This is a genomic window from Pelagibacterium sediminicola (assembly GCF_003390885.1).
Classification (GTDB): Bacteria; Pseudomonadota; Alphaproteobacteria; order Rhizobiales; family Devosiaceae; genus Pelagibacterium; species Pelagibacterium sediminicola.
On sequence record NZ_QMEL01000004.1, the window covers coordinates 56770 to 114440 of the forward strand.

At 62.9% G+C, this 57671-nt stretch carries 51 protein-coding genes and 1 tRNA gene (2 of these 52 only partly in view); 14 read left to right on the plus strand and 38 right to left on the minus strand.

Features of this window, described 5'->3' with window-relative positions; genetic code table 11:
- The 3 genes in view from DQG18_RS08630 to DQG18_RS08640 are tightly spaced (at most 9 nt apart) and all read right to left on the minus strand, a layout consistent with a single transcriptional unit that may run on beyond the window.
- On the minus strand, positions 1-158 hold the 5' portion of the coding sequence (locus tag DQG18_RS08630; protein WP_116653862.1) for a DUF6468 domain-containing protein. The gene continues 265 nt to the left of window position 1, outside the view; 158 of the gene's 423 nt are visible here — the first part of the coding sequence; its start codon is at positions 156-158; the stop codon falls past the left edge of the window.
- Positions 155-1246: a flagellar motor switch protein FliM gene (gene fliM / locus DQG18_RS08635; protein WP_116653863.1), complete on the minus strand. Its 1092-nt coding sequence runs from the start codon at positions 1244-1246 to the stop codon at positions 155-157. Before fliM ends, DQG18_RS08630 begins: the two co-directional genes overlap by 4 nt.
- A gap of 9 nt (positions 1247-1255) precedes the next feature.
- Positions 1256-1759, minus strand: coding sequence for a flagellar basal body-associated FliL family protein (locus tag DQG18_RS08640; protein ID WP_116653864.1), 504 nt, complete (start codon positions 1757-1759; stop codon positions 1256-1258).
- Between the two features lie 274 nt (positions 1760-2033).
- Here DQG18_RS08640 and flgF point away from each other — a divergent pair, with 274 nt between their 5' ends.
- Genes flgF through flgH form a run of 4 tightly spaced genes read left to right on the plus strand, consistent with a single transcriptional unit; the run spans position 2034 to position 5331 of the window.
- The gene (gene flgF, locus DQG18_RS08645; RefSeq protein WP_342771498.1) at positions 2034-2777 is read left to right on the plus strand and encodes a flagellar basal-body rod protein FlgF; all 744 of its coding nucleotides are present in this window, start codon (positions 2034-2036) and stop codon (positions 2775-2777) included.
- A 12-nt stretch (positions 2778-2789) separates the two neighbouring features.
- The gene (flgG, locus tag DQG18_RS08650) at positions 2790-3575 is read left to right on the plus strand and encodes a flagellar basal-body rod protein FlgG (RefSeq protein WP_116653865.1); all 786 of its coding nucleotides are present in this window, start codon (positions 2790-2792) and stop codon (positions 3573-3575) included.
- 23 nt (positions 3576-3598) lie between these two features.
- A complete protein-coding gene (gene flgA / locus DQG18_RS08655) occupies positions 3599-4540 on the plus strand; it encodes a flagellar basal body P-ring formation chaperone FlgA (protein ID WP_116653866.1) in 942 nt (313 codons plus the stop codon).
- A gap of 50 nt (positions 4541-4590) precedes the next feature.
- Positions 4591-5331, plus strand: coding sequence for a flagellar basal body L-ring protein FlgH (gene flgH, locus DQG18_RS08660; protein WP_116653867.1), 741 nt, complete (start codon positions 4591-4593; stop codon positions 5329-5331).
- Between the two features lie 155 nt (positions 5332-5486).
- Here flgH and DQG18_RS08665 read toward each other — a convergent pair whose 3' ends face one another.
- From DQG18_RS08665 to DQG18_RS08680, 4 genes are all read right to left on the minus strand, one after another.
- The gene (locus tag DQG18_RS08665) at positions 5487-6404 is read right to left on the minus strand and encodes a hypothetical protein (RefSeq protein WP_116653868.1); all 918 of its coding nucleotides are present in this window, start codon (positions 6402-6404) and stop codon (positions 5487-5489) included.
- Between the two features lie 151 nt (positions 6405-6555).
- A complete protein-coding gene (gene dksA / locus DQG18_RS08670) occupies positions 6556-6975 on the minus strand; it encodes an RNA polymerase-binding protein DksA (RefSeq protein WP_116653869.1) in 420 nt (139 codons plus the stop codon).
- A gap of 236 nt (positions 6976-7211) precedes the next feature.
- Positions 7212-8129 carry a homoserine O-succinyltransferase gene (locus DQG18_RS08675; RefSeq protein WP_116653870.1) on the minus strand — a complete coding sequence of 306 codons (918 nt, stop codon included), beginning with the start codon at positions 8127-8129 and terminating at the stop codon, positions 7212-7214.
- Positions 8130-8164: 35 nt separating this feature from the next.
- A complete protein-coding gene (locus DQG18_RS08680) occupies positions 8165-9025 on the minus strand; it encodes an ATPase (protein WP_116653871.1) in 861 nt (286 codons plus the stop codon).
- A gap of 412 nt (positions 9026-9437) precedes the next feature.
- Here DQG18_RS08680 and DQG18_RS08685 point away from each other — a divergent pair, with 412 nt between their 5' ends.
- The 3 genes from DQG18_RS08685 to DQG18_RS08695 are packed head-to-tail and all read left to right on the plus strand — an operon-like array spanning position 9438 to position 14417.
- A complete protein-coding gene (locus DQG18_RS08685; RefSeq protein WP_116653872.1) occupies positions 9438-11033 on the plus strand; it encodes a flagellar hook protein FlgE in 1596 nt (531 codons plus the stop codon).
- Positions 11034-11067: 34 nt separating this feature from the next.
- A complete protein-coding gene (gene flgK, locus DQG18_RS08690) occupies positions 11068-12900 on the plus strand; it encodes a flagellar hook-associated protein FlgK (protein ID WP_116653873.1) in 1833 nt (610 codons plus the stop codon).
- 14 nt (positions 12901-12914) lie between these two features.
- A complete protein-coding gene (locus tag DQG18_RS08695; RefSeq protein WP_116653874.1) occupies positions 12915-14417 on the plus strand; it encodes a flagellin N-terminal helical domain-containing protein in 1503 nt (500 codons plus the stop codon).
- Positions 14418-14541: 124 nt separating this feature from the next.
- Here the strand turns inward: DQG18_RS08695 and flaF are convergent, their stop codons facing one another.
- The 6 genes from flaF to DQG18_RS08725 all read right to left on the minus strand — a co-directional run bounded on the left by flaF (position 14542) and on the right by DQG18_RS08725 (position 19366).
- Positions 14542-14919, minus strand: a complete 378-nt coding sequence (gene flaF / locus DQG18_RS08700; RefSeq protein WP_116653875.1) for a flagellar biosynthesis regulator FlaF — start codon at positions 14917-14919, stop codon at positions 14542-14544.
- Positions 14867-15295 (minus strand): flagellar biosynthesis repressor FlbT, encoded by a 429-nt coding sequence (gene flbT / locus DQG18_RS08705; RefSeq protein ID WP_116653876.1) that lies wholly within the window; start codon positions 15293-15295, stop codon positions 14867-14869. Before flbT ends, flaF begins: the two co-directional genes overlap by 53 nt.
- A 19-nt stretch (positions 15296-15314) precedes the next feature.
- Positions 15315-16850: a flagellin N-terminal helical domain-containing protein gene (locus tag DQG18_RS08710; RefSeq protein WP_198669716.1), complete on the minus strand. Its 1536-nt coding sequence runs from the start codon at positions 16848-16850 to the stop codon at positions 15315-15317.
- A 628-nt stretch (positions 16851-17478) separates the two neighbouring features.
- A complete protein-coding gene (locus tag DQG18_RS08715) occupies positions 17479-17946 on the minus strand; it encodes a hypothetical protein (RefSeq protein ID WP_116653878.1) in 468 nt (155 codons plus the stop codon).
- A complete protein-coding gene (locus DQG18_RS08720; RefSeq protein WP_116653879.1) occupies positions 17943-18275 on the minus strand; it encodes a rod-binding protein in 333 nt (110 codons plus the stop codon). The genes DQG18_RS08715 and DQG18_RS08720 overlap by 4 nt, the downstream gene beginning before the upstream one ends.
- Positions 18275-19366: a flagellar basal body P-ring protein FlgI gene (locus tag DQG18_RS08725; protein WP_245958423.1), complete on the minus strand. Its 1092-nt coding sequence runs from the start codon at positions 19364-19366 to the stop codon at positions 18275-18277. The genes DQG18_RS08720 and DQG18_RS08725 overlap by 1 nt, the downstream gene beginning before the upstream one ends.
- Positions 19367-19661: 295 nt before the next feature.
- On the opposite strand from DQG18_RS08725, the gene DQG18_RS08730 reads away from it, so the two are divergent.
- From DQG18_RS08730 to DQG18_RS08740, 3 genes are all read left to right on the plus strand, one after another.
- A complete protein-coding gene (locus tag DQG18_RS08730; RefSeq protein ID WP_116653881.1) occupies positions 19662-20081 on the plus strand; it encodes a flagellar assembly protein FliX in 420 nt (139 codons plus the stop codon).
- 230 nt (positions 20082-20311) lie between these two features.
- A complete protein-coding gene (locus DQG18_RS08735) occupies positions 20312-21769 on the plus strand; it encodes a YcjX family GTP-binding protein (protein ID WP_116653882.1) in 1458 nt (485 codons plus the stop codon).
- A complete protein-coding gene (locus tag DQG18_RS08740; protein ID WP_116653883.1) occupies positions 21766-22803 on the plus strand; it encodes a YcjF family protein in 1038 nt (345 codons plus the stop codon). Before DQG18_RS08735 ends, DQG18_RS08740 begins: the two co-directional genes overlap by 4 nt.
- A 34-nt stretch (positions 22804-22837) precedes the next feature.
- Here the strand turns inward: DQG18_RS08740 and DQG18_RS08745 are convergent, their stop codons facing one another.
- The 7 genes from DQG18_RS08745 to cysG all read right to left on the minus strand — a co-directional run bounded on the left by DQG18_RS08745 (position 22838) and on the right by cysG (position 29866).
- A complete protein-coding gene (locus DQG18_RS08745) occupies positions 22838-23209 on the minus strand; it encodes a hypothetical protein (protein WP_116653884.1) in 372 nt (123 codons plus the stop codon).
- Positions 23210-23353: 144 nt separating this feature from the next.
- Positions 23354-23683 carry a 2Fe-2S iron-sulfur cluster-binding protein gene (locus DQG18_RS08750; RefSeq protein WP_116653885.1) on the minus strand — a complete coding sequence of 110 codons (330 nt, stop codon included), beginning with the start codon at positions 23681-23683 and terminating at the stop codon, positions 23354-23356.
- Positions 23683-24714, minus strand: coding sequence for an NAD(P)/FAD-dependent oxidoreductase (locus DQG18_RS08755; protein WP_116653886.1), 1032 nt, complete (start codon positions 24712-24714; stop codon positions 23683-23685). Before DQG18_RS08755 ends, DQG18_RS08750 begins: the two co-directional genes overlap by 1 nt.
- Before the next feature lie 87 nt (positions 24715-24801).
- Positions 24802-26085 (minus strand): phosphoadenylyl-sulfate reductase, encoded by a 1284-nt coding sequence (locus DQG18_RS08760; protein WP_116653887.1) that lies wholly within the window; start codon positions 26083-26085, stop codon positions 24802-24804.
- A 185-nt stretch (positions 26086-26270) separates the two neighbouring features.
- Positions 26271-27929: a nitrite/sulfite reductase gene (locus tag DQG18_RS08770; protein WP_116653889.1), complete on the minus strand. Its 1659-nt coding sequence runs from the start codon at positions 27927-27929 to the stop codon at positions 26271-26273.
- Positions 27916-28224 (minus strand): DUF2849 domain-containing protein, encoded by a 309-nt coding sequence (locus tag DQG18_RS08775; RefSeq protein WP_157970072.1) that lies wholly within the window; start codon positions 28222-28224, stop codon positions 27916-27918. Before DQG18_RS08775 ends, DQG18_RS08770 begins: the two co-directional genes overlap by 14 nt.
- A gap of 247 nt (positions 28225-28471) precedes the next feature.
- Positions 28472-29866 carry a siroheme synthase CysG gene (gene cysG, locus DQG18_RS08780; protein ID WP_116653891.1) on the minus strand — a complete coding sequence of 465 codons (1395 nt, stop codon included), beginning with the start codon at positions 29864-29866 and terminating at the stop codon, positions 28472-28474.
- A gap of 364 nt (positions 29867-30230) precedes the next feature.
- Here cysG and DQG18_RS16045 point away from each other — a divergent pair, with 364 nt between their 5' ends.
- Positions 30231-30386, plus strand: coding sequence for a hypothetical protein (locus tag DQG18_RS16045; protein ID WP_157970073.1), 156 nt, complete (start codon positions 30231-30233; stop codon positions 30384-30386).
- Positions 30387-30457: 71 nt separating this feature from the next.
- Here DQG18_RS16045 and DQG18_RS08785 read toward each other — a convergent pair whose 3' ends face one another.
- Together DQG18_RS08785 and DQG18_RS08790 are read right to left on the minus strand one after the other, a co-directional pair.
- Positions 30458-30778, minus strand: a complete 321-nt coding sequence (locus DQG18_RS08785; protein WP_116653892.1) for a 2Fe-2S iron-sulfur cluster-binding protein — start codon at positions 30776-30778, stop codon at positions 30458-30460.
- A 67-nt stretch (positions 30779-30845) separates the two neighbouring features.
- Positions 30846-31253 carry an Hpt domain-containing protein gene (locus DQG18_RS08790; RefSeq protein WP_116653893.1) on the minus strand — a complete coding sequence of 136 codons (408 nt, stop codon included), beginning with the start codon at positions 31251-31253 and terminating at the stop codon, positions 30846-30848.
- Positions 31254-31767: 514 nt separating this feature from the next.
- On the opposite strand from DQG18_RS08790, the gene DQG18_RS08795 reads away from it, so the two are divergent.
- Positions 31768-36825, plus strand: a complete 5058-nt coding sequence (locus DQG18_RS08795) for an apolipoprotein A-IV repeat region-like domain-containing protein (protein ID WP_116653894.1) — start codon at positions 31768-31770, stop codon at positions 36823-36825.
- Positions 36826-37024: 199 nt separating this feature from the next.
- Here DQG18_RS08795 and DQG18_RS08800 read toward each other — a convergent pair whose 3' ends face one another.
- The 4 genes from DQG18_RS08800 to acs form a co-directional block, all read right to left on the minus strand.
- On the minus strand, positions 37025-37825 hold the full coding sequence (locus DQG18_RS08800; protein WP_116653895.1) for a UDP-2,3-diacylglucosamine diphosphatase: 801 nt from the start codon (positions 37823-37825) through the stop codon (positions 37025-37027).
- A gap of 117 nt (positions 37826-37942) precedes the next feature.
- Complete coding sequence (locus tag DQG18_RS08805) at positions 37943-39037, minus strand: glycoside hydrolase family 3 protein (RefSeq protein ID WP_116653896.1); 1095 nt, start codon at positions 39035-39037, stop codon at positions 37943-37945.
- Between the two features lie 96 nt (positions 39038-39133).
- A complete protein-coding gene (locus DQG18_RS08810) occupies positions 39134-41893 on the minus strand; it encodes an EAL domain-containing protein (RefSeq protein ID WP_116653897.1) in 2760 nt (919 codons plus the stop codon).
- Between the two features lie 177 nt (positions 41894-42070).
- Entirely contained in the window at positions 42071-44020 is a 1950-nt protein-coding gene (gene acs / locus DQG18_RS08815) for an acetate--CoA ligase (protein ID WP_116653898.1), read from the minus strand.
- Between the two features lie 153 nt (positions 44021-44173).
- Here acs and DQG18_RS08820 point away from each other — a divergent pair, with 153 nt between their 5' ends.
- Positions 44174-44740, plus strand: coding sequence for a GNAT family N-acetyltransferase (locus DQG18_RS08820; protein ID WP_116653899.1), 567 nt, complete (start codon positions 44174-44176; stop codon positions 44738-44740).
- A gap of 166 nt (positions 44741-44906) precedes the next feature.
- On the opposite strand, the gene DQG18_RS08825 is transcribed toward DQG18_RS08820, so the two are convergent.
- From DQG18_RS08825 to msrA, 4 genes are all read right to left on the minus strand, one after another.
- A complete protein-coding gene (locus DQG18_RS08825) occupies positions 44907-46211 on the minus strand; it encodes a lipopolysaccharide biosynthesis protein (protein WP_116653900.1) in 1305 nt (434 codons plus the stop codon).
- A gap of 2 nt (positions 46212-46213) precedes the next feature.
- On the minus strand, positions 46214-47392 hold the full coding sequence (locus tag DQG18_RS08830; RefSeq protein ID WP_157970074.1) for a lipid II:glycine glycyltransferase FemX: 1179 nt from the start codon (positions 47390-47392) through the stop codon (positions 46214-46216).
- Between the two features lie 304 nt (positions 47393-47696).
- Positions 47697-47772, minus strand: a tRNA-Lys gene (locus tag DQG18_RS08835).
- A gap of 85 nt (positions 47773-47857) precedes the next feature.
- Positions 47858-48475, minus strand: coding sequence for a peptide-methionine (S)-S-oxide reductase MsrA (msrA, locus tag DQG18_RS08840; protein WP_116654028.1), 618 nt, complete (start codon positions 48473-48475; stop codon positions 47858-47860).
- Positions 48476-48633: 158 nt separating this feature from the next.
- On the opposite strand from msrA, the gene DQG18_RS08845 reads away from it, so the two are divergent.
- Positions 48634-49476, plus strand: a complete 843-nt coding sequence (locus tag DQG18_RS08845; protein ID WP_116653902.1) for a leucyl/phenylalanyl-tRNA--protein transferase — start codon at positions 48634-48636, stop codon at positions 49474-49476.
- Between the two features lie 199 nt (positions 49477-49675).
- Here the strand turns inward: DQG18_RS08845 and DQG18_RS08850 are convergent, their stop codons facing one another.
- The 8 genes from DQG18_RS08850 to DQG18_RS08890 all read right to left on the minus strand — a co-directional run.
- Complete coding sequence (locus tag DQG18_RS08850) at positions 49676-51229, minus strand: 2-isopropylmalate synthase (RefSeq protein WP_116653903.1); 1554 nt, start codon at positions 51227-51229, stop codon at positions 49676-49678.
- 544 nt (positions 51230-51773) lie between these two features.
- Complete coding sequence (locus DQG18_RS08860; RefSeq protein ID WP_116654029.1) at positions 51774-52667, minus strand: PhzF family phenazine biosynthesis protein; 894 nt, start codon at positions 52665-52667, stop codon at positions 51774-51776.
- Positions 52668-52678: 11 nt separating this feature from the next.
- Positions 52679-53179, minus strand: coding sequence for a heme-degrading domain-containing protein (locus DQG18_RS08865; protein ID WP_116653905.1), 501 nt, complete (start codon positions 53177-53179; stop codon positions 52679-52681).
- A gap of 228 nt (positions 53180-53407) precedes the next feature.
- Complete coding sequence (gene ilvC, locus DQG18_RS08870; protein WP_116653906.1) at positions 53408-54427, minus strand: ketol-acid reductoisomerase; 1020 nt, start codon at positions 54425-54427, stop codon at positions 53408-53410.
- Positions 54428-54460: 33 nt separating this feature from the next.
- On the minus strand, positions 54461-55090 hold the full coding sequence (locus DQG18_RS08875; protein WP_245958415.1) for a TetR/AcrR family transcriptional regulator: 630 nt from the start codon (positions 55088-55090) through the stop codon (positions 54461-54463).
- Positions 55091-55409: 319 nt separating this feature from the next.
- Entirely contained in the window at positions 55410-56021 is a 612-nt protein-coding gene (locus DQG18_RS08880) for an NADPH-dependent FMN reductase (protein ID WP_116653908.1), read from the minus strand.
- A gap of 542 nt (positions 56022-56563) precedes the next feature.
- Positions 56564-57304: a pyridoxine 5'-phosphate synthase gene (locus DQG18_RS08885; protein ID WP_116653909.1), complete on the minus strand. Its 741-nt coding sequence runs from the start codon at positions 57302-57304 to the stop codon at positions 56564-56566.
- Positions 57305-57322: 18 nt separating this feature from the next.
- Positions 57323-57671, minus strand: the 3' end of a protein-coding gene (locus DQG18_RS08890; RefSeq protein WP_157970075.1) for a DMT family transporter. 596 nt of this gene lie beyond the right edge of the window; only the last 349 of its 945 coding nucleotides appear in the window; the start codon falls outside the window, past its right edge; the stop codon is at positions 57323-57325.

The following is a 57671-nucleotide window of genomic DNA, read 5'->3' on the forward strand; positions in this document are numbered from 1 at the left end:
GTTGCCTGCACCAGATCGGCGATCATCTGCTGGAGCGCGGTCCGGTCGGACTGCAGATTGGCGATCTTGCGGTTGAGAACGATGCAGTAACCGATTGTCGTTGCCAGAAGGACGGCCACCGCCCCCTCGATGACAAGCCCGAGTGAAAGCCCCATCATGTGTTGTTCTCCACCTGTTCATCCATTGCCTCGAACGCCGCCATGGTCACCTTGGGCGGATTGAGGGGGCGCGTGACGCGCACCGATACGTTGTTTCCGATATGGCCCATCACGGCCTTGGTGAGATCCACCGTGCCGCAGCGCAGGGTCACCGGGTCCGTGGGCGTCCTGTCGAACATGATGGTGTCGCCCTTCTCCAGCCCCAGGATTTTCGAGAGCGGCATGTCCATCTCGTGCAGCACTGCCGAAATCTCGGTGTCGGCGGCATAGATTTCCGTTGCCAGATGCCCTTCCCAGATCGGGTCGCGGCCGAATTTCTCACCCATATACATCTGGAGCAACTGCTCGCGGATCGGCTCGATGGTCGCGTAGGGCAGCATGATCTCGATCTTGCCGCCCCGGTCGTCCATGTCGATCCGGAGTTCAACGAGGATCGCCGCATTACCGGGACGCGAAATGGCGGCGAAGCGCGGATTGGTCTCCATCCGGTCGAGCTTGAAGGTCACCTGCGTCAGCGGCTCGAACGCCTTGCGCATGTCGTCGAGCACGTGCTCGATCATCCGCCGCGCCAGCGCCAGCTCGATGGTGGTATAGGGCCGCCCCTCGATGCGGATGACGCTCGACCCGCGCCGCCCGCCCAGCAGCACGTCGATCATCGAATAGATAAGGTTCGAATCGACCGTCAGAAGCCCAAAATTATCCCATTCCTCGGCCTTGATGACCGAGAGGATCGCAGGCAGCGGGATCGAGTTGAGATAATCGCCGAACCGCACCGACGAGATGGAATCGAGCGCGACCTCGACATTGTCGGAGGTAAAATTCCTCAGCGTCGTCGTCGCCAGCCGGACCAGCCGGTCGAAGGCGATTTCCAGCATCGGCAGGCGCTCATAGCTCACCAGCGCCGAATTGATCAGTGCCCGCACGCCCGTGAGCTCGACACTGGACCCCACGCTTGCATCAAAGCCCAGCAGCGAGTCGATCTCGTCCTGGTTGAGCACCCGGTCGACGCCGTCCGCGCCCTGCTCAGCCTCGAGCATGGCCGCCCAGTCGTCGCCCAGCGATCCGCCTTTTTCTTCGGGTTCGGCCATCGCGCGCCCCTACTGCACCAGAAGTTCTTTAAACAGGATATTGTCCACCGACGCGGGATAGACCGCGAGATTGATGCGGCGGTGCAATTCCTCCTTGAGCCGGTAAACGCCGGCCGATCCTTCCAGATCCGACCGGCGCAGTTCCCGCAGATAGACCTGGAACGTGTCCAGCACGCGCGGCAGGCGCGGTTCAATCATTGCCATGGCGGCGGGATCGCGCACTTCGAGCGCAATCGACAGGCGCAGGAATTCCGGCGCGCCGCCCCCATTGTTGAGATTGACGGTGATCACCGGCAGGTCGAAAAAATGCGGCTCGGCGACATCGGCCACCGCAGCGCTTCCCGTCCCCGATCCGGCGTCCGACCCCATGAGGAACCAGGCCCCGGCCCCCGACGCGAGGACGAGCGCCCCCGCCACCGCGCCGACGATCATGAGACGCCCACGGCCCTTCCTGCCCTCCGCGCCGGCATTCCCGGCGCCTTCGGCAACTTCGCTCTCAGTCACATCGCTCATCGATAGCCCCGAATCCCCCGGAAAGGCCGGCTTTCCCGGCACCTCCAGCTAATCCGCGCAAGGTTAACGAATGGTTACCATTACCCGTCCAGCGGCAGGATTTGCCCGGCAAATCTTGCCGCCGGGTTAAGAATAACCCACCGTTAACGTCGCCCTCGTTCATACCAAACCTTTGATTTTATTAAAATTTCCAGTCTGGCACACCGCATGCAAGGCATCAGGCGGAAAGCCCGCTTGGGGAAGTGGGCCTCCAGATGAAACGGGGAAACCGCGCATGATCGAGAACGCGCAATTGATTGGCCTTTCGCGGCAGATGGCACTCCGGCGCCAGATGGATGTGCTCGCCAACAACATGGCCAACATCAATTCGACGGGCTTCAAGGCCGAGGCAGTTCTTTTCGAGGAATACATCATGCCGGTCGCCGCCGACCGCACCTTTCCGCGCGGCGACCAGCCGCTGTCCTATGTCCATGACTGGGCAACGATGCACGACCTCGCGGCCGGATCGATCACCCAGACGGGCAACCCGCTCGACCTGGCGCTCTCGGGCGAGGGCTTTTTCGCCGTAGAGGGCCCCGAGGGCGAGCGCTGGACGCGCAATGGCGTTTTCGAGATCAACGCCCAGGGCACCCTCGTCACCCAGAACGGCTATCCCGTTCTCTCGCGCACCGGCGATCCGATCCAGTTCGATGTCGGGGAAACCGACATCAATATCACCGCCGATGGCCAGATCACCTCGAGCGCCGGCAACAAGGGCATTCTTCGCGTCGTCGAATTCGCGAACGCACAAGAGCTGACCCGCACCGGCGATACCATGTTCACCGGCGGCACGCCGCGCGAGGCGCAAGCGACCGCTGTCGTGCAGGGCGCCATCGAGCGCTCCAACGTCTCGGGCATATCCGAGATGTCCGAAATGATCCGCGTCACCCGCGCCTACACCTCTCTGGCGGACCTGATGAACAAGCAGGACGAACTCCGCCGCAACGCCATCCAGCGTCTTGGCGACGCGCAAGCCTGAGGAAACTAAGCCATGAAAGCCCTCTATATAGCCTCGACCGGCATGGCCGCCCAGGAACGCAATGTCGAAGTGATTTCCAACAATATCGCGAACATGCGCACGACCGGCTACAAGCGCCAGCGCGCCGAGTTCCAGGACCTGCTCTACCAGTCCTACCGCCGCGCCGGTTCGGCCACTTCGGATGCGGGAACCCAGGTGCCGGTCGGCATCGAGATCGGCTCGGGCGTCAAGCTCGCCGCCACCGCCCGCATCATGACGCAGGGCAACGTCGTGCCCACCGAAAAGGACCTCGACATCGCCATTCGCGGCGAAGGTTTCCTCACCGTCGCGCTGCCCGATGGGCGCACCGCCTATACCCGCGACGGCACGCTCGAACGCGATGCCACCGGCCTTCTGGTCAATGTCGACGGCTTCCAGATCGAGCCGGGGATCATCATCCCCGAAGACGCAACGGCCATCTCGATCAGCCGGGACGGCATCGTCGAGGCGTATGTGGGCGACGAGACGCTGCCCGTCCAGCTCGGTCAGATCCAACTGGCGCGCTTCGTCAACAAGGGCGGGCTGGAATCGATCGGGGACAATCTGTTCGTCGAGACCGGCGCCAGCGGGCAGGCCCAGATCGGCTTTCCCGGCGGCGAGGGCATGGGGTCGCTCATTCAGGGTTATCTTGAGAACGCCAATGTCAACGCCGTCACCGAAATGGCCGACCTGATCGCCGCCCAGCGCGCCTACGAAATGAACGCGCGGGTGATCTCGGGCGCCGACCAGATGCTGCAGGCCACGGCCCAGCTTCGCTGACGACTGAAAGGAGGGTTTGAGTGATGTTCAAACGTACCATACTCGCACTGGTTTTTGCCACGATGGCCACCGCCGCCCAGGCCATGCCCGTCCTGCGGGGCGACATTTCCGTCAACGCAGCGCTCGTGACAGTCGGCGACATCTTCGCCAATGCCGGCCTTGTCGCGGAAACGGCGATCTTCCGCGCACCCCAGCCCGGCACGTCGGGGTTCGTCACCCTCGAGCAGATTGCCGCCGCAGTCGCGCCGCATGGCCTCGAGGATTTCGAGACCGCTGGCCTTGATCGCATCCGCGTCACCCGTCCCGGTATCGCTGTCGATATGGAGATGATCGAGGGACTAATCGCCGCCGACCTTTCCGGGCGCGGCATCCTCAACGGCGCCATGAACATGCAGATCGCGCTCGATGCGCCCCTGCCCATGCTCAACGCGGCAGCCACCCAAACCCCAGTCTCGCTGGTCATCCTGCGCTATATGCCGGGGTCTTCGACATTCTCGGCCCGCTTCGAGGTCGCCGGGCGCGATGCTCCGCTCGATATCGCCGGGCAGATCCAGCTCATGATCGAGGCCCCGCACCTCGCCCGCTCGCTCCCCGCAGGGTCGATCCTCGGCGTGGACGATGTGGAATTCCGCCTCGTCCCTCTGCCCTACGCTGAAAATGCGGGCGTGGTGAGCATCGACAACATCATCGGCAAGCAACTCCAGCGCCAGACCCGCGCAGGGGTATTGATCCGGCCCGCCGACATTTCGGCGCCCGAACTGATCTCGCGCAACGATACCGTCACCGTCATCTATCGCCAGGGCCCGTTGACGCTCACGACGCGCGGCCAGGCCCTCAATGCAGCCAGCCTTTCCGAACCGGTCAGCGTGCTCAATCCCATGACCCGCAAGGTCATGCACGGCACGGTAATCGAGAACGGGACGGTTCTGATTTCGAGCAGCAGCCAGCAGATCGCCGGGCTCTGACACCGCCTTTCACCGCGATTGGGGAATCGCGGCACTAACGGGGAAATGAAATGAAAACGATCTTCAAAATCCTGACCGGCCTTGCGCTCGTCACAACGCTTGCGGCCTGCAACACCACCGACCGCCTCGCCAATATCGGCAAGGCCCCGGCACTTTCGCCCATCGTCGACCCCACCGTCACCGCCGGCTACCGTCCGGTCTCGATGCCCATGCCCGTCCAGGAACCCGCTATCTATCAGGCCAATTCCCTGTTCCGCACCGACGCGCGCGGCTTTTTCAAGGACCAGCGTGCCGCCAAGGTCGGCGACATCCTGACGGTTCTCGTCGCCATCGATGACCGCGCCCAGATCGGCAACACCACTTCGGCGAGCCGCACATCGAGCAATTCGACCGGCCTTTCCGGCGTGATGGGCTCGATCTTCAATTCCGCTACACCGGCCGATGTCAGCGCGGACGCCGCGCTCGGCACCAATTCGGGCATCAACAATTCCGGCAACGGATCGGTCAACCGTTCCGAGCGCGTGACGACCAGCGTCGCCGCCGTCATTACCCAGGTGCTGCCCAACGGCAATCTGGTGATCGAGGGGCGTCAGGAAGTGCGGGTCAATTTCGAGGTCCGCGACCTGATCGTCGCCGGGATCGTGCGGCCCGAGGACATCGGCTCGGACAACACCATCCCCTCCACCAAGATCGCCGAAGCACGGATCGCCTATGGCGGACGCGGCCAGATCACCGACGTCCAGCAGCCCCGTTATGGCCAGCAGGTCCTCGACGCGATCCTGCCCTTCTAGGAACGGCACCATCCCCAAGGCCGCCTGCCTTCCCCAATTCGGGCAGGCGTCCTTCCTGGCTCTCCTTCCCCGTTGAGCCGGAAAACAGGGGCGCGGCACTTTCCCCGCCGCGCCCCTTTTTGCGTCGGAATATCATGGATGGCGGCTTGAAAGCCTCAGAACGCCACCGACGCTCCCAGAACCACGCCGCCCGAAAGCGCATGGCTCCACGCCGGGATCGCCGGTCCGCTTCCGCCGCCGGCCGAATTGAAGACAACCCGGCCGAACCCCAGCTGACCCTCCGCGAACACCCCCACCCTGATCTTGGCCGTTTCGGACACCGCATGGGCATAGCCAAGCTCGGTAAAGACCCCGAGGGTCGCAAAATCATAGGCGATGTTGGGCACCGGCCCCAGATCAGGCCGGAAGTAATGGCTGTCGGAAACCCCCATATATCCGCCCGCTACCTCGACGCGGAAATCGAGCGTACCGTGTTCGGAAACCTCGCGCTCCAGAAGCGCGCCAATCCCCGCCGAGGCCGACAACACGTCCTGCCCGATCACCGTTCTGGTATTGGGCATCGGCCCCGAAGGGCACGCCGCGCCGCACCGCAGGCCCCTGGCCGCGTAGCTGGCAAGACCCGCGCCGATGACCGCATAGGGCTGCACGTCAAGGCCACCGACCTGCCAGTCCTCGCCCGGCAGCGAAAAACGCAGGCTCGCATCGCCGAACCCGCCGATGGCGAGATCGCTGAACGTTTCGGAATAGAGCGTCTGCCCCGCCTCATAATCGCGATCCCCGAAGGTGCCACCGCCCGCTATGGGAAAGCCCGCGACAAGCTCGAACCAGCCATCCGCATTGCGGCTCGCGACGACGAACTCGACGTCCATCGTATAAAGCGGCTCATAGCTCAATATGCTCGTGGGGTTGCCATACGAAGCCATTCCCGGCCCCGGCAGCGGGGTGTACATCGAGGCATCGTGATTGAGCGAAAGATAGCTGGCACCGCCACGCACCTGCACGCCGAACGTCACTTCGCCCTGCTGCGCGAACACCGGAGCGCCCGCCGCGGCCAGCGCGACAATCGAAACCACCGATGTACAGATCGCTCTCACGGCACGAGGGATCGATAATCGCGAGGAAAAGTCAATCCTTTAGACCGCTTCAGGCTTCGATGGGATCGGGATGCTCCGGCGATTGCAGTGAGATAGAGTTGGACCCCGAACCAAAACCCCGCACAATTGATCAGTCGTCGCGATAGACCTTTTCGCGGCGCTCGTGCATTTCCTGGGCTTCAAGGCTCAGGGTCGCGATGGGGCGGGCGTCGAGGCGGGCTATGCCGATGGGCTCGCCGGTTTCCTCGCAATAGCCATAGGACCCGTCTTCGATCCGCTTGAGCGCCGCATCGATCTTGGCGATCAGCTTGCGCTGCCGGTCGCGGGTGCGCAATTCGAGCGCACGGTCGCTTTCCGACGACGCGCGGTCGGCCATATCGGGATGGTTGGTACTCTCTTCCTGGAGGTTTTCGAGCGTCCCGCGGCTTTCGCGCAGAATCTCATCCTTCCAGCCATCGAGCTTGCGCCGGAAGTATTCCCGCTGGCGCGGGTTCATGAATTCTTCGTCCTCGGTAGGACGATAGTCTTCAGCAAGAGCATCAATCGTCATCGAAAGACTCACTCCCCGAACCTCAGGTGCCGCCTATATAGGTTCATCGACGGCATCGGGCAACCGACTTTTGTCCGCATGCCCAACCCGTGAGCAGGTGAGGAGAATGGGTCACAGCGCAGGCTATCGCGCACGATTCGGCTTATCCACAATTCTCGCACCCTCCCCTGATGGAGATCGGTGCAAACAGGTGTTCAGGCCGCGATCAAGGGGCGGGGCGGGATATCGGCGCCCGCCTACTCCTCTCCCGTGCCGACCTTTTCCAGATCGTACGGCGTCGTCTGGTAGATCTCGTTGATCCAGTTCTGGAACATCAGGTGGGCGTGGCTGCGCCATCGGTTTTCCGGCGTTACGGACGTGTCGCCGCCGGGGTAGAGATTGGCGGGCGGTTCAGGGTTGAGGTCGGCGTTGAGGTCGCGCTCGTATTCGTCGGCAAGCGAGCGGTTGTCGTATTCGAGGTGGTTGAGCATGTAGGCGGCGCGGTATTTCCGGTCACCGAGCATGCACACGCCGATCTCCTCGTTATCGATGAGGATTTCGAGATCGGGACCGATGGTTTTGCGATCGATGTCGTTGTAGCGCGAGACCGGGATCATCGGGCTGTCGGACATGCCGTGCAGTAGCGGGGAGGTGTTCACCAGCCGGTGACGGAACACCCCGAACGCCTTTTTCTCCATGCGGTAGCGCTTTACGCCGTGGAAATGATGGAGCGCGGCCTGCGCGCCCCAGCAGATGAACATGGTGTGGTGCACATTGGTCTGCGTCCAGTCCATGATCTCGATCATTTCGGGCCAGTAGCGCACCTCGTTGAACGGGATATGCGCGATGGGTGCGCCGGTGACGATGAAACCGTCGAACTTGCGCTGCCGCACGTCCTCCCAGGTCTTGTAGAAGGTTTCCAGATATTTCTGCGGCGTACCCTTGGACTTATGGTCCGTGATGCGCACCAGCGTCAGGTCGACCTGAAGGGGCGTTGCGCCGATCAGGCGAGCGAACTGGGTTTCGGTGCGCTCCTTGTTGGGCATCAGGTTCAGAAGACCGATCTGGAGGGGGCGGATGTCCTGCCGGGTGGAGCGAGACTTGTCCATCACCACGACGCCCTCGGCCTCGAGGGTTTTTCTGGCTGGGAGTTGGTCTGGAATGCGGATGGGCATTTTTGTATATCCTCAGGGAAAAAGCATGGGCAGGGTCAGCGGGCGTCGATCGCCCTGCACATGAGTTCCATGAAGTCTTTTTCGTCGCGGACCTTTGCCAGGTCCTCGGCATCGATGGCATATCCAAAATTGTCGGCCAGCGCCCGGTAACGGGGCAGACGGTCGCGCAGCAGCGCCTCGAACCCCCAGACAGCGAAGTCATCAGGGTCGACGTCGTTGTCATGGGTGACGCCGTTGAGCATTTTGAACTCCGCCCATTTCTCGATGAGAAAGGCGGGCGGATAATACATCGGTTTGGGTGCGGCGCGGAAGCGGTCGATCAGGCGCTGGGCGTCGTCCTCGCTGCCCTTGAGATAGACGAGCAGCGTGTTCTCACGCAGGGCCTTGACAACGGGATCGTCGGGATCGTGCGGATCGAGCACCTCGATCAGCGAGCCGCCGGTGTCGCACAGGAAATTCTCGTAACCGTAAAGATCCTTGGCACGCTCGATAAAATAGGGCACGTCTAGCAGGGAATAGACCTCGGCCACCCGATGCTGCTCCTGACGGCGCTGATATTCGGCGAGCGGCAGGCCACCCTTTTCGGGGTTGCCGGGGGTGCCCAGATAGGTCGAGAGCGGCTCGAGATTGTCGAAGGTGATGTTGGACGAGATATAGATCGAATCCGAGCGCAGCAGTTCGGCAAGGAAGGGCACCTTCATCGCCTCGCGCTTGAAGTTGTCGACGATATATTCGCCCATGTGCCGCGTGCCGATGCGGAAATCGACCGAGAAGTGGAACCAGTCCTCCTTGCGCAGCAGATTGCCCAGCCGGGTCTTGCCCACGCCCGCCATGCCGAAGACCGTGACGGCCTTGCGGGGAAGGGCTTTGAATTCTGCGGCGTTGGCGAGGAGCATGGCGGTTCCGGGCTTTTACAAAACTTGGCGCTGGCTGGCAGATCGCTGGCCCCCTCACCCCCAGCCCCTCTCCCACGAAGGGAGAGGGGAGCTCGTATGGTGGCCCCACGCTTCCCCTTCTCCCCTCGTGGGAGAAGGTGGGCTTTCGCGAAGCGAAAGGTCGGATGAGGGGGCTGCGATGCTACCAAAACGCCGATTTCAAAGGGCATAGACCAAAGCCTTCCCGCAAACAAGCGACCAGCGCCGGGCAGAAATTGCCGGGCGAGAGGCGAAAGATTCCGGGCTGACTGGGCGCTCAAGGTCGTTATCCGAAAAAAAGCGATTTAGATTCAATGAAGTAAGAGTCTGGCACTCCGTTTGCTTCGCTCATTCCGAATACGCGCGCGTTGGCGCCGGCAAGACGGAGAGTGAAATGGGTATTTATGGTGCTTTGGCGACGGCCGTGACGGGGATGCGGGCGCAGGCATTTGCGCTCGAAAACATCTCGGGCAACATCGCCAACTCCCAGACCACGGGCTACAAGCGGATGGAGACCGGGTTCATCGATCTCATCCCCGATGCGGCGGTGGGACGGCAGGTACCCGGCGCGGTACTTGCTTATTCGCGTTCGACCAACGACGTGCGCGGCGACATCATCACCTCACCGACCGGCACCCATGTGGCGCTCAACGGGTCCGGCTTCTTCATCGTTTCGGAAAAGACCGGCACCACCGACGGACAGGCGGTGTTCGGGGATGCCAATTTCTATACCCGCCGCGGCGATTTCGAGATGGACCGGGAAGGTTACATGGTCAACGGCGCAGGATATTATCTGCGCGGCGTGCCCATCGATTCCGAGACGGGCAACGTTGCCGGTTCGGTTCCCGAAATGATCAAGATCGGCAATGGGCTGATCCCGGCGCGCACAACCACGCGCATCCAGTACCAGTTAAACCTGCCCGCCGTGCCGGCGGTGGGGCTGCTTTATGCGCCCGCCGAAACGACCAGTAACGAGGGGGGCGCCCTGACCGGGGGCACGCTGCTCGATAGCTTGCCCGGGTTCGGCGCCGGCGACACCTTTACGATCAACACCGGCAACGGTGTCCAGACGTTTACCGATGACGGCACGAGTTCGGATACGTTGCAGAATCTGGTTGACTGGATCAACGGCAACGCCAGCATCAACGCCACTGCATCGATCGTTGGCGGGGAGTTGCAGATCGTCGCGGATGACGTTCAGACCGGCCTGACCATAAGCGGTACGGGGGCGATCGCCGGACTGACCTCGCAGGGCGTACCCGAATTCCTCAATCAGACGGTCGAGGGTGGGGCGATCACAGTCTATACGCCCAACGGCGCTTCGGTGAACGTGCAGATGCGCTGGGGCATGATGTCGGATAACCCCGACACCTGGCAGCTCTATTACATGGAACAGAGCGATCCGCAGGAATGGGTGACGGTGCCCGGCGGGGAATTCACCTTCAATCCCAACGGCACGCTCGCGACCATGGACGGCAATCCGGTGGCGGGCGATGACGTGGTGCAGCTCAACCTTCCGGGGCTTACGGTCAACGGAACAACGGTGGGCGATGTAGCGCTCGATTTCGGCGTCAGCGGGCTGACCCAGTTCGACAATGCCAATGGCCGCGCCTCGGTCACCCAGCTCAACCAGAACGGGTATGCGGCAGGCTCGTTCATGTCCGTCGCGGTCAATGACGCCGGGCGTGTCGTGGCGACCTATTCCAATGGCGAGCAGATCGAGATCTACCAGCTGGTCACTGCCAACTTCAACGCCGAGAACATGCTCAAGCGCATGGATGGCGGGGTTTATGCGGCAACGGCGCAATCGGGCGAGGCGATCCTTTCGCTCGATGGGGGCGTTTCGGGCGGCGCGCTGGAATCCTCCAATACCGACATTTCCGACGAATTTACTAAGCTGATCGTAACCCAGCAGGCCTACGCTGCGGGCACCCGTATCGTCTCGACCTCCGACGAGATGCTGCAGGAAGCCCTCAATATGGTCCGCTAGTTGAGACAGAACGTCGTAAACTGGAGACGGGAAAATGGGACTGAGCTCGACGCTCTCTAACGCACTGGGCGGCATGAACGCCAGCCAGCGCGGCATCGATGTGCTCTCGCGCAATGTGGCCAACCAGGGCACGCCCGGTTACCACAGGCAGTCCCTCACCATCACCGAAACCGCCTATGGCACCAGTGCGCAGGTGCGCACGGCGGAACTGACGCGGGCGTTCAACGAGGCGCTGGAAAAGCAGCACCTCGTCGCGGTGTCAAATTCCGGGCTCCATTCGGCGCGCGCCTCGTTTCTCGATCGGCTGCAGATGCATATCGGCAAGCCGGGGGATGCCAATTCGCTCGACACGCTCTATTCGAGCTTCGAGAACGCCATGCAGGCGCTGGCGACCAATCCGAACGATGTCACGACCCGCGCGGGCGTACTCAACCACGCCCAGCACCTCGTCGAGCAGCTCAACCTGTTGAGCGGCACGGTGCAGGAGATGCGCAGCGAGACCGAATACCAGATTTCCAATGCGGTCAACGACCTCAACCGCAATCTCAACGCGCTGGCCGACATCAATATCCGCATCCTCGATCTCTCCCAGGACGAGACGGCACGGCTCTCGCTCATGGACGAACGGGACCGGCTGGTGGCGATGATCGCCGAAAACGTCGACGTCAAGGTCAGTTACCGGGCGGACGGCACGGTGGCGCTGATGACGGAAACCGGCGTCGGCATCCTCGATGTCGCGCCTTCCCAATTCAGCTTCACGTCCGGCGGCGCCCTTTCGGCCACCTCGCTGTTCTCGACCGATCCTGCACAAAGCGGGGTGGGGGCAATCAAGCTCAGGACACCGTCCGGGCTCGAAATCGACCTTGGAGCGCAAAACCTGCTGACGTCGGGCAAGATCGCCGGGCTGATGGAGCTGCGGGACAACACGCTGGTCAACATGCAGGACCAGCTCGACGAGATCGCAGCGGGGCTGGCGCTGGCGCTCAATACCGTGACGACAGAGGGCACCGAAGTGCCGGCGGCCAATCCGGGCGATCCGGCCGGGTTCGAGGTCGATCTGAGCGGTATCCGGCCCGGCAACTCGATGCTCCTGCAATATACGGATACCACGGGCACCCAGACGGTGAGGCTGGTCCATTCCGAGGACGGTTCCGTGCTGCCCTCACCGAACGCCAGGGGCGAGCGCGTGATTGGCGTCGACCTGACGGACACTGCGGCTGTTGCTGCGGCGCTGGGTCCGGATGTGACCGTCACCGATCAGGGTGGCGGTGTGTTGCGGATCATGGATGACGGGGGCACCAGTTCCACCATTGCGTCCATGACCGCCTATACGACCGCGGGAGGCAATCAGGGCGGAGCCGCGGCGCTCAACCTTTTCGTGGATTCTCACGGCGTTCCGTTCAGCAACAGCCTCGACGGCACCGATCAGAAGCTGGGTTTTGCGGGCCGGATCAAGGTCAATCCGGCGCTGATCGATGATCCGGCGCTGCTGGTGCAGTACGATGCGGGGATTTCGCTGGGCGATCCGACGCGGCCGCAGGCTTTGCTCGATGGCCTCAAGTCGATGCAGTTCATCTCGGAAAAGATGACCTCGCTCGCCGATGGCGGCGTGCGCCTCTCGGGCAAGGTCAACGAGATGATCGCCCAGATGATCAACCATCAGGGCAATGTGGTGGCCAGAGCCGAAAGCCAGGCCAGCGCGGTCAATTTCACACTGGAAACGCTCACCCAGCGGATGCATGCGGAATATGGCGTCAACGTCGATGAGGAAATGGCGCGGCTGATGCAGCTCCAGAATGCCTATTCGGCCAGCGCGCGCGTCGTGTCGGTCGTTCAGGAACTGATCGACTCACTGATGCGGATGTGAGGTGAAGGGCTGAAATGATTGTAAACAAGTCGCTTTATCCGGTTTCGACGACGATAAAGACCATCACCGGCATGCAAAAGCAGCTTGAGAGCCTGCAATTGCAGCTCGCGACGGGCAAGCGCTACAACAGTCTCGCCGAAATAGGCTCGAACCGTATCCACGACCTCAACATCCGTGCCCGGCTGGGCCGGATCGAGGGGTTCATGGCCAATATCCAGACGGTCGAGACGCGGCTGTCGTTCTATACCAACGGGCTGGAACGGCTCGATGAGATCGAGGCCGACGCGCGGGCGCTGGCGGTGCCGGGGGCCTACGGGACGGACGGCATCAACCTCGCCAATGCCAAAAATCAGGCGACGGCGCTTCTGGGCGAGGTCATCGATACGCTCAATACCGATATCATGGGCCAGTATATTTTCGGCGGCAACGCCTCGGACCGCAAGCCCGTGGCGAGCTTTGACGAGATCATGCACGGGCCCAACGGGTTCGTGTCCTTCGTCCAGGCGCGGCAGACGGGCAATCCTGCCGATCCCGCCGATCTGGGAGATCTTGGCGATGTGGATGACCCTGCCCAGCAGGGGATAGGCAGGCTGGACCGCACGGTCGCCGCAAATGTCGTAACGGTTTCCGAGGATGGAGACCACGACCGGGGCTTCAAGCTGGCCGGTGGCTCCTCCACCAATCCGGCCATCACCGTGGGTTTTGATCCCAACGCCCCTCAGCCGCGCGAAGTGACTGTCGATTTCGGTGCGCAGCCCGAACCGGGCCAGTCGGTCACCATTCTCGTGACCTATCCCGATGACCGCAGCCGGACCGAGGCGATCACGCTCAAGGCAACGACCGACGATCCTCCGCCGCCGGGCACCTTCCTTATCGGTGCCGATACGGATGAAACCGCCGCCAATTTTTCCGACAGCCTCAAATCCAGCCTGGTCGAGTTGCGCGATACGGCGCTGACGGCCTCCTCGACCTATGCGGCGGCTGACCAGTTCTTCACGAAACGCGGGGAGACGGCACACCCGGACGCCATGCAGTGGTATCAGGGCCAATATGCCACCGAGGATGGCAACTCGCGGCTGTCGGTTTCAACCAATATCGATGAATCGACCCGGGTAAATTACGGCGTAACCGCGAACGAGGACGGCATCGTTGAACTGGTAAAGGGCCTCGCGGTGTTTGCGGTCAGCGAATTGACGCCGCTCGATGACACCAATGCGGGGATCTATGACGGGCTCGTGGCACTGCAGCGCGCACGGCTGTCGGAGGTCAACAATGCGAAGCCCGGCTCGATCGAAGGCATCACGATGGAGCTGGGGCTGGCCGCGCATACGCTCAACACCGTCAAGGCGCGCCACACCCAGTATGACGCCCAGCTCAAGACCATGCTCTCCGACATCGAGACCGCGCCAGTCGAGGAAGTCGCCATGCAGATGCTGGCGCTTCAGACGCGTTTACAGGCCAGCTATCAGGTGACCTCGATGGTGAGCCAGCTCACGCTGGTGAATTATTTGCGGTGAGGGCCTGAGCCCGGTTTCTTCTTCTCTTCGCTTCCCCGGCGAAAGCCGGGGGCCATGCTTCATCATCCACAGTTGTGGAGGGGCATTCTGGGTCCCGGCTTTCGCCGGGACAGCGAAGGGGGAGCTAGGCCGCCTGCGGCACGGCGCGCAGCCCCGCCGCGATTTCCCTGTTGATGAGAATGAGCGCGTCGAGCTTTTCAGGAGCGGGGCGGGTCATAACGGTGAGGGTGTGGCTCATCACGAAAACGCCGAGGTTGGCGATGTTCTGCTTGATGGGCCGCGGAAGTGGATTTTCCTCGCGGGTAACCGCCTGGATGAAAATGCTCCACAGCTTTCGGTTGAAAGTCAGTGCCTTGTCGAGTTCGTGGGCTTCATCGTCCCAATTGTCACGGATGCGCTGGAGCTGGATGGCACTTTTGGAAAGCAGGTTGGCCTCGACTTCGCGGGGGTTAGCTGTCTTGCGGGCCGTCTGCTGATAGGCCAGTGCTCCGTACTGGTGCATTTGAGAGAAGCTCCCCCTCATACTCAATGAGTTTCTTTGCGACTTTAAGAGCTTTGTACAAATCGCCAGTTAAGATTTCATTGTTGATCTGATCGATCAGAGAAAGGGTCGAGGGCGCCGCCTTGATCATGTCGTTGATCATTTCAAAATAGCTTTTCTGGAGCTTTTCGACCGAGCCTTCCACATACATGATCTGGACGGCCAGATAGATGGCGCGGGCAGGCGTGTCCGCCGTTTCGGCCGTAAGAATGTCCTTTTCGCGCAGGATGGGCGCCTGCCCCTCGATAAACAGCCTTGTGCGCTGGTCGCCATTGGTAACGACACAAGCGCCCAGAAGCAGTTTTTCACCGGGCTTGAGTTCGACCTTGAGCGCCATGTCCGTACCTCGCTGGTTCTTACCCGAACAGCCGCAGCACGGACTGGTCGGCCTGGCTGGCGAGCGAAAGGGCCGTCTGGGACAATTGCTGCCGGGTCTGTAGCGCCAGCATGTTGGCGGCTTCCTCGTTGCTGTCGGCCAGGGTGAGGTTGGCCGCGCCCGATTGCAGGGTGTTGATCATTTCACGGGTGAACTGCTCGCGGTTCTGAACAACCGAGAGCGTAGACCCCAGATCGGACGCCTGGGCACGGACCTCGCCAAGCGCAAGCTGGACGTTGTGCAGCAGTTCATCGACCTTCTCGTCCGTTTCAAGGTCGGCGGGGTTGATTTCCAGCAGGCCGATCTCGTTCGAGTTGATCGGACGAGGATTGCCGTGGGCGTCCTTGGTTTCGATGGTGATGAGCGAAGTACCCATCTCGTTGAACACGATCTTGAGATCGTCGCCACGCAGCAGGTTGACGCCATTGTAGGAGGCGTCTTCGGCCAGCCGGTCAAGCTCGCTGCGCAGGGAATTGAACTGATCGGCGAGCGCCGAGCGGGTGGTATTGCCATCAATCGTGGCTTCGCTCATGGGCGAGCCGTCGATGATATCGCCTGATGCCCCCCCGACCTTCAATGGGGTGGTGGAAAGGTTCTCGATACGCAGCATGCCTCTGTCGTTGGAAGCGCGCAGTTGTCCCTTGAACTGAGTGTTGATTTCACTGACGAGTTCATCGACCGTTTTGTTGGCACCGCCCTCGGCAGCGCCCATTGTGGGGGCGCCGTCAATCGCGGCGCCCAGACCCAAATTCAGGTTGGTTATCAGGGTCGCGGTTGCGCCACCAGCCGTGTCATCGACCGTTGCCGCGCCAATATCGACACGCGAGTTGGCGCCCAACGTGTCTGAGGTTATGGTTATGGCGTTCCCGTTCAGTTCAACGGTGGCGCCACTGATCTTGTCCTCGATCAGTGCGGCGAATTCTTCCGCGCTGTCGATGGTATAGTCCCCATTGCCGATTGCCCTTATGTCGGCACCCGTGATGACGATGGACTGGGGAGCGCCGCCGTCGAGCGTCACGTCAAAAGAAATCGTGTCGCCATCGTCATTCAATGAGCCGGCAGCAGACCAAGCGATGGTCGCGCTGCCTGAGGCTGGTTTGGTGAGTGCAACATTGGCGGGCGTGTCAATGTTGCCGCCAGAAAAGCTGAGTTGATCACCAGCGGAGAACGGAACGTCCTTGGGAAGAGTGAACGACGTCATCTGAAAGGTGTTGTCCTGCCGCGCCTGGCGTAGCGTGGACTGCATGGATTCCAGCGTCTTGGTGATGGCGGTGAGGCCATTGTCGGCGGCTTCGATGGTTTGGATGCCGTTGCTCATGGCGTCCAGCAGCGTGCCGATATCGGCGGCGCGGGCATTGAGCGAGGATGCGGTGAAGAAGTTGGTCGGGTTGTCCAGTGCCGAGTTGACCTTCTTGCCCGTCGCCAGGCGCTCCTGCGTGCGGTCCATCATCTGGGCCGTGTTTTGCAGGTGCAGAAGGTTGGAGCGTACTGCTTTGGAAAGAGTAACGTCGGACATGACCGGGCCCCCATTTGGCAAGTTCGGCGGAATCAGCCCGTTCATGAGCTGTTAACCATGATTGCACGCAGAAGTGCTACCGAATGGTTAACAAACTCTAACTTTCAGAGGTCGAATTAAGATTTCCGCCTAGACTGTACGGTCGCGCAGATGGAAGGACGACCAGGGTGGCTGCCAGGGCTCAGGCGGCGCCTGTGGGGGGATGGTTCGCGTCTCGATATCGGGTGGGAGCGTGGCAGCGATGCGGCTTGCCTCGAACAGCGTCTGCGCTGCGACTTCACCTATAACATTCTGATCGGGCTCATGGTTTTGTCGTTCTGCCTGTGGCTGCGCAGCAGGCTGGGAGGGAGCATGATCCGCATTGGCGCTGCGCGCCTCCATGGCGGATTCGACGGTCGCGGACGCCGGGCGCGACGGTTCGCGGCGCGCGCTGGAAGCGACGCCGAGCGGGCCCTGCATCAATGTCATCTGACCGACCACCGTTAACCACTACCCTCCACAGGCGGCAAATATTGCCGGGCAGGTTATGCCGGGAGAGGTGGCTTTCAGATTACGATGGCCGCTAAAATTGTCTTAAAATGAGACAGAAAGAGGCTGGAGCGTTGTGAGGTCCAGCCGCTTTCGTTTCCTACAGGGCCTTGTTGATCGAAATGCCCTTGAGCGAATCGTCTGAACGCTTGGGGGGCATTCCCGTGGGGGAATAGGTTTTGGCCTGCTGGCCCGAATTGACCTGCCGCGCCACGTCCGAAAGGAGCGTTTCGGTGACGTTGCGGGCCGTGGCGAGCACGCGCAGGTTTTCCGCCATCTGGGTGGCGAGGGCCTCGTGGCCCCGGCGCAGCACCTCGACGCGCTCGGGGGCTTCGGCCTTGAGGCGGGGGGCAACGCGCTGCACGGCGCGGGCGATGGCAACGTAATCCTGCGCCAGCTTTGTCTTGTCGGCGGTCAACTCGCCCGCCTCGCGCATATGCCCCGCGCGCAATAGCGTCGTTTCGCGGTTCATGATCTCGACCAGTGCATCCAGGGCAGTCTGGGCGCGGTCGCAGATCGTTGCGGTGTCCAGATCTTCGAGTGCGGCCAGGCGTTCGGCGGCTGTCATCGTTGGTAGGCTCCTATGGCACTCGCGCGATCGATCGGCGCGGAGGTTGTCTGCTGCTGCTCGAGAAGGGCCGCGACCATCTGGTCGGCGATGCCGATGCCGCCCGATCTGGCCATGAGGTCCGCATATTGCTCGGCCATCATGCCGCGCCAGGTTTCCTCGGCGTGGCCACCCCCGAACATGGAGTCGGTTTCGAGCCCCTTGAACATTTCGGAGACGAGGGTGTTAAGAAACACGCCTTCGAGTTCGACGGCTTTTTCTCTAAGGTGATCGACCGGCTTGTCGGCGCCGGCCGGGAGCAGTGAAGTCTGGAGGATCGAAAGCGACATCAGATGACCTCGATTTCCGCCTGCAACGCGCCGGACGCCTTGATGGCCTGGAGGATCGCGATGAGGTCGCGCGGGCTGATGCCCAGCGTATTCAGCCCGTCGACGAGCTGCTGGAGCGAGATCGATTCCGGGACGATGGCAAGCTGGGTTTCGTCGGCCATCACGTCGATCTGCGTGCGTGGCTCGACGGCGGTCTCCCCGAAGCTGAACGGCTCGGGCTGGACGATGGTGGGGTTCTCGGAAACGGTGATCGTCAGGTTGGAATGGGCGATGGCGACGGTCGAGACGCGAACGTCGTTGCCGATGACGATGATGCCGGAATTCTCGTTGATGACGATGCGCGCGGCCTGATCGGTCTGCACGACAAGCTGCTCGATATCGGTCAGAAGGTCGACGATATTGCCGTTGAAATTGTGCGGCAGGGTGAGGCGGACGGTGGCAGGATCGGCCGGGATGGCGACCGGCAGGCCAATGAGGTTGTTGACCGCCAGCGCGATGCGGCGCGAAGTCGTCAGGTCCGGGTTCTTGAGCGAGAGGCGCAGGGAGTGCTGCGCGCCGAGCGAAAAATTGATCTCGCGTTCGATGAGCGCGCCAGACGATATGGTGCCGGTGGTAGGCACGCCCGAGACGACGGTCGCGGCATCGCCCTGCGCCATGAAACCGTTGATGACAACGGGGCCCTGCGCAATGGCATAGACCTCGCCATCGGCGCCCAGCAGGGGGGTGACGAGCAATGTGCCGCCCTGGAGACTCGTGGAATCGCCAAGCGCGGAAACCGAAACGTCGATCCGGCTGCCCTGGGTTGAAAAGGCGGGCAGGTTGGCGGTGACCATGACGGCGGCGACGTTGGCGGTGCGCAAATTCTCGCCGCGCGTGTTGACCCCCATGCGCTCGAGCATGGCAACAAGGCTTTGGCGGGTGAAGGGCGAGTTGTTGAGCCCGTCGCCCGTGCCGTTGAGTCCTACGACCAGACCGTAGCCGACAAGCTGGTTGTCGCGGATGCCCTCGACGTCGACGATATCCTTGATCCGCGCCGGCGCGGCGTGGACCGGCACAACTGGCGCCACGCTCATCGCGAAGGCGGCGAGCATGGCGATTGCTGATCTCAAAACTCTGAGCTTCATCGTTATTCCCCGATTCCCGGCCCCTGCGCGCCGCCTCCCCAGGCGGGCGTGCAGGTATTCGAGAGGGAAATAGCGAAAAGCGTGCCAATTTCGTGCAGGCGATTTAAGGTATTGGAATATATTGTTTTATTGTAGGAATGGCATGGTTACGGGGCGGCCTGCCCGGCAGGGTTTGCCGGGTGTTAAGATAAAATTAACGGGCATGGGCAAAATCTGCCGGTTAGCAAACCATTAACCTTGGGCCGGAGCCCTCCAGGCAACGATGCGCATAGACGGGACAGGACGGATCATTCCCGGTACGGGGCGAAGCGCGAGCAGCACCTCGCGCGGTGGGGAAGTGTTCCGTCCCGAAACGCCCGACGCGCAGCCGCGTGCGGCCCAGACATCGTCCGTTGCCGCATCCACCGGCATCGATGCGCTTCTGGCGCTGCAATCGGTGGACGATGCGACAACCGGTCGGCGCAAGGCCATCCGGCGCGCCAACCTCCTGCTCGACGCTCTTGAGGAGATTCAGGCCGATCTTCTGGCCGGGCGGATCAGCGAGGGGCGACTCAATCGGGCGATTGCGCTGCTGACGCAGGCAAAATCGGCAACCGAACCGGGGCTCGATGCATTGGTGGCCGATATCGAGTTGCGCGTCCGGGTCGAACTGGCAAAGCTGGGCAAATATCCTCCGCTGTGATCTGGTACTATCGCATATGGCCTGCGCTTATGACCTTGCCCCTCCCTCAACCCCTGCCTCTTTGGAGATCGCTGCGAAATCGCCACATTGATATTTTGGCGGGTTGGATCGTTTCCATCAGAACCTGAAACGATCCAACCCTTCTCCAAGCCAGGCAACCCGAACCGCCCCCTCTTCACATTGCCCCCCGCGCGCCCTACCTTCTGGCCTCAATCTGGAGAGCAGCGCCCGTGGCCAATCTGCCGACCACCATCACCGACGAGTTGGGCATCACCCTCACCAATCTCGCCGATGCCGCGACCGGCACAGTTGCTCCGACCCTGCGCATCGGCGTCACCGGGCTTTCCCGCGCGGGCAAGACCATCTTCATCACCGCGCTGATCCATAATCTTCTCACCGGCGCGCGCCTGCCCGGTTTTGCGCCCATGGCCGAGGGGCGGCTGATCGGGGCGAAACTCGCCGAGCACCCCGACAACGCGACGCCCCGTTTTGCCTACGAAGCGCACCTTGCCGCGCTCACCGGTACACCGCCGCACTGGCCCGAAAGCACGCGCCGCATCTCGCAACTGCGCCTGACCCTGCGCTATCAGTCCAACAACTGGCTCTGGAGCCGGTTCGGCATGTCGACGCTCAATCTCGATATCGTCGACTATCCCGGCGAATGGCTGCTCGACCTGCCTCTCCTTACCCAGAGCTACGCCCAATGGAGCAAGGAAGCCCTGGCGCTGGCCGGGCGTCCCGCCCGCGCCAGCGAGGCAAAGCCTTTCCTCGATCTGGTCGCGGCCACCGATGCATCCGCCGAGGCGACCGATGCCGCCGCCGAAGCCCTTGCCGCCGCCTTTACGCACTATCTGCGCCAAAGCAAGGCCGATGGCCGGGCCCTCTCGACGCTGCCGCCGGGCCGGTTCCTGATGCCCGGCGATCTCGAAGGCTCTCCCGCGCTCACCTTCGCTCCGCTTCCCCCGCCGGACAGCACCCCGCGCTCATCGAGCCTTCATGCCATGCTCGAACGGCGCTTCGAGGCTTACAAGAACATCGTCGTCCGCCCGTTCTTTCGCGATCATTTCGCGCGTCTCGACCGCCAGATCGTCCTCGTCGATGCTCTGCGCGCGCTCAATGCCGGGCCCGAGGCGGTTGCCGATCTCGAAACCGCGCTCACCTCGGTGCTCGCCTGCTTCCGGCAGGGCGCTTCCAACCCCATTTCACGCCTTTTCACCCGCCGCATCGACAAGATCCTGTTCGCCGCCACCAAGGCGGATCTTTTGCACCACACCTCCCACCCGCGCCTTGAAGCCATCCTCAACCGGCTCGTGGCGAACGCCGCCCGCCGCGCCAAATTCGCGGGCACCGAAACCCGCTCGCTCGCCATCGCCGCCGTCCGCGCCACGCGCGAGGGCACGGTCAGGGACAATGGTGATACGCTCGACACGATCATCGGCACCCCCGAGGCAGGACAGCAGCTTGGTGACACAACCTATGACGGAAAAACCGAAATCGCCTTGTTTCCCGGAGACTTGCCGGAGAATCCGGAATCACTTTTCAAGACAGTTGAATCAACGCCTCAACTCAATTTCCTGCGCTTTCTGCCGCCCGCTGACCTTCCGCGTTCCGAAACGGGCGATCCGGTTCTGCCCCATATCCGGCTCGACCGCGCGCTCGATTACCTGATCGGGGACCGGATGCAATGAGAGAACCCCGCGCCATTCCCACGCAAGACGAGCGGGCCGAAACCACGTCCGCCCGCACCCCGCGCGCCTTCGAGAGCGAGGCTGCCGTCCCGCACGCCGATGTGTTCTCGCTCACCGCCGAGGAGATGGAAGCGGCCTCCGTCGTGCCAGAACCCAAACGCAAGGGCCGCTTCTGGCGCGGCCTGGCGCTCTGGGCCGGAGGCACGCTGGTTTCGCTCGGGCTGGCACTCGCCGCCGAGCGGCTCATCCGGGACCTGTTTGCGCGCTATGAATGGCTGGGGTGGGCGGGACTCGGTGTGCTGGGGCTTTTCGTCCTCGCGCTCGTCGTGCTGGTCGCCCGCGAGGTCCTGGGCCTTTTGCGCCTGCGCACCCTCGACAATCTGCGCGACCGCGCCGCGCTGGCCATCACCGGCGACAATCTCCCGCAAGCCCGAAAGATCACCGACGAACTGCTGTCTATCTACGCCCGGCGTGCCGACCTCGCCCGCGCCCGCTCCGGGCTTGAAACGGACACCCGGTCCATCCTCGATGGGGCCGAACTGGTTCGCGTCACCGAGCGCGCGCTGATGGCCCCGCTCGATGCTCGCGCCCGCGCGCTCACCGCCGCCAGCGCCCGCCGCGTCGCGCTGGTCACCGCCGTCTCGCCGCGCGCGCTGATCGATATCGCGTTCGTGATCTTTGAAAGTTTCCGGCTGGCCCGCAATCTTGCCGATCTTTACGGCGCCCGCCCGGGCCTTTTCGGCTTCATGCGGCTCATCTCCGCCATCCTTGCCCACCTCGCCGTCACAGGCGGGCTGATCCTCACCGATGGCGTCGTCGAGCAACTGGTGGGACAGGGCCTTGCGACCAAACTGTCCGCCCGTCTGGGCGAGGGCGTCGTCAACGGCCTCATGACCGTGCGCGTGGGCATCGCCGCCATCCGCGTCGTGCGGCCCCTGCCCTTCGCGGTTCTGAAATCCCCTGTCGTTGCCGATTTCATTCCCGAGTTGACTCGCCTCGACCTCGACACAAAACAAAACGGGCAGGGACGATGACCCTGCCCACCTTCCCCGAGTGTAGAAGGATCAACTATTCGGTATCCTCGTTGGGATCTCCGGTGCCGTCATCGGCGCTCATGTCGTCGGAACTGTCCCCATCGCTGGCATTGGGCGTCAGCCCGGGAACGGGGCCTTCAATCAGACCGGCATCGACACACTGCTGAAGCGTGATACTTGCCAGTTCCACGCCAAGTGTCGGATCGGAGTTGATATCGACGGTAGGTGCTTCACCGGTCGGAGCCGTGGAGGCGGCAAGCTCCAGAGCATCGCAATGCTCCTGAACAGCAGCCAGATCGGCATCCGACACCTCCTGATCGCCAACCATGACCTGAGCGGCGGCCGCACCGGTCAGCGTGAGACCGAAAGCGAGAGCGATTGGGGCAACGAGCGTTTTCTTGAACATGATATTCTCCCTTGAACGAGAATTATTGCATCAGCACGCCATCGTGCTGAGCGGATAACTCTCGTCTCCCCCGGCGGTTGCCGCCACAGATTGGGCATTTTCGGGGCAGTCGGAAGGGATTTTATCTATTCTTCAGAAATGCGCTCAGGCCGCCTCTTCCTGCCGGGCGGATTCCGCAAGGGTCAGTTTGAGCCCGTCGAGGTCCTCACTCATCAGGATCTGGCACGAAAGCCGCGAGTTCGTCTCGACGTCGGGAAGCGTATCGAGCATGTCCTCTTCCTCGTCGGTCGGCGGATTGAGCCGGTCCTGCCATTCGGCATCGACGAAGATGTGACAGGTCGCGCACGCGCACGATCCCCCGCACTCTGCCCTGATGTTGAGGCCCCAGTCGCGGATCACCTCCATCACGCGCCATCCCTCCAGCGCCTCGAGTTCATGGACCACGCCATTCTGGTCCGTGACGATAATCCGCATCAGACGACCCCGAGCTTTTTCTGCAATTTGGTTGAGGATGTGGTGTATTGGAAGACGACTCTCTCGTTGGGATGCACGATGCGCTTGGCGGCCTGCGCCATCAGCGCACTTTCGTGGAACCCCGACAAGATGAGCTTGAGCTTGCCCGGATACCAGTTGATGTCACCGATGGCAAATATGCCCGGCTCGCTGGTTTCGAACTTTTCGGTATCGACCTTGACGAGGCTATTGTCGTGCAGGTCCAGCCCCCAGTCGGCCACCGGCCCCAGTTTCATGGTCAGCCCGAAGAATGGCAGCAGCCGGGTGGCCGGCACGCCGATCTCCCCGCCCGCCGTCTTGAGGAGCACCTCGCTGAGTTGCCCATCCTCCCCTTCTAGGCGCGCAAGCTGTCCGGTGATGAAATTGATCTTCCCGTCAGCCACCAGCGCCCGCATCTTGTTGACGCTGTCGGCATGGCCCCGGAACTCGTCGCGCCGGTGCACCAGCGTCAGCGATCGCGCCAGCGGCTGAAGGCTCAGCGTCCAGTCGAGCGCGGAATCCCCGCCCCCCACGATCACGATGTCATGATCACGGAATTCGTCCATCTTGCGTACTGCATAGAACACCGACTTGCCCTCGAACGCCTCGATGCCCGGCACCGGCGGGCGTTTGGGCTGGAACGAGCCACCGCCCGCGGCCACCACGATCACCTTGGCAACGAAGGTTTCCTCCGCGTCCGTCGTCACGCGAAAACTGCCGTCGTCGAGCCTTTCGACATTGGTGACCATCTGCGAATAGTGGAACTCCGCCCCGAATGGCGCGATCTGTTTCATCAGATTGTCGGTCAGCCCCTGCCCCGAAATCTCGGGGAAGCCCGGAATGTCGTAGATCGGCTTTTCGGGATAAAGCTCGGCGCACTGCCCGCCCGGACGGTCGAGAATGTCGATCACATGGCATTTGAGGTCCACCAGCCCCAGTTCGAACACTGCAAACAGCCCCACGGGGCCGGCGCCGATGATGATGACATCCGTGACAATTTCATTTCCGCTCATGCAAATGGTCCTTAAAGGCGTAATTCTGGTGGGCCGGGCGTGCTATACCGGACGCAGCCGCTCAAGTATAGCACCGGGCCGCCGTGCTCATGGACGGGCGTTGCGCCGCAGGAAGGGCCGGGTTCCGACCGGTATCTCGCGGGCCGTGCCGACCGGCTGATAATAAAGGCGCACCTCGGCCAGTGCGTCGGCCTCCAGGGCCTTGCGCGTTGCGGCGCTGGTGACGACCAGCGCGTTGATCCCACACCGGCGCATGAAGGGAATCTGGTCGGTCAGCACATCGCCCACCGCCCGTAATTCGCCCTCATATCCATAGCGCTCGCGCAGCAGCCGTGCACTCGAATAGCCACGCCCGTCGACAAATGCCGGGAAATTGATCGCGATCGAGGAAAACCGCGCCAGATCGCCGGCAATGTCCTCGACCCTGTCGCCGGGGTCGACCTGCAGCCCGATCGGGTGGGAGCTGGCAAGAAACGCTTCGCGCTGTTCGAGAAACACGCTGACCGGTACATGGGTGTAGCGCGCCTCGGATGCAACGTCTCCCTCGCTCCAGCCCCGCCAGGGATCGGTCCTGAACTCCCCGTCCCTGAACAGGGTGAGCTGGGACTGGCTCACCGGCTTGGCGATGCTCCCGTTGAAATCGAAATGAATGCCGCATTCCTTCTTGTTGAGCCCCCGCCAGCGCCCCGCACGCGGGTCCTCGCCCTCGGCGACGGCACTCGTGCACGGCGCGCAGCCGATGGATTTGTACCCCTCGCCATAAAGCGGATGCTGCGGCAGATCGTGCTCGGCCTTATAGGCTTCGATATCGGCATTGGAAAAATAGGCCAGCGGGTTGACCTTGATGCGATCGTCGCTCGTCAGTTCGAAATGGGGCAGCACGCCCCGCTCGGCGGTCTGGAACCGCTTCCGGCCGGTCACCCATCCGCCAAAACCGGCAAGGACATTCTCGAGCGGCTCGGTCTTGCGGATATGGCAGCAACTGTCGGGATCGGTCTCCCATAGCGTGCCATCGGGGTCGAACTTTGCAAGATCGGACGGGTCGGGGCGCAGGGTTACCACATTGCACAAGCCCAGCCTGGTCTTGAGCGTTTCCACATAATCGAGCGTTTCAGGGAAATGCTTGCCCGTTTCAAGAAAATAGACCGGCAGCGACGGATCGACCTTCGAGACCAGATGCAGCAACACCGCCGAATCCGCCCCAAACGAGGAGACCATGGCGATATCGCCAGCCAGCAACTCCTCCACCGCCTGCCGCAACACGCCCTCGGCGTCCATCTCGCCATACATGCCGTTGAGCGCGACGATCCCGAGCTGGCGGAGCTTGTCGTGCCTGGGTTCGGCTGCAACCATTGGGCTAGCGGCTGACATTGGAAAGCTCCTTCTCAACTCGGAGCAAGGCACCCCTCACCCCCAACCCCTCTCCCACAAGGGGAGAGGGGGGCTCAAGGGCCGAGGAGCCCCGGTTTCCCTTCTCCCCTTGAGGGAGAAGGTGGGCTTTCGCGTAAGCGAAAGCTCGGATGAGGGGGCCAGCGATGCCAACCACCCCCACCGCACTATCCATTCCCATAAAGCGCCTCCTTGAACGGCGCATCGCCCAACCGGCGATAGGCGGCGATGAACGTCTCATCCGGGCTCTCGCGCTTTTCGATATAGGCATCCACCAGCTTTTCGATCGCATCCGGCACGTCCGCCGCCACGAAGCCCGGCCCCAGAATCCTGCCCACCGCCGCGTCCTCGGTTCCATCGCCCCCCACGGTAATCTGGTAAAGCTCGGTGCCTTTCTTCTCGACACCGAGAATGCCGATATGGCCCACATGATGATGCCCGCAGGCATTGATGCAGCCGGAAATCTTGATCTTGAGCTTGCCGATCTCCCGGCTCCGCTCGGGTGCCGCGAACCGGTGCGCGATGTCCTGCGCGATGGGGATCGAGCGCGCATTGGCCAGCGCGCAGTAATCGAGCCCCGGGCAGGTAATCATGTCGGTGATCTCGCCCACATTGCCATCCGCCAGCCCCGCCTCGACAAGTCCGTCATAGACGGCCCTGAGGTCAGTGAGCGCCACATGGGGCAGCACCACGTTCTGCTCGTGGGTCACTCTGATCTCGCTGAACGAATAGGCCTCGGCAAGCTCGGCCACCGCGTCCATCTGGTCGGCGGTGATATCCCCCGGCACGCCGCCAATGGGCTTCAACGAAACGGTGATCGAGGTATAGCCCTGCCGCGCGTGCGGAAACGTGTTGTTCTCCAGAAACCGCCCATAGGCCGGATCGAGGATTTTTTCCCGCCCTATATCAATGTTCACCACCCCGTGATCCTCATAGGCGGGCAGGGCGAAATAGGCGTTTATGCGCTCCAGTTCTTCCTCGGGCAGCGTAAGAATGCCGCCGCGCATCTGGGCGAACTCCTCTTCCACCTGTCCCTTGATGTTTTCGAGCCCTTCCTCGTGGACCAGGATCTTGATGCGCGCCTTGAACTTGTTGTCGCGCCGCCCGTAGCGGTTGTAGACGCGCAGGATGGCCTCGAGATAGGCCAGCAAGTGCTCGTGCGGCACGAAACCGTTGATCAGCTTGGCGACCATCGGCGTCCGCCCCAGCCCGCCCCCGACATAGACGGCCCAGCCGACCTCGCCCGACCCGTTGGTCTGCGCCATCAGCCCGATGTCATGGAATTTCACCGCCGCCCGGTCGTTGGGCGCGCCGGTCATGGCGATCTTGAATTTGCGCGGGAGATAGATGAATTCGGGATGCAGGCTCGACCATTGCCGGATGATCTCGGCAACCGGACGCGGATCGATGATCTCATCGGCGGCAGCACCCGCGAATTGATCCACGGTGACATTGCGCACGCAATTGCCCGAGGTCTGGATCGAGTGCATCTCGACGCTCGCGAGGTCCGCGAGGATGGCGGGAACGTCGCGCAGTTTGGGCCAGTGGAACTGCATGTTCTGCCGGGTCGTGAAATGCCCGTAACCCCGGTCATATGTGCGCGCCACATGCGCCAGCATCCGCAATTGCCGCGCCGCCAGCGTACCGTAGGGAATGGCGATGCGCAGCATATAGGCATGCAGTTGCAGATAAAGCCCGTTCATCAGCCGCAGGGGCCGGAACTGGTCCTCAGTCAACTCCCCCGCGATGCGCCGGCGCACCTGATCTGAAAACTGCTGCACGCGCTCGGAAACGAACGCGGCGTCGAATTCGTCATATCGATACATGTTCGTCCTCGGCCAGATGTTGACGCCCCACGCGCGGAGCCGACGGCCCTTCGGCGCGGATGCGCTCGCGGACCCGCAACGGATAGATCGCCCCGCCCCGCATTTCGACGTCCTCGGTTTCAACCGAAACGATGCGTCCGGTCGCCTTGCTTGCTCCCACCGCCGCCTCCAGCGCCCCGCCCTCGTCCGCGCCAAACACCCGCGCCGATTGCAACTCCTCGATCCAGCGTCCATGCCCGTCGAGATAGACGGCCGCGCCGGAGAGCAGTTCGTTTCCCGTGAGAATTTTCGACATGTTGCTTCGTCGTCTTTCGTCTATTGAGCAACGAGGTGGTTCGGCTGCGCCGATCCCCCCTCCCATCCTCCCCCACAAGGGGGGAGGTGCTGGCCTTGTGCGTAGGGAGACAACAAGGAAAAGGAAGCACCCTCCCCTTGATGGGGAGGGTTGGGGAGGGGTGAAGCCACAAGCGCAGATTCATATGCGATAGCCCTGCCTTGATGGGGAGGGGTGATGCGATATATGCTGCAAACCGGAAAACCCATCACGCCACCTTCCATTCCCGAGCCGCGAACACCTCCGCCCGCGCCCAGTCGCCATGCGCCACCGCATCGCCAACGAAAATGATCGCCGGCCCATCCACAAAATCGATCTCACCCGCCGCCAATCCCCCCACGGTCCCGGCGTAAAGCGCCTTCTCCGCCCGCCCGGCATTGACCACGACCCCCACCGGCACCGATCGCGAAAGCCCGTGCGCCAGCAGTTGCCGGACGACCCTGGACGCAATCGACTTGCCCATGTAAAGCCCCAGCGTCAGCCCCGAACCGGCGAGCGAAGCCCAGTGCGCGAGGTCCTCATTGTCCGCACCGTGCGCGGTGGCAAAGACGAAACCCGAGGAAACCTTGCGCAACGTCACCGGCGTCGCCGTATCGGCCGCCGCCGCCAGCGCCGAGGTGATCCCGGGGACGATTCCATGCTCGACCCCCGCCTTGCGCAGCGCCGCGATTTCCTGGCCCGCGCGCCCGAACACCATCGGATCGCCCGATTTGAGCCGCGCGACCTTCTTGCCCTCACGCGCCAGCCGCACGAGCAGCGCATTGATCTGGGCCTGCGAAAAGGAATGGTGGCCTTTGGCCTTGCCGACGGAAATCCGCTCCGCGTCCCGCCGTCCCATCTCGACGACGCCCGAAGGCACGAGCTGGTCGTGGACGATCACATCCGCTTCCTGCAAAAGCCGCTGGGCGCGCAGCGTCAACAGGTCCTCGGCGCCCGGCCCCGCCCCGATCAGCCAGACCATGCCCCTGCCCGGCTCTGCCCCGGCATGGGCATCGAGCAGCGCATCGGCAGCCGCCGCGCCCTGCCCGGCGTCCAGCGCGTTCTCGATGGCCGGAGACGTCACCAGCGCCTCGTAATACCGCCGCCGCGCCACCCCGTCGGAAAGCCGCTGTGCAGCCTTTTCGCGCATCGCGCCAGCCAGCCGCGCCAGCGCGCCGAGCCCTGGCGACAGCATCGCCTCGATCCGCGCCCGGACCAGCCGCGCCAGCACCGGCGCATCGCCTTCCGAGGAAATGGCGATGGAAATTGGCGCCCGGTCGATGATGGCCGGGGTAAAGAAATCGCAGTTTTCAGGGACATCCACCTCGTTGACCGGCACCCCCGCCGCCCGCGCCATCTCCAGCGCCCGCTGTCCCTCGGGCCCGTGATCGGCGATGAACGCCAGCGCCGCACCGGCGAAATCCGCCGCCTGCGCGACGCGCTCGACCACCGACACGTCCAGCCCGGAAAAATCCGCCTCGACCTCGGGCGCGAACACCACGACCTCTGCGCTCGTCTTTGCCGCCAGCCGCGCCTTGGCCAAGGCTTCCTCGTCGCCACCCACGATGACGATCCGGCGCCCCGCCACCTTCACCGAAACCGGAAATGTGTTCAGCCGTGCCACGGTGAGATCTCTCCTGGCATGATCAAGTCAATTAGATTTTTCTTGAACTGGCGGCCCGTCTAAAAGGTAACGTGACCTACCAAACACACTGGAAAATAAGGCTTTTCAGCAATCCCGGCAAGCGCGTAACAGCCCGAAGGTGAGTTATTTCCCTCGCGCTTTGAGCCGCGCAACGCCCGCTCCGGCGCCATGCGCGAGACAGAAAATAATTTCGCTTGGCGGCACGGACGAAAAACGTGGGGCGGAGCCGCGTCCGAAACGGGCACGCCGAAGGCCCGAATCCTGCCCCTTCCGCTTGATCCTTGAATTTAAAAGAAAAATCCCCATATGGGACGAGAGTCCAACGTCGTAAGGAGAGCCAGCAATGAGCACGAGAGATTCGGGAAGGCCTGAAAACCGGCACGAGCGCACCGACCGCATCGCGCGCGAAATCCTTCATGCCGAAAGAGCCGCCCGCGAGAAGAAGACCGCCCACCTGCGCGCCCTGCGCCAGCAAAGAGAACAGGACGTTACGGCGTAACACCCGTGGCGGCGGCTTTGCTCTGGTCCCAACCATCCGGCATTTCGTTTTTCATCAAAAACTGAAACGACCTAGCCCTGACGGCTGGGCACGTTGACCACCAGCCCGTCCAGTTCGTCCCTGATCCTGATCTGGCAGGAAAGCCTGCTCGTCTCGCGCACATCGAACGCGAAATCGAGCATGTCCTCTTCCATCGGCGACGCCCCACCGGTCGTGCCGAACCATTCGTCTTCGACATAGACATGGCACGTCGCGCATGTGCACGCGCCGCCGCATTCGGCAACGATCCCCCGCACACCATTGCGGATCGCCGTTTCCATCAATGTCGAGCCGTTTTCGGCTTCGATCTCGCGGCGCGTGCCGTCAGGTTCGATGAAGGTGATGAGAGGCATGAGGTGAGGTCTCTGGCAGGGAAATACCACCCCGATATAGGGACCGTGGCCAAGAGGGGCAAGCGGCCTATTGCCTCATTGCCTCGGCTGCGTCCGCCGTTTCGATCAGCGCGCTCACATACGCCTCGACCTCGTTGACCGCCATGGCGATATCATCGAGCGTTTCCTCATCGAGCCGTTGGGTGGCCGTATAATCCCGTTCGGCGGCGCGGACGGTTTCAGCCAGCACGAATGCCCCGACCCCCTGCGCCGCGCCTTTGAGCGTATGAAGGCCCATGCTGATTTCATGCGGGTCCACCGCCGCGCGCACCCGGTCGAAATAAAGCACGATCTGCTGGTTGAAGAGCCGCAGCACCTCGATCTTGAGCGCATCGTCGCCCAGCGTCTGGCGCGCCAGATGAACGAGATCGATCGGGCGCACCGTACTCTGCGGACGCCCCGGTTCGGTAACCGGCAATGAACTCACGCTTGCCATTGGTCAAAAGCCTCCCGGCAACAGGCGCCGATCCTGCACCGGGGAAAGCGAATAAACCCTTAATCCATCGCGGAAAATCCGCCGTTTCCCTTAGGGCGGCTGTTAGGTCAGGGCTATCGCATCTAGATCTGCATATGCGGCTCCACCCCTCCCCAACCCTCCCCATCAAGGGGAGGGTGCTTCCTTTTCCTTGTTGTCTCCCGACGCGCAAGGCCAGCACCTCCCCCCTTGCGGGGGACTTTCAAGCGGATTCGGCAAAAACCGAAACTTATACGATGGCCAACCGCCAAAAAGTCGTTAACGAAGTTTTAATAAAGATTTCAGGAGTGAGCACATTGGGTATATAAGGATATGTTAGAGCAGGCGACGGTGTGGGGGTATGCTCTGTGCGGGGGGACGCCTCGGTTCAGGGTTTCACATCATCGGCAGGCTGGTTGCGTTGCTTATCCGCGCCTCGGCCCGCTGTCTGTCGCTCACTGCGTGGCGGCGCACAAAGTGAAGAGTAGTAAAGAGTATGGCGAACAAATCGACCCCTCCCAAGGACGATCCGGCGGCCCTTGCATTTTCGGCCGTCGAAGACGCACTGAAGGACTCGATCTTTTCCATGGATGACAAACCGGCCCGCAAGGTCGAAAGCCAGCCCGGAAAAAAGGAAGCCCGCCGCGAGGCGCCCACCGCCAATGAGCGGCTCAAGGCCGCCGACAAGATCGCCGCCCAGGCCTCAACCATCGCCAATGACGATCGCTCGGGCGCTTCGGCCCTCTTTTACGGGCTCCACGCCCGCCCCTCCGGCGCCCCTGTGCTGGTGGCCGTCATCGCCTCGCTCCTCTGGGTGATCGGGGTCGGCGCCATCGCATGGATTCGCTACGGCGGCAGGTTTGCCGAAGGTCTCTCGCTCACCGAATTCGTCCAGAGCCTCGATTTCGCCGCCCTTGCCGCAATCACCGCACTGCCGGTCCTTGCCATGTTGGCCGTCGGCTTCCTTGTGCGGCGCACCAACGATCTGCGCCTTGCCGCCGCGTCGATGACGCAAGCCGCGATCCGTCTCAACGAACCCGAATCCGCCGCCGCCCACAAGATCGCCACCGTGGGCCAGGCCGTCCGCCGCGAGGTCAACGCCATCGGCGATGGCCTCGAACGCGCCCTTTCACGCGCCTCCGAACTGGAGGTGATGGTCCATAACGAGGTGACCGCGCTCGAACGCTCCTATTCGGACAACGAAACCCGTATGCGCCAGCTCATCGAGGAACTGGCCAGCCAGCGCGAGTCCGTCGTCACCAATGCCGACCGCATGCGCGAGGCCATCGCCGCCGTTCACGGCAATGTCTCGGGCGAACTCGAAACCCTGGGCACGTCCATCACCGAGCGGGTTCGCACCGCAAGCTCGGAGATCACCACCACCCTTTCCGAGCGCGGCGGCGAGATCGCCGGCGTGTTCGAGGAAGCGAGTCTTTCGCTCGAAACAAGGCTCGAGACACGCACTCGCACATTCACCGAAACCGTCGACAGCCGCACCGCCGACCTCATCATGGCGCTCGACGACAGCACCAGCCGCCTCGACGGCACGCTGTCCGACAAGGCTTCCACCCTCACCGGCGCCATCGATTCGAGTACCGAGCGGCTAGAAAGCACCCTTTCGGCCACCGCGACCGGCGTAGCCTCGGCCATCGACCGCGAGGCCGGTCGTATCGAAACCACGTTCGGCGAGCGCACCGAAGCGCTGACCAGCGCACTCGACGCCCGCACCACCACCATCGCCTCGGTTCTCGACCGCGAAGCCACCCGCATCGAGACCACGTTCGGTGAACGCGCCAATGCGCTGACCAGTTCGCTCGATACCCGCACCAACGCCCTTGCCTCGACCCTCGACCGCGAGGCCACCCGCATCGAAACGACATTCGGCGAGCGTACCGAAGCGCTGACCGGCGCACTCGATACCCGCGCCACCTCCCTTGCCTCGGTCCTCGAACGCGAGGCCGACCGTATCGAGACCACGTTCAGCCAGCGCACCGGCGCGCTGACCGATGCACTCGATACCCGCGCCAACGCCATCGCGGGCACCTTCGATGCCCGAATCGACACGCTGGTCAACGCGCTCGACAGCCACACCATTTCGCTCTCCACCGCCATGGAGGAACGCGCGAGCACCCTGACTGACGTGCTCAACGAAGGCTCGGAATCCATTCTCACAGACTTCACCCGCCGCGGCGAAGTGTTGAGCTCGACCTTCGCACAGCTCGGCCAGAAGCTGTCGACCGAGATCGGTGCCCGCGCCGAGGAGGCCCAGTCCACCCTTTCGCGCATCACCGAACGGCTCGACGAGACCTTCTCGATCCAGTCCAACGCCCTTGAAAGCCAGATCCAGAGCATGACGCTGCAACTGGACGGCTCGCTCCAGGATTCGGTGGAACGCACGCGCGAAAGCCTCGAACGCGCCGGCAGCGACACCCTCTCCCAGCTCAACGCGCGCATCGACGAGATTTCCGTCGTGCTCGACAGCCGCATTTCCCAGGTCGATGCCGTGGTCGGCGAAAAGGGCGAGCGGCTTGTTTCCGCCCTCGACAGCCACACCGGCAAGATCGCGGAAACCGCTGACCGGCTCGAAACCACTATGGACGAAAAGACGCGTGGCCTCACCGAAGGGCTGACCGGCCGCACCGAGAGCTTTGCGTCCCTTATCGATGAACGCACCCAGGCCCTCACCTCCCGGATCGACGAACGGGCCGAAGCCTTCGCCTCGGGGCTCGACGCACGGAGCGAGGCCTTTACGTCCGGGCTCGACGCAAAAAGCGAGGCGCTCACCTCCCGGCTCGATGCCCGCTCCGAAGCGCTGTCCGGCACCCTTGCCGAAAAGACCGAAGCCCTGTCCGGCGCCATCACGGAAAAGACTGAAGCGCTCGCCAATACGCTCGATTCCCGCTTCGACCAGATCGATACGACGCTTTCGGCGCGCACCACCCAGCTTGACGACACGCTGGCCGAACGCACCGCCGCCATGAGTTCGATGCTCGACATCACCACCGGCCAGTTCGCCGAAACATTTACCGAACGCACGAGCGAACTGGGCAGGACCGTCGACAGCGCCAGCAACCGCCTCGAAACCGGGTTCGACGAACGCGCGCGCCAGTTGGAGGAAACGCTGGACGAACGCGCCATCCGGCTCGGCGAGGCCATTTCCTCGCGCACCGGCGACATCACTTCGGCCATGGAAGCGACGGGCGAAGCCTTCCGCTCCAGCATCGACCAGAGCCTTGCCAACGTTACCGACACGATGGAGAACCGCTCCACGCAAGTGTCCCGGCTCATCGAAGGCAAGGTTTCCGAGGTCAACGCCAATATCGGCCGCGAGATCGACACCGCCGTTGCCCGGATCGCCGACGCCGAATCCGGGGTCACCGCCCGCATCGACCAGGCGGCAAGCTCGGTCGGCCAGAGCGCCAGGGCCGCCGCCGATCAGGTCGAGGCCCGCCTCGCCGAAGCGCGCGATGCCATTACCGAGATGGTCGATGATCGTCTGGGCACCCTGCCCGAAGCCATCACCACCCGCGCCGAGATCACCGCCGAACGGCTGGCCGGGCTCAACGAATCCATTCACGGCACCATCACCGATTCCATGCGCGACCTCGAAAGCGGCGCGGACCGCATCGAGGGCAGGCTCAACGAGTCGATCAAGAACGCCATCGGCCGCTCGATGGAAGACCTCGAATCGGGCGCCGACCGCATCGAGACGGTGCTCAACGACAAGCTCACCAACGTCACCGCCAACATTTCCTCCGATGTCGAGCAGACCACGGCGCGCATGGACGCGGTCGTGCGCAAGGCGATGGAAGAATTGAGGACCGCCGCCGTCCACATCGAGGACCTCGTCGAAGTCCGCGCGGTTCACACCGCCGAGGAACTGGAACGCAAGGCAACCGAACTCAACCGCATCGTCGTCGAGCAGTCCGACGGGTTCTCGCGCATCATCGATGAAAAGCAGAACCAGCTCACCAACGCGCTGGGCGCCCAGACCAACCTGCTGCGTGCCGCGCTCGAAGCCAATGCCCGCGATTCCGAAGAGCTGATGGCCGAATCGACCAATCGTATCCAGCACGAGGTCACCGACGCCCTGCGCAAGCTCAACGATGCCAACCTCCTGCTCCAGCGCGTTCTGGAAAGCTCGACCGGCAATCTCGCGCGCCTCCAGGAATCGGTGGGCGAGCAGACCGCCAACTATTCGGGCGCCGTACGCGACGCCCTTGCGGGCACCGAGCAGGCGGGCGAAATGGTTGGCCAGCACGTCGGCGCGCTGCAATCCACGATTTCGGCGATGGTCGAGCAGTTCGGCCAGCTTTCCGGCCAGTTGCGCGAGGAAACGCACGAGTTCACGGGCGCCGCCGCCAATCTGGCCGAGGCCAACAACGCCACGACCCAGACCCTTGAAAACGGCCGCACCGCGCTTGCTGCGCTCGCTGAAGGGTTCACCACCCGCACCGAGGAGATCGACACCCGGCTGCGCAATTTCGCGCAAGGGATCGCCGATACTGTCAACCAGACCGAACGCCGCCTCATCGCCGCGCGCAAGGCCATGGAAGACGCGCTCGCCGCGACCTCCGAGAGCGTCACGGGCCAGATCCACACCTTCGGCGATCTTGCCACCGGCGAAGGCGAACGGGCCGGCGCGGCTCTGCGCCAGGCCCAGGCCGATATGCTGTCCGAGGTCGAGCGCACCTATGCCGAGGCCACGCGCCGCTTTGCCGATACCGCCGACGCCATGCGCACCACCGCTTCCCAGCTTGGTCAGGAGCTCGAGGCGACCCGCAACGAGTTGCAGCGTTCGGTTCTCGATCTTCCCGAGGAAACCCGGGCCAGCGCCGCCGCAATGCGCCGCGTGGTCGCCGAGCAGATCGAGGCGCTGTCCGAACTCAACGCCATCGTCCGCGCCCAGCCCGGCACCCACGACGTCTCGGGCCGCAGCGCCCCGCGCCGCGAGCAGCCCCAGCCGCGCACCTCGCTCGAGGCTCCCCGCCGGGCCGAACCCGCGCCCCAGCCGCGCCCCACGCCGGTCCGCCAGCCCGTGGCCGCAACACCCGCGCCCCAGCGCCCCGCGCCCGAACCCCGCTCGCCGTCCGATCGGCTGAACGAAGCGCTGGCCCAGTCGCACACCCAGCAGCCCGCCACCGCACCGGCGGAAGGCGGCTGGCTCCGCGACGTCCTGCGCAACGCTTCGGCCAATCAGGCCGGCAGCCAGCGGCCGCTCAACCTTTCGAGCCTCACCGACGACATCGCCCGCGCCATCGACGACGATGCGCTGGTCGCGGCCTGGAACCGCTATCAGGACGGTGAATCCGGCGTCTTCAACCGCCGCCTCTACACCATCACCGGCCAGGCGACCTTCGATGAAGTCCGCCGCAAGCTCCAGCGCGACCCCGAATTCGCCCGCACGGCCAGCGCCTATATGGGCGAGTTCGAGCAGTTGCTCGGCGAAGCCTCCAGCGGCCCCAACGGCATGCAGGCGACCTTTAACCAGCTCCTGAGCAGCCGCGGCAAGGTCTACACCATGCTGGCCCACGCCAGCGGGCGGCTGGGGTAGTCATCGCTGGCCCCCTCACCCCCAAACCCCTCTCCCACGAGGGGAGAGGGGGCCGGAGCCGAAACGACGTCGCTATCCCGGGCTCGACCCGGAATCCATAGCGAACCCATCCAACACGGCGGAATTTGCAGCATGGGCCCCGGCTTTCGCCGGGGCAGCAAAGGAGCTTGAGGCTGATTCCATCAAAACCTGAACCAGCCTACCCCATGGCCTTGCGCCGCAGCCGGCGCGGCAGCTTGGCGGGCGCACCCGCTTCCTTCCAGCGGATCAACTCGAACCCGCCATCGTGATTCTCGACGATGGCGGTGCAGCTTTCCACCCAGTCGCCCGAATTCATGTAGTGGATGCCGAAGCGGTTGTGCATCGCGGCGTGATGGATGTGTCCGCAGATCACCCCGTCCACCTCGCTGTTGCGCGCTTCGAGCGAAAGTGCTTCCTCAAAGCGCCCCATCACCGACACCGCGCTCTTGACCTTCTGCTTGGCCCAGGCCGAAAGCGACCAGTAGGACAACCCCATCCGCCGCCGCACCCAGTTTATGGGCGCGTTGGTGGTGAGAGCCAGATTATAGGCCCAGTCCCCGATATGGGCGAGCCATTTGGCGTTGGCCACCACCACGTCGAACTGGTCCCCGTGGATGACGAGATAGCGCTTGCCGTCCGCGCTCACATGGATCATGCGGTCGACGATCTCGACGCCACCGAAATAGGTGCCCATATAGTCACGCAGAAATTCGTCGTGATTGCCCGCCAGATAGACCATCCGCGCGCCCCTTGCGGCCTTCTCGAACAGCGCATTGGCGAGTTGATCGTAGATCGGGGGCCAGTTCCATTCCTTCTGGAGCCGCCAGCCATCGATCAGATCGCCCACGATATAGATCGTGTCGGCGTCATGCACGGAAAGGAAATCGATCAGTTCTTCGACGCGGATCGTCTGCATGCCAAGATGCACGTCGCTGATGAAAAGCGTCCGTGAGTGCCGGACCTTTCGCGTTTCTTCCATCCCGGAAATAACCTTCGCAACGCACAAACCCGAGCCGGAGGATTCACGATTCCCCCGGTTGTTTTGCACGCCACTATACAAGTTCGATACCGATTGCGAAACAAAACCGGCCCGGCATCACCCGTTCAATCCCGCCTTATAGGCAGCAATCCGCCGGTAGCTTTCCTTTATCCGGGCCGCAAAACGCGGATCGGCCCGCGCCTCCTCGACCAGAATGGTGTAGATATCGGTCCCCAGTTGCGGATCATAGGCGGCGGAATTGGAAAAAAGGATGATATCGTTGCCCGCCATCACCGCGCGCACCACGGTTTCGCGCAGGTCGAAATGCGCGCGCACCGCGCTCATCTCCATATCGTCGCTGATGACGACGCCTTCAAAACCGAGGTCTGTGCGCAGCACGCCCTCGATCCATTGCGGGGAAAGACTGGCGGGAAGCTCAATATCTCCGCCGCCGTCCACCCGCCCGTTAAAGATGTGGGCCACCATCACCATGTCGGCCAGCCCCGCCCCGATCAGCCGCCGGTAGGGTTCAAGTTCGATTTCTTCCCAGACGCCGGTCACATCGACAAACCCTTCATGGGTATCGCCCTCGCTCGAGCCGTGCCCCGGAAAATGCTTGAGCGCGGTGCCGACCCCCGCGGCGCGGTGCCCCTCGATAAAGGCACCAGCCATCTGCGCGACACGTACCGGATTGGTCCCGAACGACCGATCATAGCGCACAATGATCGGATTATCAGGGTTGAGCGCCAGATCGGCCACCGGCCCGAAATTGACATTGAACCCCAGCGCTGCGAGCCGTTCGGCCAGATCGCCATAGATTTCGCGCGCCGCGTCCACACGACCGCGCCCGATCGCCCATGCTGAAGGGATTTCATCGAATCCCACTTCGACCGTCAGCCGCCGGATCTGCCCGCCCTCCTGATCGATTGCAATCAGCGGCGGGCTCCATGGCCGCGCGGAGCGGAACGCCATGTTCATGGCCTTGACCTGCGCCAGCGATTCGATATTGGGGCGCAGATACATGACGCCCCCCACCTCGCCCGCCGCGATCTGCCGACGCACCGCCTGCACGCCGGGGTCTGAAACCGAAGCGCCCTGAAACCCCACCATCACCATCTGGCCGGCCATGTCCTCGACGGTCTGGCCCGAGGCCGGGCCCGGCGCGCATAACGCCAGCAGCAGCGCGAACGCCGCGTTACGCAGAAAACCCATGAACGCAATGCACTCCGTTGACCGCCTCAGATTTGCACGATTCCCGGCACGGCGCGACCATAGCGCAGATCATGTCGAAGCTATGATGAAACCGGTTCAGCCCGCCTTGCCCATCTCCATGCGGTCGGCCTCGCGGGCCGAAAGGCGGGCCACCATGGCTTCGGCCGGCCCCGGCCGCCCAAAGAAATAGCCCTGCCCCGTCCGGCATCCGGCCAGCCGCAACAGCCATGCCTGATCCTGGGTTTCGATGCCCTCGGCCACCACGCTCTTGTCGAGCGATTCCGCCAGCATCAGCACCGCGCGCACGATGGCCGTGGCGTGCGTATCCTCGGGCAGCCCGCGCACGAAGCTCTGGTCGATCTTGATCCGGTCCACCGGCAGGCGGCCCAGATAGCTGAGCGAGGAATAACCCGTACCGAAATCGTCTAGCGCCACCCCGATACCCTTGCCGCGCAACAGCCTGAGCTTTTCGGCGACATGGGTCGTCTCCGCTACCAGAAGGCTTTCCGTGATCTCGATATCGAGCCTTTCCGGTTCCAGCCCCGATATCTCAATGGCGCGGATCACGTCCGAGACGATATCCCCGTGCTCGAACTGCATGGGCGAGACGTTGACCGACAGCCTGATGGCCCCCGGCCAGCCCGCGACCTCCTTACACGCCATTTCCAGCACCCACCGCCCAAGTTCGATGATGAGGCCGGTCTCCTCTGCGGCGGGAATGAAATCGGCGGGCGAGATATTGCCCAGTTCGGGATGGGTCCAGCGCACCAGCGCTTCCACCCCGATCACCTCCCCATCGTCGAGATCGACCTGTGGCTGGTAATGGACGGAAAATTCGCCGCGTGCCAGCGCCGCCCGCAACGCCCTTTCCATGTCCTGCTTGTTCTTGATGCGCGTGTCCATCTCCTTGGAAAAGACGACGATCGTATCGCCCGAACTGTCATCGGCAATCGAAAGCGCCATCGCCGCCTGCCCCACGAGTACATCCGGAACGGTGCCTGAAAGGTCGGAATCAGACAGCCCCACCGAGGCGCCGACCACCGCGTGATGCCCGCCGATGGTATAGGGCCGGGAAACGCTATCCTTGATGGACTTGGCAAAGACCATCATATCCTCGCTGACCAGCCCCTTGAACAACAGCCCGAAACTGTTGCCGTCGAGTCGTGCGACACATTCGGCGCCGAACCCGTTGAGCCGGTCGGCCACTTGGCGCAACAGCTCATCCCCATAGGCATGCCCCAGCGTATCATTGACCGTTTTGACCCGCGAAAGCCCGATGAGGATCACCACCACGCCCCGCGCCCTGCCCATCGGCGTCGAAAGGATCGCCGTCGCCGTCTCGGTGAAGCGGACGCGCGAGCCCGCGCCAGTCAGAGGATCGTGCTGGGCAAGGAAGGTCAGCCGCTCCTCGACCCGGTGGCGTTCGGTCACGTCGCGGAAGGTGAGGCATGCGACGCGCCCCGCCATCATGCCTTTTTCGTCCCGCTTCGAAACGCTCGAAAGCGTTACGACGAACTCGACGATATGCTCGCCATCGGGCCTGTGGACGGTCGCCTCCTGCACCCGGTCCATCGCTTCGCCTTGCCCGATCGCCGCGTCGATCCGGGTGAGGAACTGCCGATCCAGCACCTCGGCGGCACGCCGCCCGCGGAGACCCGGCCCGATGAATTCCTCGGCGAGCTTGCTGGCCGCGCGGATCGTGCCGGTGTGATCGACCACGACCACCCCGTCGAAATGGTCCGAAATGACCTGCGCGAGGATACCGCGCATGGAATCGCGCTCCCACGCGGCGCGATGGAGCGAGCGTCCCCTTAACTCAAGTTCGTGCCAGAGCGCGGCGATGAGCAGTACTATCTGCGCCACATGCACCGTGGCGGTGTGGATGATCACCCCCGCCCGGATATGCAGTGCGAAGGCGGAAAATTCGACCAGACCCAGCCAGATCAGCATACAGATCGTTGCCAATGAGAGCGGCATCCGGCGGCGGAGGAAAAAGAACAGCAGCCCCGAAACCAGAACGAGGACGAAGGGCGGATCGACCCGCCAATCGCGCAGCATACGGTTCTGCCGCACCGTTTCGGCGGCCAGAAGCTGGATCGCCGTGCCCGGCACCATGCCATATCGCGGCACGAGCATGCCATTCTGCATCGAAAAGCTGCCCGGTCCGACAATCGCCACCTTGCCCGCCATCACGTCCGAAATATCGCCCGCCGCGAGCAACTGGGACACCGGAAGCCGCGGAACCGTGCCCAGATCGATGCCGAAATCGATATGGAACGCCGTCTCAGTGATCCGCCGTTCCGGCGTCACGGCGGCGGCCAGCGAGTCGATCACCCAGCCGCCCTCGGCCAGCCACGTCTGATATTGCCTGACGACGCCGTCCCGGTCGGGCTGATCGCCCACGAACACCGGGGGAGCAAGCGCGGCGAAACGTTCGAGCGGCAGATCGAGATTGCGGGCGGCGTTGTCATCGGTTGAAAAGCGCGCCGTGGTTCGCACAATGCCTCGAGCGCGGGCCAGCGCCTCGCCAAGCGCGTCATCATCGAAAAACGCCATCGCGCCACGCAGATTGACGTCGAGCACGACCATCGAAGCCCCGCTGCCAACGAGCTTGTCGATCACCTGCGCATAAAGGCTGCGCGCCCGCGAGGCGTTGCCTATGCCGGTTATGGCCTCGGGATCGATCTCGACAAAAACGATATCTCCGCTAGCCGGACGCGATGCGAGCGAAAACCGCAGGGATTGCAGACCGTTCTCGAGCGGGCGCAGCCAATCGAGTGCGCCAGCGGCAACGATTGCCGCGCACAGGGCCAATGCGGCCAGCCAATGCCCGATATATGTCACTGGCGGCGCCATTCGTGCCAGAGCCCCTCGATATTCTACCGTCCTGCCCCTATTGCGGCAAACCGGCTCCTCTGGCCTTATGACCGTTGCCGACTGTTGCGCGCCAATCTGAAGAACAGGTAAAAATACGGAGGCGGACCGTGCCAATCGGCACTGCCCGCCTGCAAAGACGCAAAAATTTTGTCTCGTCTACCTGTTCTTGCGGTTGGCGATCAGATCATCGACCACCGCGGGATCGGCCAGCGTCGAGGTGTCGCCGAGAGAGCCGTAATCGTTCTCCGCGATTTTCCTAAGGATCCGGCGCATGATCTTGCCCGAGCGCGTCTTGGGCAGACCCGGCGCGAACTGGATATGATCGGGGCTTGCGATCGGCCCGATTTCCTTGCGCACCCAGTTGCGAAGTTCCGCCAGCAGCTCATCGGATGGAACGTCACCCGCCATCAGCGTCACATAGCAGTAGATGCCCTGTCCCTTGACGTCGTGCGGATACCCAACGACCGCAGCCTCGGAAACCTTGGGATGGGCGACTAGCGCGCTTTCAATTTCCGCCGTTCCCAGCCGGTGCCCGGAGATGTTGAGCACATCGTCCACACGGCCCGTGATCCAGTAATAGCCGTCTGCGTCCCTGCGGCAGCCGTCGCCGGTGAAATAATAGCCCTTGTACTGCTGGAAATAGGTTTCCTTGAAGCGCTGGTGATCGCCCCAGAGCGTCCGCGCCTGCGAGGGCCAGCTATCGGACATGGCAAGAACGCCCAAGGCTTCCGTCTCGGTAATTTCCTTGCCGCTCTCGGCATCCAGCACCGCCGGTTTCACCCCGAAGAACGGCAGCGTCGCCGCGCCGGGCTTGGTGGGGATCGCACCGGGCAGCGGATTGATCATGAACCCGCCCGTCTCGGTCTGCCACCAGGTATCGACAATCTCGCAGCGCTCGCGCCCTACATTTTTATGATACCACAGCCATGCCTCGGGGTTGATCGGCTCGCCCACCGTGCCGAGCAGCCGCAGGCTTGAGAGATCCGCCCTTTCGACGAACTCGGTCCCCGCCCCCATCAGCGCGCGGATGGCGGTGGGCGCGGTATAAAAGATGTTGACCTTGTGCTTGTCGACGACATCCCAGAACCGCCCCGCATCGGGATAGCTCGGCACCCCCTCGAACATCAGCGTCGTGGCGCCATTGGCCAGCGGTCCGTAAACGATATAGGAGTGGCCCGTCACCCACCCCACGTCCGCCGTGCACCAATAGACCTCGCCATCGCGATAGTCGAAGGTCAGCTCATGGCTGAGCGCCACATGGACCAGATAGCCGCCGGTAGTATGCAGCACGCCCTTGGGCTTTCCCGTCGAGCCTGACGTATAAAGGATGAACAGCGGGTCTTCCGCATTCATCGGTTCGGGATCGCAGAACGGCTCGACCCCGGCGGCGGCCTCGTGCCACCAGACGTCCCGCCCGCCCTTCATGGGCACGTCCGCGCCGCAGCTATTGATGACCAGCACCTTCTGGACGCCCGGGCAATCCTCGAGCGCGGTATCCACATTGGTCTTGAGCGGCACGGCCCGGCCGCCGCGCCGGCCCTCGTCGGCGGTGATCACCACCGCGCTGTCGCAGTCATTGATGCGCCCGGCCAGCGCATCGGGCGAGAACCCGCCGAACACCACAGAATGGATGGCGCCGATCCGGGCCGAGGCCAGCATCGCGTAAGCCGCCTCGGGGATCATCGGCATATAGATGGTCACCCGATGGCCTTTCCTGACGCCAAGCGATTTCAGCACATTGGCCATCCGGCACACCTCTTCGTGCACCTGCCGGTAGGTGATGTGCCGCGCCTCGGCCTTGGGATCGTCGGGCTCGAAGATGATCGCCGTCTGGTCTCCGCGCGCCTCGAGATGGCGATCGATGCAGCTTTCGGTGACGTTGAGGACCCCGTCCTCGAACCATTTGATGGAGATATCGGGCCAGGCAAACGTGGTATTCTTGACCTTGGTGTAAGGCTTCATCCACTCGATGCGCTTGCCTTGCTCGCCCCAGAACCCGTCGGGGTCGGCGAGCGAGCGCGCATACATTTCCTCGTAACGTTCCGCCGTTACATGCGTGCGCTCGACAGCCTCCGCCGAAGGCGCGAAAATCAGCTCTGAACTCATTGCAGATCCTCCCCGAATTCAATCCGGGCGGACCTTAACGCCTGCCGGACCATCGGGGCAAGCCACGTGACCGCCGCAACCCGGACGGTCACCCTTTATCAACGGCAGGCCGGTTATGATGCTGCCCTTGCAACAGGGAGAGGGGGCTCTGTCATGGAGCAGATGAACGCCCGCGCCGCGACCAATGCCGACATCGGCCTCGTCCATCGCGAACTGATGGACCTGATCGATTCGATGCCCTTCTATTCCGATCTCTTCAAGGCCCACGAAAAGGCGCGCTTTACCAGGACCTTCCTGCGCACCCTCATCGCGGTCGATCCCTGGCACGTCCTGCTGCTCGAAATGGAGGGCGAAGTCGGCGGCTTCCTCATCTCGGGCCCCGATTGCGGCACCATCTTCCAGTACTGGTCGGCGATCTTCCCCAAATTCCGCAAGACCCCGCTGGGCCGGTTCGGCATGGAAGCCTTCATCGAACACTGGGACAACTCCCGCTTCCACAAAGCCTCGACCTATGTCCGCCCCGACAACCGCCCGGCTTTGGCGCTGCTCCGCCGCTACAAATACGAACAGGTCGCCTTGCTCGAACAGCACATCTTCGGGGAGGACTATCTGATCATGGAACGCAAGCTCAACAAGACCACCCAGGGCTACGACCGCGGCCTCACCCTCTCGGCCTCCAAGCGCATGGAGCTGAAACTGCGGAAATTCTTCGGCGGGTAATGTGAGGCGGCGGCATCGCTGGCCCCCTCATCCGACCTCCGCTTCGCTCCGGCCACCTTCTCCCTCAAGGGGAGAAGGGTAACCGTGGGGCCGCCATATGAGCACCCCTCTCCCCTTGAGGGAGAGGGGTTGGGGGTGAGGGGGCAGCGGTGCCAGCCAGAACCCCCTAAGCCGCCGCCACCCTGAACCGCCCGAAAATCGAAACATCGACCTTCGCCTGCACCAGCGCCGTCATCCACAGCGACACCGACCACACGCTGATCGCGATGAACGCCGCGACCGCCGCGCCCATCAGCCCGTAGGGCGGCACCAGCAGGTAATTGCCCGCCACCACGGTCAGCACCCCGAGCAGCACCGAGGGCAGGCTGGCATAGGGCTTGTTGTGCATCGAAAGCACCAGCGAGGCCGGCCCGAACATGGCGCGCACCACCAGCGCAAGGCACAGGATCGCCATCGGCACCGCTCCGGTCTGGAACTCCTCGCCAAACAGCAACAGCAGGTAGCGCCCGAACACCAGGACGCCAAGGAACAGCCCCAGCGCCAGAAGCGTCGCCACCAGATTGGCTTCCCCGATCCGGCTCGCCATCGCCGCCCGATCGGCCTTGGCTTCGGCCTCGAACATGTCGGGCAGCGTCAGCGAATAGACCGCGACGACCCCGAACGAGACCAGCGCGAATATCCGCGTCGAGACACCGAAAATCGCCAGATCGCCGCGTTCGAGCAACCCCGCCAGAAGCAGGAGATTGATGTCGAAGAAATAGTCGGACGCAAGGACGATAAGCACCCACGGCGCCGCGAACCGCCACCAGCGCCTACGCTCATCAGGCCGCGGCGCTTCCCCTCGCGGTATGTCGCGGATCGACATTAGCACGTAGCCGAACTGGCCGGCGAACAGCACCAGCAGCAGGATCGCCACGATCCACAGCATGGGCAGCAATTGCGCCCCCTGACTGAACGCGGCAACGATCGCGAACCCCGCCAGCATCAGCGCCGGCCGGAACATCATGTCCGCCAGATACCCCGCCAGCGGACGCTTGAGCCCCACGAGAACCGTCGCGTTGACATAGGCGATAGCGGTTGCCACCGCGATCAGCGCGGTCGGGGTCCAGAGCGGGCGCAGATGCTCCCCCGTCTCCCCGAGCAGGTGCGTCACGGGCCAGCCGAACAGCGTGACGATCAGCCCGATCACCACAATATGCCCATAGGCGTGCGCAAGAAACCGGCGGAGATGCCGCCCCTCGCCCCGCGACCGGTATTCGGCGGTAAAATAGGTGCTCACCGTCTGGAACCCCAGCGGCATGCCGACCGCCAGAAGGTTGGCCGCCGCGATGACCACCAGATAATCGCCCAGCGCCGCCGCGCCCCAGACCCGGGCGATCGCCGCCTGCACCAGAAAGATGAAACCCGCCCCCGCGATGCGCAGGGCAAACAGAAAGGCCGACTTGGACGCAAGCCTCGTGGCGATCGACATCGTCAGTCGCTGCCCCTCCGTCGCATGCGGGCCATGGTGCCCTTGAACGTTTCGAGCGCCCCGTCCCGCACCCGCAACGCACGATTACGCAGCGTATAGGCAAGGCCGCCCGCCAGCCGCGCGCGCAGGCCCGCCGCGTAATTGGCCATGGGCGGCAGCGGGTTGATGTAGCCGGCGGTTCCCACCATGCCGCTTTTGAACTGGTGCAGCCCGTGCGAGCCATCCGTGCCGCCAAGATCGTACCAGTGCGCCAGTGAATTGTCGCGCAACCAGCGGATGATATGCCAGTGGAGGAAATACCCCGCGCGCAGCCCCAGCGCCGCATCATTCGTTGCGCCATAAAGATAGGTCGCCGTCCGTCCCGTCGCAAAGATGATCGCCCCGGCCACGGTCTCGCCCTTGTGGGTCACATAGAACAGTTCGGGCCGCCCTTTGCCCTCGGGCAGCGAAAACAGATCGGATACCGTCGAGATTGCCGAATAGTCGGCAAATTGCTTACGCTCGCTCATCGCATCGTAAAGCGTCATGAACCGCTCGAGCGCATCGGCCCCGGCGTGCTCGAACTCAAGCCCCGCCTTGAGTGACTTGCGCAAATGATAGCGCCATTTCTGCGCGAACGCGGCCAACCGCGCCTCGTCGTCAAGCGTTACATCAACCACATACCGGTTCGGCGCGCGCACCCCGTCGCCGGGCACGAACCCCATTTCCATCAGCCGCGCAAAACCCCGGTTGACGGGCGCCGCCTCGACCGCGGGGATGATCGACATCATCGCGCCCCGCCGCACGGCATATTCATCCCGGAGATAGCCCACCATTTCGTTCATCAGCGCATCGCCGTCCGCCGCCTCCGAGGCGGCAAGGATGGGCCCCCACTTGACGAGGGCTATGGTGCCAATACCAAGCGGCAAAGGCTGGAGCATCACCAGCGCCCCGCCCACGGCTTGCCCATCACGGCGGAACAACACCGGTTCGAGCCCGACCCTGGGCCACCGCCCCCGCGCATAAACCGAAAGCTGCTCCTGGCAGATCCCGTCGAACGCCGCGATCTCGCGATCCCAGGCCTCCGTGCCGGGAAACTCGGCCACAAGCCCCATCTGCCCGGCCACCGGAACCCGCGCAGCCCTGGCCGCATGCTCTGTGGTATCGTTTTGGTTGGCGGATTGATCGATCGCGAGTGTCATGGCCCTGTCCGGATTTTCATTTCCGGCCACTATAGGCACCCACTCTGGGCAAAGGGTTTCGACCCCTCCCAAATCGCCGCCACAATTGGAGATATGGTTAAGAGTGTCTTCGTTCTCTTCCGTTATTGCTCGGCATGACCGGTTCTATCGGCTGCTGGACAACCCGGATGATACCCGCAGGGAGAGAAAACCGGACGAGGCGAAGCCGAGGACCCCGCGCGATGTTTCGCGCGCGCCCTCGCAGGCGCAACGAAGGGCATAGGCGCGGCTTTAGCGCCGTCATGCCCGCAGTGAGAGAAATAAATGGTGGGTGTACAAGGGCTCGAACCTTGGACCCGCTGATTAAGAGTCAGCTGCTCTACCAACTGAGCTATACACCCACGTCGCGTTGCGCCGGGCGCCCGCGAAGTGGCGCTTCTCTAGCAAACCCGTTTGTACCTGTCCACCACCAATCGGCGAAAACGGTCACGGAGAAACCGGGTTGAGGCTGGTGCCCAGAAACGCCTTGTCGCCCCAGAGGTCCGCAAGCCGCAGGTCGCGGCGGCATCCGATGCGGTAAGCCTCGTAATGCGCAGGGTTTTTGATGTGGAAGTCCTGATGGTGGTCCTCAGCGGCATAGAACGGCGCGGCGGGCAGGATTTCGGTGACGATCGTCAATCCCGTTTCCCCGGCCAGCGCGGCCTTGCTCGCCTCGGCGATTTCGGCCTGCTCGTCATCGAGCGCGAAAATCGCCGTCCGGTAGCCCGCGCCCCTGTCGCAAAACTGCCCGCCCGCATCGGTGGGATCGGTCGTATGCCAGAAGACTGTCAGAAGCTGGGCAAAACTCACGATCCCGGGGTCATAGGTAATCTCGACCACCTCGTAATGCCCTGTATCGGAATAGACCACCTGCTCATAACTGGGGTTCGCCACATGCCCACCGGCAAAGCCGGATATGGTCGCCGTCACGCCCTCGACCTTGTCGAAATTGGCCTCGACGCTCCAGAAACAGCCCCCCGCAAACAGCGCGGTTTCCGCCTGAGCGGGCGCCATGGCGAGCGCACCAAGGCCAAGAACGGCGAGCAACGTGGTGCGGGCAAACATCAGCCATCTCCTTTTGCCCATTTCGCGCCGGAAACCTTGTCCCTGCAAGTCAATACCCTGTGAACCATAATTCATATTGCAATGAGCCGCACTCCGATCAAGGTGTAATAAAACCCCTTGCCTGCATTGATCTGTGCAGCGCCGATGGATACTTACAAATGCCTCGAAGCGCCGGAGACTACGCCCTCAGTCGCCTTGTGCTGGCGACAGCCTACTGGCTGCGGCCGCCACGCACCCGCTGGTTTCCCCATCTGGTGATCCGCATCGTCAGGGACAGGCTTTCCCGCCCGCACCCTATGCCCAGCCTCGACCGCATCCAGCCCAAACCGCCGGGGCTGGCCGGACTTGCGACCGACCTTGGGACCGATGCCGTGCTCGCGGGGTTTCGCGGCGGCTTTTACCCTCAGGGGCACTGGGGCGCGATGAAATGGTGGTCGCCCCCGATCCGGGCAGTGATGCTGCTCGAAAACGTCCATATCGCCAAGCGCTTCCGCCGCACCCTGCGTGGTGCCGACATGCGGGTCGCCTTCGATACCGATTTTTCGGGCGTTCTCGATGGTTGCGCCGCACCTCGCGGCAAGCGCCTCCATGTCACCTGGATCACTCCGTGCGCCCGCGCCCTTTATAAACGGCTGTTCGCGGAAGGCCATGCCCACTCTGTCGAGATTTACGACGCGGAAAACCACCTCGTGGGCGGTCTGTTTGGGGTGGCCGCCGGCCCGGTCTTTTCGGCGCTCTCGATGTTCCATACCGCCGACAACGCATCCAAATTCGCCATCGTCAGCCTTTATCATCATCTTGAGGCCAGGGGGTTCGTCGCCGTCGATCATCAGGTGATGTCAGGCTGGGTCGCCGCCCTCGGCGGCACCGAAATGCCGCGACAGGATTATGTGGTGCTGCTCGGGCGAACTGGCACTCCGGACGCGGGGCGCTGGAGTACCGAATTCACGCTCGGGCAAACGGCGGATTGGCAGCCGGCGAACAGACCCGCTGACTCTTGATCAGCGGGTCCGAGACCGTCCAAGACTGGGCGCAAACCAAAAAACGTTCTTCCGCGCTTTCCAACGTCTCCATCGCTTCCCCGGCGAAAGCCGGGGACCATGTATCCGCCGCCGCCCACTACCGTGGAAGTTGCGCCGTGGGTCCCGGCTTTCGCCGGGACAGCGAGAAGAGCGCGTGGCTGGAAGGCGCTCTAAACCCCTACCCCGCCATCGCCCCCTGCGCGGAGGCGCCTTTTTCCACCAGCAGGCGGTTATACGCGTTGAGATAGGCGCGGGCCGAGGCCACCAGCGTATCGGGTTCCGTCGCGCTGCCCGAAGCGATCCGTCCATTCATTTCGAGCCGCACATGCGCGTTGGCCTGCGCGTCCGTGCCCCCGGTCACCCCGTCCACGGCGTAAAGCACCAGATGCGGGTTGGCATTCACCGCCGTCTTGATCGCATTGAAGATCGCATCGACCGAGCCCGTGCCGTCATAACCGACTTCGGAAACTTCGCCATCGATGGAAACGGTCATCTCGCACCGGTGCTCGCCGCCGGTCTTGGAGATGACGCGCATGTCGACCAACTTGATCCGGTCGGCGGCCGAGCCCATCTCGTCGTCCACCAGCGCCACGATATCGTCGTCATAGACGTGCTTTTTCCGATCCGCCAGATCCTTGAAGCGCTGGAAGGCTTCCTGCAACTGGTTGTCGGCCAGTTCGTACCCCAGATCCTTGAGCTTTTCGCGGAACGCATGGCGCCCCGAATGCTTACCCATCACCAGAGAGGTGGATTTGATCCCCACGCTTTCCGGCGTCATGATCTCGTAGGTCAGCGCATTCTTGAGCATCCCGTCCTGATGGATGCCGCTTTCATGCGCGAAGGCATTCTTGCCCACGATGGCCTTGTTGTACTGAACCGGAAAATTCGCGGCCGCCGACACCACCTTGGAGGCCCGCGACAGGTGCGTGCTCTCGACATTGGTGTGATAGGGCAGCGCGTCGACGCGTGTCTTGAAGGCCATGACGATCTCTTCGAGCGCTGCATTGCCCGCGCGCTCGCCCAGCCCATTGATCGTGCACTCGATCTGTCGCGCGCCCGCCCGCACCCCGGCCAGCGAATTGGCGACCGCCATGCCCAGATCGTTGTGGCAATGGGTGGAAAAGATCGCCTTGTCCGAATTGGGCACCATTTCGATCAGCGTCTTTATGAGCTCGTAATAGTCCTCAGGCGTCGAATAGCCGACCGTATCGGGGATGTTGATGGTCGTCGCCCCGGCCTTGATCGCCGCTTCCGTGCAGCGCGCGAGGAATTCGACCGGCGTACGGGTCGCGTCCATACCCGACCATTCCACGTCGTCGATGAGGTTGCGCGACTGCGTCACTGTTTGCGTGACGATTTCGAGCACTTCCTCCTCGGTCTTTTTCATCTGGTGCGCCAGATGGATGGGCGAGGTCGAAACGAAAGTATGGATGCGCCCCCGCCTGGCAAACCGCACCGCCTCACCCGCCCGGTCGATATCGGCGGGAATGGCGCGGGCCAGTCCGGCGATCACTGCGTTTTTTGCGCGCTTGGCGATGGTCGCCACCGCCTCGAAGTCGCCATTGGAAGCGATGGGAAAGCCCGCCTCGATGATATCGACGCCCATGGTATCGAGGATTTCGGCGACCTGGAGTTTTTCCTCCAGTGTCATGGTCGCGCCGGGGCTCTGCTCGCCGTCGCGCAGCGTCGTATCGAAAATATAGACGCGGTCGGTATTGGTCTGGGCACTCATGTTCGGTCTTCCCTAATCGGCCGCCCCTGCCCGCCATGGCGAGAAACAGGGATATTGGCCGGACAATTTCAAATGTTCGGCGGTATGGCGTTTATCCCCTGACAACCCGTCCGTGCCTCGCGCGGACTGCCGGTGATCAGGGGCTGATAAGGAGGAGTAGGAGGGCGCTGGACAGCAGCAGCCCCGAGCCCAACAGGAGGCGGGCCTGCAAAGCCTTGTGCTTGCTGGCGGCTATGGCGACGGCGCGATTTGAACGGCGGCGCATCGATACGGCCTTGCCCTGTTTCACGTTAACTCTGCCAACAATGGTGCAATTGCGCATCAGGTGCAAGGGTTTCCCTGTAAATATTCCTCTTATAGCGGTTCAGGTTTTAACCGAAACGGCATATTCGGGCGATCGAGGTGGGATCGCGCTGGAATTCCAGGAATAAATCCCGGAATGACATTTGATATTTTTTGGCGGCACCCTGCCCCTTTATGGCGTAACCCCGGGACTTGTTCCTGGGGTTCGGCGCGATGCAGCCGCAACCGCTATGCCCGAGATCTAATCGTCCAGATCGATCATCCCCTCGGCCAGCACCACCGCGCTCCCGCCGATCCCGGCATGGCGTAATTGTCCCTGCTCGGTATTGAACTGCAATTCGATAAGGCTTGGCCGCCCCATTTCGCGTCCCTGCCGCAGCCGGATCGTGTGGTGGCCATCGTGATATTGCGGCTGGTCCGAAAGCAACCCGATGAGGGCCGCCGCCGCCGACCCGGTCGCCGCATCCTCGCCCGCCCCATGCGCCACATGGAACATGCGCGCGGCATAGTCATTGTTCCGCTCGTCCGGGGTCCGCGTAAAGACATAGACCGAACTGCGCTGGCCCGAAAAGGTGTCGGCCCACCCGCGCCGGTCGAGCTTCACCGCTTCCAGCGCCGCCGCGTCGCGCACCGGCACGAGGTAAAACGACACCCCGGCCGAATATTGCGCCGGCCGCATGCCATCCAGCCCGATGGCGTCCGGCGCAAGCCCGAGCCGTCCGGCGATCTCATCGTCGGCTGGCGCACCGCCCACCCGTTCGGGCAGGCGCGGCAGCGCGAACCTGGCGTGGCCGGTCCGCTTGTCGATCCGCTCCATCACCGCCGTCACCAGCCCCACGCCCAGTTCGAGCCGCACCGCCGACATTCGGCTTTGCAGCCCCAAAAGCACCGCCGCCCCTACCGTCGGGTGTCCGGCGAACGCCATCTCGGTTATGGGCGAGAAAATGCGCAGCGCGTTGGTGTGCCGCTCATCCTTTGGCGCCAGCACGAACACGGTTTCAGACAGGCTGAATTCCGCCGCGATGGCCTGCATCCGCGCGCCCGAAAGCCCATCGGCCTTGAGAACCACCGCCAGCGGATTGCCCGCCAGCCTGTCGCGGGTGAAGACATCGAGAATGAAATAGGGAAGTTTCATCGTGAGGCTCTTCACAGCGATTCCGGCAGCACCAGCCCATCCTGCGCGATATCGAGCACCGCGCAAAGCCCCCGGACGACCAGCATATGGTCGAGATGCTCGGGGATGCCCGACACCGTCACCGCACCGATAACGCCCGCCCCCTTGACGCGGATCGGAAACCCGCCCCCGGCCAGCACGTAATCGGAAAGCGGCGCGTTCATCTCATCGCCCAGCGCCCGGTTGCCCGGCCCGGCGCCTTTTTCGAGCACCATGCGATAGGTGCTCTTGCCATAGCGCCTGACGACATTGGCCTTGCGCCGCACCCATTCGACATTGTCGGCAGTGGTTCCGGGCAGCGCCATATAGAACAGCGGGCGGTCCCAAAGCCTCACCTCGCAGACGACGCCCTTGTCCTCGGCCAGCGCAATGGCCCGTATCGCCGCGCCAAGCTCAAAAGCCGCCGCTTCGTCAAACGCCCGGAAAACCAGCCGCCGCTCCTGCTCGATGACGATTGCAAGACTGTCGCTCATGATTCCTCCCCGCAGAATTCTCCGGCGATGGTTATCCGATTTGAGCCCCAAACAAAACCGCGCGCTACCAAAAGGCGCGCGCGGAAATTAAGAGATTTGCTCCATCGCTTCCCCGGCGAAAGCCGGGGTCCATGCGCCAGCATCCGCGATAGCGGAGGTGACGCTGTGGGTCCCGGCTTTCGCCGGGACAGCGAGGGCAGAGTATAGAACCAGCCTGATAGGCAGGCCCTAGTTCCGGCTCTTGTCCACCAGCGCACCGGCCTTGATCCACGGCATCATGTCGCGCAGTTTCGTACCGACGTCCTCGATCTGGTGCGCATCGTTGTTGCGGCGAATGGCCTTGAAGCGGGCTGAACCGGCGCGGTATTCCTGCATCCACTCGGAGGTGAACTTGCCCGACTGGATATCGGCCAGAACCCGCTTCATCTCGGCCTTGGTTTCATCGGTGATGATGCGCGGGCCCGAAACGTATTCACCCCATTCGGCGGTGTTCGAGATCGAGTAGTTCATGTTCGCGATACCGCCCTGGTAGATCAGGTCGACGATCAGCTTCACTTCGTGCAGGCACTCGAAATAGGCCATTTCCGGCGCATAACCGGCTTCGACCAGCGTCTCGAACCCGGCACGGATCAGTTCCACAAGCCCGCCGCACAGCACCGCCTGCTCACCGAACAGGTCCGTCTCGCATTCTTCCTTGAAGGTCGTCTCGATGATGCCCGAGCGCCCGCCGCCGACGCCCGAGGCATAGGCCAGCCCAAGGTCGTGCGCGTTGCCGGTCGCATCGTGATGGACGGCGATGAGGCACGGCACCCCGCCGCCCTTCTCGTATTCACCGCGCACGGTATGGCCGGGGCCCTTGGGGGCGATCATCAGCACGTCGACCGTGTCCTTGGGCTCGATCAGCCCGAAGTGGACGTTGAGCCCGTGGGCGAAGGCCAGCGCTGCGCCGTCGCGGATATTGGGGGCGATGTCGTCGCGGTAGATGTCGGCCTGCAATTCGTCCGGCGTCGCCATCATCATCATGTCGGCCCAGCCCGCGGCTTCCGCCACACTCATGACCTTGAGCCCGTCCGCCTCGACCTTCTTGGCCGTGGAGGACCCCGGACGCAGGCCGATGGCGACGTCGGTCACGCCCGAATCGCGCAGGTTCAGTGCGTGCGCGCGGCCCTGGCTGCCATACCCGATGATGGCGACCTTCCTGGATTTGAGAATGTTGAGATCTGCATCCCGATCATAATAAACGCGCATTGGTATCTCCCGTTATCGCATCTTTTGAAAAACTCACGCCCCGTAAAGGGCGAAGAACTGCTCGCGCGCCCGGCGCGCATCATCAAGAATCGTCTTTTCGTCCAGCTTCATGCGGTCGCCCAGCAGCAGCCGGATCTGCACGTCGCGCACCACCAGCCCGAAAAAGCTGCGGAACGCGTCTTCGCAATCCTCGAACTTCAATAACCCCGCATCGCGCCCCGCATCCAGCACCGGCTTGAGCCTGCGGCCCATGGCGTAGCGTCCGTTTTCGAGCACGATCATGCCCAGATCGCGCTTTTCCTGCCCTGCATGGGAAACCGCCAGCCGGTTGAGCGCCACCGACGCATCGCCCGAAAGAACGCTCAGAAGGTCGCGCGCGAATTTTTCGAGTGCGATGCCCAGCGCCCGTTTGTCGAGCCTTTCGCGGTCCACCGGCACCATGCGCACCTTGGCCGCCTGCCACTGGACCGTCGCGGTCAAAAGCCCGTCGCGATCCCCGAACCACTTATAGAGCGTTTCCTTGGAACAACTCGCCCGCCGGGCCACCCCGGTCATGGTCAGCCCGTCCCCGCCCTCGACCAACAGCCCGAGCGCCGCATCCAGCACATCCTTTTGCCGGGCAGTCAGAATATCATCGCCAATGGTCAGGATCGGAGGCGTCAAATTCGCGTCTCTTGCTGTAAAAAAATCCGGTCGAACGGCATAACAAAAGCGCGATATGTGCCACGCGCCCTGCTCCCGGTTTCCGTTAGTCGGGACACGGCATGCTTTGCCAAGCCGCCGCCCCATCAACCGTACCGTACGTTACGGTTCGGCAGTTTGCAAGAAAGAAAACAGCATCGCCAGCCGAACGGGGCAGCGCCTCACCCAGCATCCCCACAGCCCTCCTCGCGCTGATAGCCCCACTCAAACGACAAATGGGGTTGCCCGAAAGGACAACCCCATTCACGACTATCATATCGGCAATATAGAAACGGCTGCCTTATTCCGCAGCGGCCCGTACGGCTTCCGCTTCACGCGCCGCCCTGGTGGCATGGCCCCACCAGATGAGCTGGTCGAGCATGTCGGCGGTCGAGTTGCCAATGGCCGCTTCGATATCGTCGAGCGTCTTGGTGCCGCCAAAGCCCGGGTGCACGGCCATGAAGTCGGCGCCCGCGATATGGACGGCCGAGCGGGTGGAGACCATCTGAAGCTCGACACCGATGGTGCGCAGGTTCTCGACCGCGCGCGCACCGCCTACCGAGCCATAACCGACGGCGCCGAATGCCTTCTTGTTCCAGTTGGTGTAAGCCTGATCGATAGCGTTCTTGAGCGCGCCGGTGATGGCGCGGTTGTATTCGGCGACCACGAAGATGTAGCCATCGAACTCGCTGATCTTTTCCTGCCACTTGACGGCATTGGCGTTCTGGGAGGGTGCCCAGGCGTTGGACGCGACCTCATTGAAAAACGGCAGGTCGAAATCACGCAGATCGACGATCTCGGCATCGATCTCAGGGCGCGCATTGGCCTTTTCGAGAACCCACTTCGCGGGGATTTCACCGAAGCGCGCTTCGCGGGTGGAGGAGATGATGACGCCGATCTTGAGCTTGGACATTGGATGTTCCCGTAGACTGGTTACGATTTGTGACTAAGGCTAGATATTGCCTGCCCACCTCTCCACGCAAGTAGGCACCTTTTTGTAACCAATGACCATCGGGGCGCTGGACCGCAAGCGTGCCGAATGGTGGATAATAGCGTAACTGGCTGAAAATACTTGAATACCCGGTTTTCAAGGAAAGCGTCAGCAATGCTTCCATGGAAGCGTTCAAGAAACCGAAACAGTGTTGTCGCCCGCCGTAAACCCCGCCGCCGCCCTCTCCCCCGTCGTCACCCGGTTCATCCGGGTGACCCAGAAGCCCCAAAGGCCGAACCCTCTAAAAAAACCGCCTAAAGCATTTCAGGTTTTGACGGAATCAAGAAGGTCCGTGTCCGCCGAGGCACTATTCTGGTCCCCGGTAATAAATACCGGGGTGACATTGGAGGGAGGGAAAGCTAGCAGAAAACACCATTGTCATTCCGGCATTTATTGCCGGAATCCAGCGCAATGCAACTCCAAGAGGGCGGAAGCTGGGTGTTTCCATCAAAACCTGAAACGATCTAACGCAGCACCGCGATATACCGGCGCACCGCCTCCGCGAACCCAAACAGCAGCGCATCCGCCGTGATCCCGTGCCCGATCGAGACCTCGTCGATCCCCTCCACAGCCGCGACGAAAGCGGGGAGATTGGCGAGCGTCAGATCGTGCCCGGCATTGAGCCCCAGCCCGGCGGCCCGCGCCGCGCGTGCCGTTTCGGCCAGCGTTTCGAGCTCGACCCGCGCCTCCGCCAGATCGTTGAAACACGCGCCATAGGGCCCGGTGTAAAGCTCGACGCGGTCGGCGCCCGTTACCTTTGCCGCCGCGATTCCACGCTCTCCCGCATCGGGATCGCAAAACAGCGATACCCGCCGCGATGGTGTTTTCAACCGCTGCACGACCGATGTGAGGAGCGCCTGTTCCCCCACGAAATCCCAGCCATGGTCGGAGGTCGCCTGCGCGGGATCGTCGGGCACCAGCGTCACCTGATCGGGATCGACGTCCGCGATCAGCGCCAGGAAATCCTCGCTGGGATACCCCTCGATATTGAATTCCGCATCGGGATAGTCTTTTGCCAGCAGCGCCTTCAGCTCATAAACGTCGCTGCGCCTTATGTGCCGCTCGTCGGGGCGCGGATGGACCGTTATCCCCGCCGCGCCCGCGTCCAGCACCACCCGTGCGATTCCCGTGACGCTCGGCCAGGGCAGGTCCCGGCGATTGCGCAACTGCGCCACGGCATTGAGATTTACGGAAAGCTTGGTCATGAAGGCTCGGCGGACAGGTTACTCTGGAACCTTCTCTATATCGAATTGCTCGAGGTCTGAACCCTCCTTTGCATCGATCGCCGCCGGCACCGCCACCACCGGCTTGCGCGAGTGCATCACCAGCACCACCCCGCTGCCGAGAATCAGCCCGATCCCCGCGATTGCCAGCGCATTGGGAAACTCGCCAAAGACGAGAAAACCGAGCAAGAGCGCCCAGATCGTCGCCGAGTAAAAGAAGGGGGCGGCCACGCCCACCGGCGCCGCGCGGAATGAAAGGAAGATGAAGTGATGTCCGAACATCACAAACAGCCCCGACGCCAGAAGATAACCCAGCGCATGAAGCGGCGGGGCGACCCATTCCCCGGTC

Bases quoted from the DNA above. Each gene is read 5' to 3' on its own strand.
- DQG18_RS08885 (WP_116653909.1), bottom strand. From the start codon at position 57,304: ATGACCAAGCTTTCCGTAAATCTCAATGCCGTGGCGCAGTTGCGCAAT.
- DQG18_RS08640 (WP_116653864.1), bottom strand. From the start codon at position 1,759: ATGAGCGATGTGACTGAGAGCGAAGTTGCCGAAGGCGCCGGGAATGCC.
- DQG18_RS08710 (WP_198669716.1), bottom strand. From the start codon at position 16,850: ATGTCCGACGTTACTCTTTCCAAAGCAGTACGCTCCAACCTTCTGCAC.
- DQG18_RS08790 (WP_116653893.1), bottom strand. From the start codon at position 31,253: ATGGCAAGCGTGAGTTCATTGCCGGTTACCGAACCGGGGCGTCCGCAG.
- DQG18_RS08770 (WP_116653889.1), bottom strand. From the start codon at position 27,929: ATGTATCGATATGACGAATTCGACGCCGCGTTCGTTTCCGAGCGCGTG.
- DQG18_RS08880 (WP_116653908.1), bottom strand. From the start codon at position 56,021: ATGTCCAAGCTCAAGATCGGCGTCATCATCTCCTCCACCCGCGAAGCG.
- DQG18_RS08720 (WP_116653879.1), bottom strand. From the start codon at position 18,275: ATGTCGCTTTCGATCCTCCAGACTTCACTGCTCCCGGCCGGCGCCGAC.
- DQG18_RS08850 (WP_116653903.1), bottom strand. From the start codon at position 51,229: ATGAGTGCCCAGACCAATACCGACCGCGTCTATATTTTCGATACGACG.
- DQG18_RS08745 (WP_116653884.1), bottom strand. From the start codon at position 23,209: ATGTTCAAGAAAACGCTCGTTGCCCCAATCGCTCTCGCTTTCGGTCTC.
- DQG18_RS08805 (WP_116653896.1), bottom strand. From the start codon at position 39,037: ATGGGTTTTCTGCGTAACGCGGCGTTCGCGCTGCTGCTGGCGTTATGC.
- flgG (WP_116653865.1), top strand. From the start codon at position 2,790: ATGAAAGCCCTCTATATAGCCTCGACCGGCATGGCCGCCCAGGAACGC.
- DQG18_RS08755 (WP_116653886.1), bottom strand. From the start codon at position 24,714: ATGAGCGGAAATGAAATTGTCACGGATGTCATCATCATCGGCGCCGGC.
- DQG18_RS08795 (WP_116653894.1), top strand. From the start codon at position 31,768: ATGGCGAACAAATCGACCCCTCCCAAGGACGATCCGGCGGCCCTTGCA.
- flgK (WP_116653873.1), top strand. From the start codon at position 11,068: ATGGGACTGAGCTCGACGCTCTCTAACGCACTGGGCGGCATGAACGCC.
- DQG18_RS08825 (WP_116653900.1), bottom strand. From the start codon at position 46,211: ATGTCGATCGCCACGAGGCTTGCGTCCAAGTCGGCCTTTCTGTTTGCC.
- flbT (WP_116653876.1), bottom strand. From the start codon at position 15,295: ATGGCGCTCAAGGTCGAACTCAAGCCCGGTGAAAAACTGCTTCTGGGC.
- flaF (WP_116653875.1), bottom strand. From the start codon at position 14,919: ATGCACCAGTACGGAGCACTGGCCTATCAGCAGACGGCCCGCAAGACA.
- flgA (WP_116653866.1), top strand. From the start codon at position 3,599: ATGTTCAAACGTACCATACTCGCACTGGTTTTTGCCACGATGGCCACC.
- DQG18_RS08715 (WP_116653878.1), bottom strand. From the start codon at position 17,946: ATGACAGCCGCCGAACGCCTGGCCGCACTCGAAGATCTGGACACCGCA.
- DQG18_RS08730 (WP_116653881.1), top strand. From the start codon at position 19,662: ATGCGCATAGACGGGACAGGACGGATCATTCCCGGTACGGGGCGAAGC.
- dksA (WP_116653869.1), bottom strand. From the start codon at position 6,975: ATGACGATTGATGCTCTTGCTGAAGACTATCGTCCTACCGAGGACGAA.
- DQG18_RS08750 (WP_116653885.1), bottom strand. From the start codon at position 23,683: ATGCGGATTATCGTCACGGACCAGAATGGCGTGGTCCATGAACTCGAG.
- DQG18_RS08820 (WP_116653899.1), top strand. From the start codon at position 44,174: ATGGAGCAGATGAACGCCCGCGCCGCGACCAATGCCGACATCGGCCTC.
- flgF (WP_342771498.1), top strand. From the start codon at position 2,034: ATGATCGAGAACGCGCAATTGATTGGCCTTTCGCGGCAGATGGCACTC.
- DQG18_RS08775 (WP_157970072.1), bottom strand. From the start codon at position 28,224: ATGTCGAAAATTCTCACGGGAAACGAACTGCTCTCCGGCGCGGCCGTC.
- DQG18_RS08675 (WP_116653870.1), bottom strand. From the start codon at position 8,129: ATGCCCATCCGCATTCCAGACCAACTCCCAGCCAGAAAAACCCTCGAG.
- DQG18_RS08740 (WP_116653883.1), top strand. From the start codon at position 21,766: ATGAGAGAACCCCGCGCCATTCCCACGCAAGACGAGCGGGCCGAAACC.
- DQG18_RS08860 (WP_116654029.1), bottom strand. From the start codon at position 52,667: ATGAAACTTCCCTATTTCATTCTCGATGTCTTCACCCGCGACAGGCTG.
- DQG18_RS08785 (WP_116653892.1), bottom strand. From the start codon at position 30,778: ATGCCTCTCATCACCTTCATCGAACCTGACGGCACGCGCCGCGAGATC.
- DQG18_RS08800 (WP_116653895.1), bottom strand. From the start codon at position 37,825: ATGGAAGAAACGCGAAAGGTCCGGCACTCACGGACGCTTTTCATCAGC.
- DQG18_RS08830 (WP_157970074.1), bottom strand. From the start codon at position 47,392: ATGACACTCGCGATCGATCAATCCGCCAACCAAAACGATACCACAGAG.
- DQG18_RS16045 (WP_157970073.1), top strand. From the start codon at position 30,231: ATGAGCACGAGAGATTCGGGAAGGCCTGAAAACCGGCACGAGCGCACC.
- DQG18_RS08725 (WP_245958423.1), bottom strand. From the start codon at position 19,366: ATGCTCGCCGCCTTCGCGATGAGCGTGGCGCCAGTTGTGCCGGTCCAC.
- DQG18_RS08685 (WP_116653872.1), top strand. From the start codon at position 9,438: ATGGGTATTTATGGTGCTTTGGCGACGGCCGTGACGGGGATGCGGGCG.
- fliM (WP_116653863.1), bottom strand. From the start codon at position 1,246: ATGGCCGAACCCGAAGAAAAAGGCGGATCGCTGGGCGACGACTGGGCG.
- msrA (WP_116654028.1), bottom strand. From the start codon at position 48,475: ATGTTTGCCCGCACCACGTTGCTCGCCGTTCTTGGCCTTGGTGCGCTC.
- ilvC (WP_116653906.1), bottom strand. From the start codon at position 54,427: ATGCGCGTTTATTATGATCGGGATGCAGATCTCAACATTCTCAAATCC.
- DQG18_RS08865 (WP_116653905.1), bottom strand. From the start codon at position 53,179: ATGAGCGACAGTCTTGCAATCGTCATCGAGCAGGAGCGGCGGCTGGTT.
- flgH (WP_116653867.1), top strand. From the start codon at position 4,591: ATGAAAACGATCTTCAAAATCCTGACCGGCCTTGCGCTCGTCACAACG.
- DQG18_RS08810 (WP_116653897.1), bottom strand. From the start codon at position 41,893: ATGGCGCCGCCAGTGACATATATCGGGCATTGGCTGGCCGCATTGGCC.
- DQG18_RS08695 (WP_116653874.1), top strand. From the start codon at position 12,915: ATGATTGTAAACAAGTCGCTTTATCCGGTTTCGACGACGATAAAGACC.
- DQG18_RS08760 (WP_116653887.1), bottom strand. From the start codon at position 26,085: ATGTCAGCCGCTAGCCCAATGGTTGCAGCCGAACCCAGGCACGACAAG.
- acs (WP_116653898.1), bottom strand. From the start codon at position 44,020: ATGAGTTCAGAGCTGATTTTCGCGCCTTCGGCGGAGGCTGTCGAGCGC.
- DQG18_RS08845 (WP_116653902.1), top strand. From the start codon at position 48,634: ATGCCTCGAAGCGCCGGAGACTACGCCCTCAGTCGCCTTGTGCTGGCG.
- DQG18_RS08680 (WP_116653871.1), bottom strand. From the start codon at position 9,025: ATGCTCCTCGCCAACGCCGCAGAATTCAAAGCCCTTCCCCGCAAGGCC.